The organism is Paenibacillus sp. cl123 (assembly GCF_900101595.1).
GTDB lineage: Bacteria > Bacillota > Bacilli > Paenibacillales > NBRC-103111 > Paenibacillus_G.
The window spans coordinates 57,672-115,342 of the sequence record NZ_FMYY01000017.1; the positions used below are offsets into that span (position 1 = coordinate 57,672).

The window sequence follows — 57,671 nt, forward strand, 5'->3', positions numbered from 1 at the left end:
TTCGGGGATTAAAGGGGAATGGAAATAAACGGCATTCTGTAAGTAACGGCTTCATGTAAAAACAAAACCATCGCCTACAACCGTATGCGATGGTTTTATTCACGTTATAGAAGCTCATTTCGGCGAAATTCACTGGGCGTGGAGCCGGTAAACTTCTTAAACATCCGGTTAAAGGAGTTGGCGTTCTGATAACCGACGAGCTGGGCCGCGTCCAGGATGCGGATATCCGGCTGCAGAAGCAGCTTCTTGGCTTTCTCGATGCGGACGGAATTGACATAGTCGACGAAATTCTCACCGGTCTTTTCCTTGAAGTAGCGGGACAAATAGCTGCGGGAGATGTTCAGCTTGTCGGCCAAAGCATCAAGCGATATGTCCGCCGCATAGTTCTTCTCCAAATAATCGTAAACAAAATGGATGATATAATCCCGCTTGTCCTTCATCTCCCTGACCAGATGGGCAGAGCTGCGGATCATGACGGACAAAATCTCGTCAAGCCGCTCGTACGTATGGCAGGATGGAAGCTCCTCAAGCGCATCGCGCACTGGTAGGGGGTCAATGTGACGCTGCTGCAGGTTCTTCTGTGTTCGGTGGGCGATGGATTCGGCGAACCGGAGGACGGCGTCGGCGCGTTGTCCGCGCTTCCTCATTCTGACCAGGGTTCGCCGAACAAGCTGGAGCACGACCTCGTCATTCCCGCCGTACAAGTTGGCATCCAGCTCCTCCTCCTGTGCCGGAGACAACCCGGCTTCTTCGGCTTCTTCCCGGGCATTTTCGATAATTTGAGTATCGTCGCCAAAGGTTCTCCTTCTCAACAGCTCGAGCCCGATGCTGTAAGCCTCGTTCCAATCGTCCGTACCACCTGAGGCGGCGATCGTGAGGAAGCAGTAGTCCTTCTCCGCCTCCAGCATATGACGAATATGCTCGAGCGTGAGGCCGATATTCGGGTCGGATTGCTCCGTGAATACGATGGTCAGAATCTGATCCTTCTCCATCTGAAAAGTTACGGCATCGGTGAAGGTCTGACCGATGATCCGGTGAATGTACTCGCGGATGAAGGAGGTGGCGCGCTCCGCCTCCACGTCCAGACGCTGCAAGGTCGGTTTATAGTTGACTTGGAACAGAAGCAGCACGAAAGGGCGGTCGGACGGAATCCATGCCGACTGGTTTCCTTCCAGATGGCGGATTTTTTTCAACACATTGGAATAAGCGTAGTAGCGGAGCAGAGACTCTTTCTCGGACATGTCCTGATGGATGTCCCGGTTTGTTTTGAGAATATCGTTCATCTTGTCATGGATGATATTAAACTCCTTGATTCCGCTTTCCCACGGGAGGGGAGCGTTCCACCGGTGCATGGCTTCAATAATCCGTTTGACCGGCTTATTAAGCCGCGCGCTAAGCAGGAGCGAGACGATGACGCTGATGGCGATGGTCAGCACGAGCAGCAGGACGAATGAAAAGTTCCAGCGTACCTGACTCGAGATCGTATTATCCGGAACGACGTGCATATACGTTAATCCGCTAGCGCCGGTGCGATAGAAATAATAGACGCCATCCTCAATGATATGCCCGGCCTTATCAGCGAGCTTGGGGATGTAGGGCGGCAGGGATTTGTCCGAGGCGTACAGCATGTGACCCTGTTCATTCAGAATATAAAAGCGGTCGTTTACGGTCTGCCCGAGTGCGGAAAAGATACGGTCGCCTCTCGCCATGGCAATCGTATAGAAGTCAGGCTGCCGCTCGTACTTGACCACAATCGGCAGCAGCCTGCGCTCCTCCGTTCGGCCGATGGCGCTGACCTCGGCGAACGACGATTCGGGAAGAACCCGGAATTTGTAAGGCTCCCGGTACTGCTCTTTCCAGAAGGCGGCGTCGTAGTCCGGGCTGTTGTAATAGCTCTGGAACATAACGTCCGTGTCGGCCCCCCGGCCGCTCTCGAGCGTAAAGCCGGCGTTTTTATTCATGAGCAGCAGATTCTCCAAATACAAATACGGGTTGGACAGCAAAAGCTGAGTTTTTTGCATGGTCTTAAACGCATTCCAATAATCGAAATCCTGCCCCTGTGCATCAGGCAGTTCCAACGAAAGAGTCAGAATTGAGCTGTGGATATTATTGATCAGGTTCTCATAATTCTCGGTCGTCTTCTCCAGGCCGAGCGTGTTGTAGTTAATGACCTGCTCCTTAATATTGCCTCGGTAGAATACCACCGAGTACAAAATAAACGCGACCAACAATGAAATGATGATCAAAAAACTGATCAGCAACCGAATAAAAAGCGAAGATGTAAATTCCTTGAGCTTGAATCCGAAGTGCAATGTCCCTCACCCGCTTATGCTATAAAGATAGCTTTTTTCCATTAAACCATAGGAGGGCAGCATTCGGATACCATCATATTTTTAACTTCATAACGTTTTGTTACGTTTGCCGCCGGCTACTCCAGCTCCAGGTACGGATACAAGACAGCGTGCTTGTTGGACGCGATGCTGATATATGGACTAACCGCATCTCCCGGGCCGGTCAGGACGAAGGAGGTAAGCTTGTCGGAGACGGAGAGCTGCTGGTTCAAGTAGGACGTCACATCCAGACTGTACCAGCCTGCGTCTGACAGGGTAACCGTGCCGACAAGGGACCATTGCGGGAGAGGGGGCTGATTATTCCAGGTGAGCCCGGTTTCCGTCCAATTGTCGTCGGCCACGCCATAGACGGACAGCGTCACGCTGTCTGTGGCCGAATTTTTGTAGAAACGAAGCAGAGCCGACTGCGCCTCCGTCTCGGCAAAATCGGTGACATCGATCTGCAGGTAGCCTCTTCGCTCATAGCTCTTGTTGCCGGGATCGGACTTGACTATGACGTTTGCCGCCGAGCCGAAGTTTTCGTTCGCCGAGCTGCCGCCGGTCACATACGTATTGCGCGTCACGATGAACCGGCCGTTGTCCTCGGAGGTCGACAGCGTGGCGACGAGAGCTCCCGAACGATTGCCTGCCGCGTCATAAGCCTTCACCGTGAACGCATAGGCCGTGGATGGCGCAAGTCCCGTAACGGGATAAGAGGATGCTCCGGCACCGGTCGTGCCGATCAGCACCTGATCCCGGTAAACCTCATATCCTGCGACGGCAATATCGTCCTTGGCCGCAGGCCAATTCAGCATGAGCTTGTTGTGCATCGCCTGCGAGCCTGTCAGCTGTGCTCGCGCCGGCCAGATCGGAGGCCCGGAATCATCGGGGATGAAGGCGACATAGGGCTGATTCGTCGCCTGCTCGCGGGAATGGATACGGATATAAGCGGCTGTTTTCACTGGAACGTCGAGCAGGAAGGTTGCCGTCTTGTCGCCGACCTCAGCGTTGATATAATCGGTGACATCGATGCTGTACCAGCCTGCGGCGGACACCGGCACCGTCCCGATCACTGCTTGTCCGGTTGCGGTCGGCTGATTGTTCCAGGTAATCCCGGTTTCGCTCCAGCTGTCGTCGGCCAAGCCTAATACGCGCACATACGTAGCGTCCACCACGGTGCTGCTGTAAAAATAAAGCCTCGCTTGATCGGCCGGCGCACCGTCCCAAGCTTGCATATCGACCTTCATGTAGGCTTTGCGGATGTAAGCGGCGCTCGTGTCGCCCTTCACGGCCAGATTCTCCGCCGTCGCGTAGTTGCTGGCAGGGGAACCGCCGTACACATAGGCATCCTCGGACACCGGGAAGCGGGTTGCCGGCTCTTCTGGCGGAGCGGGCGGCGTCATCGGAGCGAGCCCTGCGCGCTTGTAGAGCTGGTCGGCGTACAACGATTGAGGGGCCAGCGTCTGCCCCAGCCCGATGCCTTCCTTCCAATCCTCCGGAGCCGTTTCCACCTCGCGCATAATCGTCGGCGTTGTTCTCACCGAAGGCGACTTGCCCCACGTGCCGATGATGTAGCCGTAGCCGTACTGACGCGAGTCGATCGCTATATGCTGGTTGCTGCCGGGAAGACCTCCGTTGCCATGCGTGTTCCAGAACGTATTTTGCGTTCCCGTCTGCCCGTGAATAAGCTGACTGCCGTGATGGCGGAACACCGATTCGAGCGTGTCGTTGTTCAGCGTCATATTATCGTACAGATTGGACATGCTCAGGAAGTTATGAAAATCGCTGACCTTGGCCGGGTTGCTGGATGTATTGCGGTACAGCACGTTGCCGCTCGCCGCCATATGCTGGAACGAGAAGTTGTGCCTTCCGTAAGCAGCCCGGCTGAACTGAATCAAACCTTCGTTGCCGCCGACGGTATACATATAGCCGTTGCCGCCTCCCGTGATCGATTGCGGTGAGGACATGAAGCAGTCGCTGATCGTGACGTTGCGGGTACGCAGAAACTTGATGCCGTTCGACAGCAGATGGTGGTCGGCGATATTGCCGTCCGGACGGTAGGAATGGACGCGCTGCATCCAGCCGTCGACCACATGCGTCAATAAAATCGCGTTGCTGTTATGGGCATCATAAGCGCCTGTTCCGGGCACATTGTAGTCGGTTTCCGTCCATCCGCTTTTGGGATTTTCCTTATTGCCGATGGCCAGATCCTCTACGCCTACTTCGCTGATATGAGGCGCGACCTTGTACACTCTCGCCTGATCCCGTATTTTTAGTTCATACCGGGTTGGAATATCTATCGTTATCTTGCTGTTCAGGGCGTCTATGTCCGTGATCTGCCGGTAGAAGGCGGGGCCCCGGAGCGACGTATCCCAATAACCGGTCATGCCGTGATCTTCCATAAAGTCTTCCGTCACCGATCCGGTTATGACGATCCAGTCGCCTGTGGCCAATCCGGAGACGTTGTCAAGCGATAGCTCCGTCGATTGATTCGGAATATCGGCGGCGGCATACACGGCGCTGCTTACCGGCTCGTACCAGTCGCCGGCGGCCGGCCGGATGAGCACAATGTTTTTTTGCCGCATATTGATTTCATCGTTGAACAGAAACGTCTTGTCCGCACCGGCTCCGCGCAGCACGACGCCGCTGTGGGCGATCGTGAGCGAGTAGGCATTCCCTGCCTGCGGCTTGATGCGATAGACGCCCTCGGGCACGTACACCACGCCTCCTCCTTGCAGGCCGACATCGTCGATGGCTTGCTGGATGGCGGCGGTCGAGTCCTGCAAGCCTGTTGGATCGGCGTTGTAAGGCGCATCCGTCACCTGCACGGCAACGCCCGGAACGACAGTCGGCAGCGGCTGCTCGCCCTTGCGGTACCCGGCGTAGGAGAAGTCGTGCAGGAAGCGCCCTTCGCTGTCGGCGTAGCCGGGCGTCCAGGTGCTTGGATACAGGGCGCTGCGCCACGTCTCATCCTCCAAGGCGTCAGCCCGGGCGAGCGGCAGGCACATGCACAGCAGCGATATCAGCAGCAGGCCCAGCAGCGTTTTGTCGCGGCATGCGGCTGGAAGGGCGCTTGCGCTTATGCGGCGGCGGTGCTCCGTATTTTCTTTCCTTGCGCTAATTTCCTTATTCCTTGGGTTCATCAGTTTATCCCTCCATTATCCTAGCGGTTTTATAGTAAACGCTTACAAATTACCCTGTAAAAGAAACCCCGCTTTCTCCAGATCGCATCCTAATTATAGTAATCTGATTGTCACCATCTGATTGTCGTAATCGGCCATTGGAGTCCGGTCGTCGCACATTTTGCGCTCATCGGCCGGACAGACAAGGGCGGCGCTCTCCCTTGCCCCTGCCTGCCCCGCCGTTCCCGGATACTGCGGAAAGGCGGGGCAGGCGGGGAGGAGGAGCCGGTCTTTAGCGCTTCACGGTTTGATACCATGCGCGAGCCCGCTTGGTCACCTCGGCGCCGCCGCTTTTGTTCCACTTGTCGACGAACTCGTCGAATTTGCTGACCGGCCACTCGCCGATAATGATCTTGCTCATATACTCCTGATACATCGTATGATTTTTCAGATCGGAGAACCCGTCGTAGATGGCGGAAGGAATGCCGTCTCCGGCAATCGTCCGGCCGTAAGGCTGCATATCCTGCACAATCCGGTCTCTCATTTCGAAGATCCGCTTCTGATCGGGCGTAGAGGAGGCGATCTGAATTTCTGCCTGCTTGTTGATTTCCTCCATGCCGGTGATGAAGCTGGCGAGCATCTTCGACTCCTGCTTGGCCGGATCGCTAGGCAGCAGAATCCGCTTGCCGTCCTTCACCTCGTAGTGCATGCCCTCCACGCCCAGCTGCGTTTTATCCGCATTGGCCGGGTTGGCCGACCAGTCGAGCAGCTTCAGCGCGTTGATCGTCGTTTGCTCATTTTTGTTGGCGATGACCCACTGAGGACGGTTGATCTGCGTGTTGGTGATGAAGCCGTCGTACCCCTCGACCTTCGGCACTCCGAGCGCGACCAGGTTCACGTCCTTGTTCACCTTGGCGATATTTTCGATCCGCACGTTCATGCCCATATTGATATGGAACCAGCTGCCTGCCTTATCGTTGTAAATTTTGGCCGTCCACTCGTCTCCCTTGTTTAGGAACGTATTCGGATCGAGCAGCTTCTCCTTGTACAGCATCTGCACGAACTCCAGCGCCGCCTTCATGTTCGGGGTAACGGCCGAATATGTCAGCTCCCCGTTATGCAGATCCCACACCGGAAGACCCTCCCACATCGCCACGCCATACATGGCAAACAAATGGTCCATCCAGCGTCCCTGCTCGCGTCCCGTCACCGGAATCTCGTCATTCGGGTCGCCGTTGCCGTTGGCATCCTTATCGCGGAAAGCTTTGAGCACCTCGACATATTCATCCTTCGTCTTCGGCACCTGCATGCCGACGCGGTCCAGCCAATCCTTGCGGATGTATGAGCCGTAATGCGTGTAGGTTTGCACCAGCGGCACGTAATAGATGCGTCCATTGCCCGAAGGATCGGCCGATCGTACGACATCCCACACCTCCACAGGAATACGGTTCCATACATGCGGAGCATGCTTCGGGAGCAGATCGGTCAAATCGGCCAGCGCGCCTTGCTTGATCAAGGCCGCTTCGTTGCCCTGCCACGGCATAAACATGTCCGGCAGCTCGCCGCTGGCGATTCGCGTGTTCAGCTTCTGCACGTAAGCGCTGCCGCTGTTCCAGGCTACAAAGGGCATGTACAAGCCGATGCCCGTATCCTGCTGCACCATCTTCGAATACGGCCCGTCTTTCTCTATCGCGAACGTGCTGTCCAGATTCCGCCACACCTCAATGTAAGGGATCTCCTTAGATTGCTCCCCAGCCGTTTCCCCCGGTCCCGGGCTGCCGGTCGATCCGGCTCCGCTGCAGCCGGCCAGCAAGGCCGCTGCAAGCCCGGAGCTGACGAGCGGGTAGATCAACTTTCGCTTCGTCTTATCCTTAATCATAGCCATATGTCTAACATCCCCTTTGTTTTGTTCAATTATATTGAACGGGCCGGTTTGCTCAGGTCGCAGACAAACCGAAGCGTGTCAATACAGCGTTATTTGACCGAGCCAAGTGTAGCACCTTTAACGAAATGTTTCTGCAGGAACGGGTACACGGCCAGAATGGGAGCCGTAGCGAAAATGACGGTCGCCGCCTTCAGCGTGGCGCTGCTGTAAGGAATTTGCCCCTCGAAGCCGCTGGTGAGCGTAGACTCCGTGCTGACCATATATTCCCGCAGCCGCAGCTGGAGCGGGTACAGATTCTGATTATCGATGAACATCAGCGGGTGCATGAACTGGTTCCAGAGCATCACCGCGTAGAAAATGCCCAGCGTAGCCAGCACGGCCTTGGATATCGGCAGCACAAGCAGGAACAGCATCCGGAAATACCCGCATCCTTCCATTTGCGCCGCCTCCTCCAGCTCCTGGGGCAGTTCGCGGAAGAAGGTCCGCATAATAATCAGATTATAGGCCGTAATCAGATGCGGAATAATGAGCACCCAGAAGTTGTCGTAGAGCCCGAATTCCCGGACTGCCAGGAAATACGGAATGATCGGATAGCGGAACACCATCGTAATGACGACCATCACGGCCAGAAAGCGCGCCGGAGCGAATTCCCGCTTGGACATCGGATAGGCCATCAACGCCGTCATCAGCAGGCACATCGCCGTTCCCATGACGGTTACGAGCACATTTAGCCCGAAGGAGCGCCACAGCGCCTCGCGTTCGACAATTTTGACCCAGGAAGCCAAGGTGAAATCGACCGGCCAGAGGAACACTTGTCCCGAATCCACCGCAAACGGGGAGCTGAGCGAGGTGGAGACCACCTTCAGCAGCGGCACCAGCATCAGGAAGCCGAAGATGCCCAGAATCGCTATATTCGACAGCCGGAATATTTTCTCCCCTATCGTTTCCTTCATCGCTGCCATTAGAACAGCCCTCCGTCCTGCTGATATCGTTTCGCCAATTGATTGAAGGTCAGCACCATGACCAGACCGATGACCGATTGGAAAAGGCCGACCGCGGTAGTCGAGCTGTACTGCGCCTCCACGATCCCTACGCGGTACACATACGTATCGATGACGTCCCCGACGGCAAAGGTCATGGGCGTGAGCAGATTATAAATCTGGTCGAAGCTCAGATCGAGGAAGTTGCCGATCTGCAGCAGGAACAGCACGATGACCGTCGGCATAATGAGCGGAAGCGTAATGCTGAATATTTGCCGGATGCGGCCGGCCCCATCGACCAGCGCCGACTCGTACACCTCGGGGTTGATGCCGGCGATGGCTGCGAGCAGGACGATCGTTCCCCAGCCCGCATCCCGCCAGATGCTCGTAAGCACGACGATAAAGCGGAAATATTTCTCCTCCTGCATGAACAGGATCGGCTCCAGTCCGAACAAGGCCCGCAGCGAATTGACGATGCCGGTGTTCGACAGCACATCGAACGTAATGCCAGCGATAATGACCCAGGAGAAGAAATGGGGCACATAATAAATGGTCTGGAGCGAGCGCTTGTACACCACATTGCGCAATTCATTGAACAGCAGTCCGAGCGCAATAGGGAACGGGAAGACGAAAAACAGATTGTACGCGCCGATAAGGAGCGTGTTTTTGAATACCCGCCAGAAATCGGGGTACTCGAAGAAGGCTTGAAAATGCTTGAGGCCGACCCAAGGGCTGTCGAGGAATCCCTTGAAAATCATATAATCCTTGAAGGCGATCACGGAGCCGGCGAGGGGAACGTATTTGAACATCATGAAAAAGACGAACCCCGGCAGCGCCATGACATACAGCGCCCAATACCTCCTTACATTGCGGAGGACTCCGCTTCTCGCCCGTAGCCTGACATGCGCCTGCTGCTCCAACGAAGCGGCCTTTGACATAGGAATCCCTGCTTTCTGCCATCGATTTATGTTTGCGCTTTCAGTATACTAGTCGAGGGTATAGGATTCGATAAGACATCTGTAACATTATAGGTAGACATCTTTAAGATGATCGCCTCTGGAGGGCGATGCGCCTTGCGGGTACACAACCGCTCCCTTATAATAAGGGAAACTTTTGAATGTAAGCGTTCTCGCAATGTTTGCGAAATACGGAGGGGAGGGGGGCGAATGCCGATGCGCTCGCAGAAACGGACCGGACCGAGGCGCTACCGGTTTTTTACCATGCTGTTTATCAGCTACCTGCTTATGTGTATGGTTCCTGTGTTTCTCCTTACTCATGTGTTTTATGCAAAAGCGAGAGAGCAGGTGATCGGCACCTCAACCCAGCTTATTGAGCTGCTTGCCGTTCAGCTTGCCACATCCCTGGAAACGTATATTGCGCAAGTGAGCAATTCGTCGCTTACGATATACAGCGACTATGCGCTGATCGATTATTTGGGCAGGGAGACCTCGTATTCGTCTTATGAACGAATCCGTCTTAATCTGCTGCTCCATCGCCAGCTCTCCACCTTCATGACCCAGCTGCCCAATCTGCAGGGGGTGGCGATTCTCTCCGAATCGGGCCTTGTGTACAATAACGGTTTTATGCCGGATATGGCGCATGATGCGGCCTTCTGGGACAAGTGGAAACGGCAAATCCGCGCGGCCAACGGCCAGCTGGTGATCGTGCCGACGCATTCCCAGATCTACCTCCCTTCGGGAACGGTTGTCGGCGTGTTTTCGGCGGGGCGCCTGATTCAGGATATTGAAGGCCGTCATGCCGGGATTCTGCTGTTTGAACTATCTCCGGACAAGCTTGTCGCGCACAGCGGACAGGGGGGCGGCGCCTCGATTCCATACCGCAAGCGGATGATGATCGAGACGCCGGAGCGGGCCCTTATCTACGATTCTTCCCTGGAGGCGGCGGCCTTCGTTCCCGAGATCCCGGCGCCCGAACTGCCCGGCGGGGAATGGATGCTCGGAACCGACCGTTCCGGCAAGCTGGGCGTTACAGTCGCCGTGCCGATGGAAGACCTGGAGAAGCAAATCGTCTCTTACCGGAATCTGGCGCTCATTATTGCCGCCAGTATGGCGTGCGCGATAGCCGGCATCTCCATGCTGCTGAGCTATCAGATCAGCAGGCCGATCAACCGGCTCATTCGCCATATGCGGAGGGTCGAGGACGGCCGCTATACCCCTATCCCCGAAGAGGGGCTGAACGTGGAGCTCGGCGCACTGACCCGCACCTATAATCTGATGGTGCTGAAAATCAAAAATTTGATCGAGGATGTGTACTTGGCCCAAATCAAGCAAAACCAGGCCAAATTTATGGCGCTGCAAAATCAGATCAATCCGCACTGGTTGTACAATACGCTGGAGTCGATCCGTATGCAGGCTTATCTCTCCCAAGCGCCGGATGTCGCCGCCATGATCAAAACGCTCGGCCGCATGTTCCAATTGACGCTTTCGCAGCGGGACCGGACAAACCTGGTCGCCGATGAGCTGGAGTATATTCAGGTCTATGTGCATTTGCAAAATATCCGCTTCGAGAACCGGTTCCATCTCTCCGTTCAGCTTCCGGAGGCGCTTAAGCAAACACCGATCATGAAGCTGACCTTTCAGCCTATAGTAGAAAATTGCATCACGCACGGCTTCATCGACCCGGACCGCGAATACATTATCCGTATTGAAGGAGAGCTGCTGCAGGAGGCGGGGATCATCCGGATCGCGGATAATGGGGGAGGGATGGACGGCGAGCAGCTGGAGCGCGTGCGCAGACAGCTTGGTTATGCGGATAGAATGAGCGCGGGCGAGGAAGACTCTCTCGGACTGCGCAATATTCAGGAGCGGCTGCAGCTGCACTACGGATACGAATACGGCTTGAGCGTGGCGTCAGTCCTTTATGAGGGGACCGAGGTAACGATCCGGTTCCCGATTCCGAAAGGAGACAACGATGTATAAAGTGATGCTGGTCGACGACGAGAAATGGATTCTCGACGGCTTGTCCGTCATGATCGACTGGGCGCGATTCGGCTTCGACGTCTGCGCCCGCGCCCGCAACGGCCGCGAAGCGCTGGAGGCTGCAGCCCGGTGGCAGCCGGAATTGATCGTCACCGATATCCGTATGCCCAACATGGACGGGCTGGAGATGATCCGCCAGTGGAGCGCCCTTCAACCGTCCACCCGCTTCATTATATTAAGCGGCTATTCGGAGTTCAGCTATGCGAGACAGGCGATGCAGCTGGGGGTTCGTCACTATGTGCTGAAGCCGATCGAGGAAACGAGCCTGGAGGCAAGTCTTGCCGAGGTCGCTCAGGAGATCGGCGCCTTGCGCGAGGAGGCGTCGGAGCTCAGCCTGCTTCGCAGGCAGGCGCAGATTTACTTGCGTCTGCAGCGGGAGAACATGCTGCGCGACTGGGCTCATGCCGGCGCATCGGATGAGGAGCTGATGGCAAGTCTTGCCGAACTGGAGATCATTTTTCCCTATGACAGCTGCTGCGCGCTGGCGCTGGAGAAGGAGGACCGCAGCTCCTGGAGCGATGCGGAGGTGGAAGCGGTATGCGCTTTATGGGGTGAAATTGTTGCGCCGCCTTCCGCTGCGTACGCGTTCCGGTTCATGGAGGCCGAGCTTGGAGTCATGTCCAGCTTTGCCCGGCAAGCGCTCGAGAGCGGGGAGAGCCTTGAGGGAACGGGGAAGCCGGATCGCCCAGGGGCGACGGCCGCGGCGTCCAGGCGGGAGAAGGCCAAGAGCGGCGCGGAACGCGCGGCCGAGCTGCAAGAATGGACCTCCATGCTGCGGGTACAGCTTCTTTCCCGGCATGGCGTGGCTTGCCGCATCGGCACAGGTAGGGCGGTTGCCCGGATGCAGGAGATGCCCGACTCCTTCGCCGCCGCCCGGACGGCTCTCGGCCGTCCGGCGTTGAACGAAGGCCCGGCCTCGGGGCAGCAGGACGTCCACCGGCGCACCCTTGTGGACGAAATTACCGCTTATATCGATCAGCATTACGAGCAGGAGCTGACGCTGGCGAACATCGCCGAGCGCTTCTTCATACACGCCCATTATTTAAGCCCGTTGTTCCGCAAGAAGACGGGCGTGACGTTCCTTCATTATTTGACCGCCGTACGGATGGAGCATGCCAAGCGCCATCTGCTGGCCACCGACTTGAAAGTGTACGAGATCAGCCGTCTGGTCGGATATGAGGATTCCAAATATTTCAGTAAAATCTTCGAACGAACCGTCGGCCTGAAGCCCAGCGAATACAAGCAGCGGTACGGCAAGCCGTGAAGCCCTGTGACGCAAGCAGCTTGTAAAGCCGCCGCTCACTCCCTAATACGAATAAGCCTTGACATCTCCGAGGGGAGTCGTCAAGGCTGCGTGCGCCGTCTTTACCGGCCGGTCGGACCCGGAGAGGCGTACGGATAAGTATATTGAAGCTCCTCGTCGAATGTAGCATAGTCGAGGTTGACCATAAGCAGCAGGTAGCGCATGCCGGTAGCCGGGTCGCTGATGATGATATGGTCGCGGCCCGCGGCTTCCAGGCGGCCTTTGAAGATTTTCGCATTCCACTCCGAGTTGTTTTCGTAGGTCATGTAGAGTGTCGCGATTTTGCCCAGGTTCAGGCGCAGGATATTCTCGATAAAGGATTGCTCAATCGGCAGCTGTCCTGGCATCGTCGGCGCGGCCGGGGAGGGTGAGGGGGGCGCGGCCATTCCGTATGGCGTGATGGTCGATCCGCTGGGCACCATCGGGGGGAACTGGCCGCCCGCCTGCATACCCGCTGTACCTTGCGGATAGCCCGGATACCCGTAGGGCGCGGCGTTTGGCTTGTAAGGCTGGTTGTACATTCGGAAAACCTCCTTGTTAATGGTCGGAGCCTGCTTGAAGGATAGAAGACAGCTCATGATCGTCAGGCGTTTGCACACACTCTTCATTGTATGAGGAGGATTCGGGATTATGGCTGCAAGCGCCCATTTTTTTTGAAAGTTGAGCCCGGGAGCCTTCTATAGCCATGGTAGAAGGCGGAGCTAGCATGTAGGGCTGCTTGGAGTGATATTTTCCCGCTCGATCGACCATCCGCCCATGATCTAAGCCCGCCGGCGGTCTTAGAAAGCCGAAACGGAGCCGGAAAACCTGCTTCAAGCCCGCGGGAGGTCTTGGAGTTAACGTACCGTTTAACGGGATGAACAATCAACGTTTAAAACCATCGTCAAACCGCATGGAGTGGTACATGATGTTGATTGGAAGGGCCGATGAAGCTCCGGAGCTGCCGCCGCAGTTTTCGTGTGAAGCATAGGGAGAGACAGGCATCCAAAAGGGTGAGCAGATGGTTCATGGATAACAACCATCGGCTGGTAGACCGGATGGGTCCTAGAAGTCTGGTGAAAAAGAGGCAGCTGGCCGCGCGTTATTCACCGGACTTCTAGAAAAGTTGAAGGAAGCACGAAGTAAACGAAAGAGAATGGATGTGGGGTGGAAAAGCGGTAGCGGCCGCCTTTGAAATCGAGTCCTTACCGCTAAATCCATTCCAATTGGACACGATTTCAAGAGCGTTTGGAACCCCACATCCATTCCTCCCAACGCACCAAAAGCATGGAAACGTACGCAAAGATTTTCAGGTGGCCAGGTTTCTTCTCCGGAGCGTCTCATAAGAAAAACCGCAGAGCCGTCGGGCCTGCGGTTTGGAAATGACCTTCGTTTTGGAGGGAAAGTTTGGAAATGGGCATCAATACAATTAAAAGCTAAAAATTAAAGTTGTCCGGATCGGCGCCGAAGCGCTTGTTCTCGTTCAGCTGATCCAGGCGCGCCAAATCGTCATCCGACAGTTGGAAGTCGAAGATATCGGCGTTCTCCCGGATGCGGGAGGTCGTGACGGATTTCGGTATGACAACGACGCCTTGCTGCAGGTCCCAGCGGAGGATGATCTGGGCCGGAGACTTGCCGTACTTCGCAGCAAGCTCCTGCAGCAGCGGCAGATCGAGATTGCCCTGCATAAGCGGGCTCCACGCTTCCAGCCGGATCTGATGCTCCGCGCAATATTGGCGCAGCTCGCGCTGCTGCAGCAGCGGGTGAAGCTCGACCTGATCGACGGTCGGTACGACGCCGCTGTCCTCGATGATGTCGCGCAGGTGATGAGGGTGGAAGTTGCTTACGCCGATAGCGCGCACATAACCTTCCTGATGCAGCTTGATCAAAGCCTTCCACGTGTCCTTGTATTTCTCCTTGACCGGCCAGTGAATCAGATACAGATCGACAGTGTCGACCAGCAGTTTCTTGCGGCTTTCCTCGAACGCGCGGAGCGTCTGCTCGAAGCCTTGATCGGCGTTCCACACCTTGGTTGTAATAAATATGTCATCGCGGGGGATGCCGCTCTGCCGGATAGCTTGTCCGACCCCGGCTTCGTTGCCGTAAACGGCGGCCGTGTCGACGGAGCGGTAGCCGGCCTCGAGGGCGTCAGTTACGGCCCGGATGACTTCATCCCCGTCCTTTGTTTTCCATACGCCGAGCCCGAGCCATGGCATATCGACGCCATTGTGAAGCTTTACCGTATCCTGGATTTTTGCTGCGGATGTCATGGGTAGATTGCTCCCTTCTCAATATCGGTTTGGTTATGAACTTCCTTATTCATGATAGCACAACGGAGATGCGCCTACAAAAGCAGCGACGGAAGTACGGGAATGGCCGCGGCGTATGAGTTTGGTCATGAGGAGGAGGGATACGGGCAGCTCCAGAGGGTTTCGACAATATTTTGAACAGTCCCCCCCGTTTATTGTCAAACGTCCTGAGGGTTGTTATGATAAAGGGGCACAGCATGCAAGTGAAGAACATCACAAGCGTTTCGCCGGATGATGTTCACACAAGGAGGTTCATAAGTTGAAGGAACAAGCTAGCCTGGAACTGCGTGCGGAAGCGGCCGCGACAGCGGAGTCGGAAGAGACCGCGGTAAGCTCGACGGCGACTTTTAAAGATTTCGTTCAATTGACCAAGCCCGGTATTATATTTTCCAATTCCTTGACCGCTCTGGGCGGGTTCTGGGTGGCGTCCGGCTGGGATATCAGCTGGCTGAAGCTGATCTGGACATTGCTCGGTACCGCGCTCGTGATGGCTTCGGGCACGGTGTTAAATAATTATTTGGACCGCGATATGGACGCGAAGATGGAGCGCACGCAGAAGCGCGCGCTTGTCAGCGGCATCATCTCGCCTGCGACGGTGCTTTGGTACGGGATCGCGCTTGGCATAGCCGGACTTGCGGTGCTTTGGTTCTTGGTCCAGAGTCCTCTGGCTACTTTGCTTGGACTGATCGGATTGTTTGCTTATGTCTGGATTTATACGGCCTGGTTTAAGCGCACCTCCGTCTGGAGCACGTTTGTCGGCAGCTTCTCGGGAGCGACTCCTCCCGTGATCGGCTATTGTGCGGTAACCCAAACTTTCGACATGGGCGCGGTCATTCTATTTCTGATTCTGTTCTTGTGGCAGCCGCCTCATTTCTGGGCGCTTGGCATCCGCCGCATGGAGGAATACCGGGCCGCCGGTTTCCCTTTATTGCCCGTCGTACGGGGCACTTATGTCACGAAGATGGCGATGATCCGCTATATCGTGCTGCTCGTGCCGGTTTCTTTGCTGCTTTACGTCTATGATTATGTAGGCGAGCTTTACTTCTTCGCTGCGGTCGTGATGGGCTTGTACTGGGCATTTGTCAGCCTCAAGGGCTTCAAGGCGGAGGATGAGATAAAATGGGCGAAGCGGATGTTTATTATATCCGTGAATTATTTGACGCTGCTATTCATTATAATGATGATCAGCACGAACTGATCGCCAGCTTATAAGCCGTCACCTTCAATCCCGCGGTGCGCCCTGAGCGCCCCGGGATTTATTTGCGGGGGAAAGAATAAACTCAAGGGGGATCGTTATGCCTAACAAAACGTTCAAGCTCATCATTACCATTTTGCTCGTCGGCCTGATCGGCACATTCGGCTATATGCTGTGGCAGGGGCAAAATCAGGGAGAGAAGATGGGAGTGCTGCAGAAGGCGCCTGACTTCAAGCTGCAAAATCTGGACGGCCGGGAAGTTACGCTGGCGGATACCGCAGGCAAGGCCAAACTGATCTACTTCTATTTCTCGACATGTCCGGATGTATGTCCGCCATCGACCTTCACCTTGTCGAAAATTCAGAATGAGCTGATCAAGCAAGGGGCGTTCGGCACGAAAACGGCGCTGCTGTCGATCACCTTCGATCCGACCAAGGATACGCCGGAGAGGCTGAAGGAGTTCTCAGGCCGTTATAACCCGGATTATAAAGGCTGGTATTTCCTGCGCGGCGACGAAAAGGAAACGGTCGAGCTGGCGCGCAAGTTCGGCGTGCTTGTCGAGAAGGATACGAAAAACGATTCATGGACTCATACGAATCTGTTCCTGCTGGTGGACGGCAAGGGAGATTTGCGCACCTATTACAGCGCCCACGACGAGAATCTGGACGTGCAGAAGGTAGCCGCCGATTTGATCAAGATCAGCAAGGAAAAATAATAGGCGCGGCGGGTCTCCTCAGGATGACCGCCGCGCTCCGGAGACGGAGGCTTAACCCGTCATGGGCGTGTTTACGCATATTTTGCTCAACAATGTCATTCCGCTGACGGTCATGATCGCCCTCGGCGTCGTGCTTTATCGTGCCTTTCAACTGGACATCCGCACGCTGTCGAAGCTGAATTTTTATTTGTTTTCCCCGGCGGTTGTGTTCAAGATGCTGTATGAATCCACGCTTTCGCTCGCGATCCTGGGACAGACGCTGTTGTTTTTCTTCGTCTACTTCGCGGCGATGTTCATCCTGATGGAGATTGTCATCCGGGTGCGCGGGTATAAGGGCGGCATGATTCCGGCTGTGCGCAACAGCGTTATTTTCTACAACAGCGCCAACTATGCGATTCCGCTCAATCAGCTTGTATTTGTCGGGGACGCCTTCACGCTGTCGATTCAGATCATCATCATGATGATGCAGAGCCTGATTCCCAACACATACGGCATCTACTCCGTCAATGCAACGAAAAAAAACGAGTTCAAGAAAACGATGCGCACCATCCTGTCGATGCCTGTCATCTATGTCATCCCAACGGCTTTCCTGATGCGCTGGCTGGCTGTGCCGATTCCGGACCCGATCTATACGCCGATCAATTATATATCGAATGCGTTTATCGCAACGGCGCTGCTCACCTTGGGCGTCCAGCTCGGAAGCATGAAGTGGAGACTGATGTTCTCCGATGTGATGCTGTCGAATGTGCTGCGGTTATGCGTCGGTCCGGCCGTAGGTTTTGCGGTCGTCCTGCTGCTCGGCATTGAAGGAGTGATGGCTCAGGCGCTCGTTCTCTCCTGCGCAGTGCCTACTTCGCTTAGCAGCGTGCTGCTTGCCGTCGAGTATGACAATGAGCCGGAGTTTTCGTCGCAAGTTGTGTTCTCATCCACCATCTTCAGTATATTTACGGTGACGTTCGTTATTTATTTGATGCAATTTATCGGGTAAGAGCCGGGAAATGGCGCTCAAGGCTCAAAGGGTCGGGATGATAGGGGGATAAATGATATATTCCTCCAGCCCGGCCTTTTCCAGCTGTTGAATCAAATATTCGTCCGGCGTTCCCTCCACGCCGGCATAACCGCGGCGCGTATAAATTTGCTCGGCATCGGGGAAGGTATCGCGTAGAATGGCGCGGATTTTCTTGCCTGATGAGTCATTATCGGTGAACAAATAAATCTCGCGGTCGTCTACCGCTTTCTTAAGGGCTTCCAATCTGGCCGTATTCAAGGAGCCGTACGTACATGCCAGCAGCACATCATCCGTCAGCAGCCGCTTCAGCCGGCTTTTGTCGTTTTTTCCTTCGACAATGATGGCGATTCCCATACCTGATCCCTCGCATTTCCCGTCCGATTTTGGCTTCACAACCAGCTGTATAGCTTGTAGTATATCCCCTTTTGCTGTCTAAACCAATCCGGAAGTGCTTGTATTTCCCAGGAAATTGTCGAAGCTGCCTCATCCGGGCATGAACCGGGCTTGTCGAACGCTAACACCCCCTACATCCTGAGGATGTGGGGGTGTCAGCCAATCTTTCCTTGCTTGTCCTATCGCTGTGGCAGCTTGTCCGGCCGCTTAGTTGATGAAGTTGGCCCGCTGCAGCAGCCGCTTCAGCATCGTGGCGGATTGGGCGCGGGTCGCGTCATTGCGCGCGCCCAGCGTGTCATCTGTCATGCCGTCGATGATACCCGCTTCAATCGCTACCGCCAATTCGTTTTGCGCCCAGACGATCGTACCGGCATCCTTGAATGGAGCAAGCAATTCCTGCTCGCGGCCGGGATTCACGCTTGGCTTTGCCTTGGCGTAATCGAGCGCGCGTACGACCATGGCGGCGAGCTCTTCCCGGTTGATCGTGGCATTCGGACGGAAGGTGCCGTCCTCGTAGCCGTCAACCAGATTGGCTCTTGCCGCGGCGCCGACAACGCCTGTGTACCATTGTCCGGCCGCTACGTCCGTAAAGGATGCGCTGCCTGTCGTATCCAGACCGAGAGCACGCACGACTAGGGCGGCGAATTCCGCGCGGGTAATGCTGCGTTCCGGCTGGAACGAGGTGTCGGTTACCCCGTCGACAACAAGCTTATTGGCCAGCAATTCAATATTTGTTTGAGCCCAGTGGCCGGTGATGTCGGAGAAGCTCTTCTTCATCTTCACCACAGCGTACCAGCTGTTGCCGTTGCGCTTCAAAACCGCTTCTTTGCCGGAGAATACAGTCGGTACAAAGCTAAGCTTCTTCGTGGACGGATCATACATCACGCCTGTCGTCTCGAAGGCTTGTACCTCCTCCGTCAGGGGGAGCATCCGGCTCACATAAGTGCTGCCGAAATCATGGGCTGCCGTCGCATTGTCCTTGCCGACGCCAACCAGGCTGAAATCGACAGGCTGCGCCACGATGGAACCGCCGAGCGCGCCGGCTGCCTGGCTGACGGCGTCAGCCGTAGCTGTATCGGCCGGAGCTATCGTCACCTTCAGGTTCAGGTCGGTGACAGTTGTCGACAGCTTGGAGGCCAGATCGCTCAGGCGCAGAGCGGTGAGCGGCAGCACATAGGTTCCGCTGCTGTTCGTGATCCGCAGCACCTTCTTGTCGTTAGTCAGGAACGACTCCAAGCCTTTGGCGGGAATTGTCGCTGTCGTACCGCTCAGGTTCAGCACGACGGTATCGTATTGATCAAATGAGTTGTCGAGCTGCTCGGCGTTAACTACGCCATCGGTGCCGACACTGATCGTCTCCGAGCCAGTTGTGGACGAGCCTCCGCCGCCTCCCCAGCCTCCGCCTCCGCCGTTGTTGTTGCCGGGGCTATAGGTTTGGTAGACAGTTTGATACACAGCATCGTTGACATTAAATTCGCCGCCGACCGGCCCCTTTAACCGGATCTGATCATACACGCCGAGGCCTGTCACCGTGAAGTTGTACCTATAAACGCCGTCATACACGCTGTATGTGGCGGTGGTTACGCCAATCTGATTCCCGGCTTTGTCATACATATACACAGAGGGAGCCACGCTGCTGTACGTACTGGCATATACGCTCCCCGACACCGTTCCGTTTTGAAAGGTCACACTGAAACCGTTCGCGGCAAAGGCGATAACCGGCAGCAAAACGGACAGCATCATCATCAGAACGGTGGTTTGAGCCGTCTTCTGCAGAACAGAAAACTTCATCTGCGGTTCACTCCTATCTACAAGTGCGGTTAATGAAGCATGGCTTGCTTCCAGCAAATCCGGCGATCTGACAACGTCACCTCCCGCTGCGCCAATATAGGGCCACCGGACTACGGCAGTCTGTTGAACAATTACCCAAGCTTACCCGGAACGAAACACAATCAAAACACAATTGAAACCCGATCCAGATACAATCTGAAACACGGCGGCCGTCCTCCTAAACGAACGGGGCAGGCGCAGGGTTGCCGTTTTTTGCCTAAAAACGACTATAGTCCTGCTAATTTGGGGCGGTTGCCTTAGCAAAAGCTAGCTCTCCAGGCAAGAGCTGCACGCTTATTTCCCGGTTCCGTGACCGGTTGGACCATCCGAGGCTGTGAGAGGTATTTGCGTAATGCGAAGTATGGGCATGCGGGAAGCGGGGCGTTTATTTGCGGGTGCCGCCCTCATCCGAATGCCCGCGGACGCCAAAAATCCGGACCCCTCGGCACAAGCGAGGTCCGGATGTATAAAGGCTGTCGCCGGAGGGACAATCCTCAGGCTTGCCGACCGGAGGGGAGCTGTCCGTCCATGACGTCAATTACGAGACCCGTGCCGGGGTCAGGATAGTACGGATCGGAAGCATAACCAAGGCGATCATGAGAAACAGGAATGCGATAAAAAAAGGAGACATCTGATCCCTCACATGCCCGGCGACGATAGGGCCGATGAAGGCGCCGATGGAGTAGGAGATCGACAGGATGGAAAACGTCCGGCCATATCGGTTGGAGCTGGTGCCTGCCGCCAGATAGGAAGCGATGGCCGGGAAGATGATGCCCTTGGTCATGCCGATCAGCAGCAGAGAGCCATACAGCGGGAGCGCCCAGCGCACGGACATGCCGAAGAAGATGAACGCCAGAGCCAGGCTTCCCAGCGATATGCGCCAGGCCGGCGATACCCGGTTCAGGAACAGCATGCTGAGCGTAACGAGCGAGCCCAGACTGACCAGGGAGAAGAATATGCCGGAGGTCATGATCGAGCTGTTCGTCTCCTGCATGAGCGGCAGCTCGAAGAAGAGAATGCCCTGGGAGCAGGAGAGCGCAAGCGGCACGCAGTAGAACAGCCACGGGATTGGAGGGAGGTCCGCAGGCTCTGACAATGGTCCCGCGGAACCAGCGTGAGAGTCCCCGGCCTCCCCGGGCAGTCCTCTCGCCGCTATCCTGTTCGGCTCCTTGACGAAAAGCCAAGCCAGCACGCCGGTCGCAATCAGCCCCCAGCCCAGATAAACAAACGATTGCTCGAAGCCGAACCGCGCCACCAAATAAGCGCCGGCCGCCGGGCTCAGGACGGAGGCCAGCGTATGGACCATGCCGTTGCCCGACATCAGCTTGCCTTGATGCACGCGGTCTCTGGCGATCTTCGCGAGCATGGACAGGCAGGCAGGCGACAGGAAGGCCAGTACGAATCCGCTGATCGAGCGGATGATAAGCAGCTGCCATGGGTCCGTTACCCTGGATTGAAGGAGAAGCAGGGCGCCTGCTACAATCAGGCTGAAGAGGATGAACCGTTTGCTGCCGTACCGGTCCACGCCATAGCCTGCTATCAGATTGCCGGGCAGATGAGTGATGGAATAGACGCCCAGTATAAGTCCGATGAAGGACGGAGCGGCGCCGAGCGACACGGCGAATGGAGTCAAAATCGGATACTGCGCATGCAGGTCGAAAATAGCTACGAACATAAACAAATAAAGCCAAACAGCGGTCTTCAATCTCATCACCCCAGTTTTTCTTGGTCGGGCGGTTGTCCGCACTCTTGATCTCTATACGTTACGCTGGGTTTTCCGGAGTTAGTACTAAGATTCGGCAAAGGAAGCGCGCGGTATGCTGCAACTCTGGCCGATCTTGGACGTACAACAACGTAAGACAAGCACACAGGGAGCTGAAAGTTATGGAGCCGCTGCTGCTCGTTGTCCTGGTGGTAATCCTGGCTTTGTCCGTGTTCCGGCTGCTGCGGATGGGAAGAAGGCTGCGTCGGCAGGATCGGTCTGCCGATATCCAGGAGAAGCTGGCCAGACTGCGGAAAAAAAGAGATGAAGAATAATCGCTGCGTGTTGTATGATGAACAAGGCGGCTATTGCCGCTTGACAAGGCTTTGGGCAGAGGGGGATTTTTCAGTTGGACTTTTTGATGGAATTTATTCAGGACCGCTGGTTTGTTATCGCAGGGGCGATCATCGTCCTTTTTATCGTGGTCAAGCTGGTGAAGACGGTTATGAAGTGGGTGCTGATCATCGCTCTGCTGGCCGGCCTTTATTATTACGGAGCCAGCTATAAGGATCAGCTGCTGGAGCTAGGCGGAGCTGTCGGAGCCCAGGCTGCGGCGGAAGTCAAAACCCAGGTCGTCAAGGCTTTCGGAGATGAGGTCAAGGAGGCGTCGTACAAGCAAAATGCGGACGGCTCATTTACCGTGACGACGAAAAGCGTCAGACTGGACGGTAAGCCGGGGGAAAGCGAAGTCAAGGTGACGTTTATGAACCGCAGCTTTACGGTCAAGATGGATGATGTGATGAAAGCGCTGATCGATCAAGCGAAGAAGAACGCAGGATTGCAGTAACGGACAGCAGGGACTCTTTCATTGACGGACGCGCTGGCGGGCGAAGAGGGGAGAGAGAGAATGAACGTTGCGGATTTCTGGAGCCATGCAGGAGTATGGAATGTGGTGACGATCGTGTTGGCGGGAGCGTTCGCATTGTCTGTTGCGCAGGGCTTGCGGCGCGGCGCTTCCTCGTCGGCCAAGCATCTGGCGCTTATGATGACGGAAGGCGCCGTGACGCTGGCCAGCCTATTGCTGGCCTGGCAGCTCTCCAGCTGGCTGTCGCCGCAGGTGCAGTCCTGGCTGATCGAGCGCAATCTGAAGATACCGCCCGAGGAGCTCGGGATGTGGGAGCAGTTTTATTATACCGGGATAACGGCTATGCGGGATTTTTCGCTGCTTCGCTACAGCGTGCTGTTCGTGCTCGGCTATGGTCTCATCAAGCAGCTGGTCTACCGGCTGCTGGACCCGGCCGTCGACAGATGGCTTGGCCGCCATGCCGATACGGCCTCGGCTGCGGGAACGGCAAGCCGGGACGCTCGCGGCAGGTCGGGTCCTTCGATCTGGAGCAGCCTGCTGGGCGGCGTGATCGGCGCCTTGACGGGACTCGGACGCGGGCTGGTCATGGTTGCGCTGCTGTTCATCTTCACGACGCTCTTTCCCCAGACGCCCTTATCCGGCTATATCCAAGCTTCAACGCTGTACCAGACAGGGGCCAAAAGCGTGATCAAGCCGGTCACCGGAGGATTTCTCGAAAGCCAGCTGCCGGTGTTCACACGTGCGGTGGAGCAGGAGTTCAGCAATATTTTGCAGCGCAAATACGAGGTGCTCGACTCCAAGATTCCTGACGATATCGCTCAAGCGGCCAAGCAGGTGACGGCCAAGGCGAAAAACGACGAGGAGAAGGCGCGCATGCTGTACCGATGGGTCGGCACGCGCATCCAATATGATTGGGACAAGGTGGAGCAGTACGAGAAGCGGCGCATCTGGAAGGAGCAGACGCCGGAGGACACGTTTGCGACCAAGCAGGGCGTCTGCATCGATTTCTCCCGGCTGTATGCGGTTATGGCCCGCTCGGTCGGGCTAGACGTGAAGGTCGTGACCGGTCTTGGCTATGACGGCCAAGGCGGCTACGGTCCGCATGCCTGGAACGAGGTTTATTTGGCCGATCAGGCTCTATGGGTCCCGCTCGATTCGACCTGGGTAGCCAGCGGGGGCAATTGGTTCAACCCTCCGGGCTTCAACGAGACTCATATCAAGGACGCATAGGCGAACATAGCCGGAAACCCGACTCAGTCGGATTTCCGGCTGGCTGCGTTGCGCTGCGCGCCGCCGTTTCGCTTTGGCACGAAGCAAGGATTTGATGAGCTCTCTGTCTGTGGTACACTAGAAGAAAGCATAAGAAATAAAATACGAGCATTCGGGAGCGTCCGCATGAGGGCGATGGTCCCGCATGATGTGATGGAAAGCAGGTTTGCCGGAGTGAGAAAACCATGGTCGTCTTATAAAGCCGTTTATTTCGATGTGGGAGATACGCTGCTGACCATCCCGGCGGCGCGGGTCATCCTGCAGCAGCATTTGGCCGCCCGGTCGTTTCACCGGGGAGAGGAGCAGATCGGTGAACTTTTCACCGAGGCGTTTCGTCTATTGTATTACGGAAAGCAGCTTGGAGACTTCGAAGCATGCTCGCCGGAATCCGACCGTATATTCTGGATGAAGGTGTATCATTATATTTTGCAGCAGCTGGGTGTGGAAAGCGAGCGATGGACGGAAGAGCAGATTCACGCCTGCTGCCACGAGCTCTACGATCTCTTCACGTCGCCTGAGCATTATTCGCTCTTCGAAGATGTCGAAGAGACGTTGGCCGAGCTGCAGCAGCGCGGCTACCGGCTTGGCGTTATATCCAATTTTGCCCCTACGCTCAAGTCGATTCTGGAGCATAAGGGGATTTTGCACTACTTCGAGGCGGTCCATGTCTCGACGGAGGTCGGTCTGGAGAAGCCCGATCCCGCCATATTCCGGCTGGCGCTGGAGCATGGAGAGCTGGCGCCTGAAGAAGTGCTGTATATCGGGGACCACGACCGCAACGATATATGGGCGCCTGCCCAGGTCGGGATCCGCGCGGTGAAAATCAAGCGCTACGACTATCATGAGGGAGAGGGCATCCACTCGCTGAGAGAGCTGCTCTGATCCTTGGCATTGTTTTAACAACAACACGAAAGGAGCCGCTTAAACGCACAATGAAGAAGCCGATCGGTATGGAAGACCGCTCCAAGCAGGAGTCGGGCAAGGGCCGCAATTTTACGTTCCGTATTAATATTTTTTTCTTCTTCACATTTTTTCTGTTTTCGGTGCTTATCGTGCAGCTGGCTGACCTTCAGTTCGTGAAGGGCAAGGAGCTGCTGGAGGAGAAAAGCCGCATCGAGAGCGCCGCGACGCCGATCCCTCCGATCCGGGGCAATATCTTCGACCGGGAGAGCGCTCCGCTGGCCTATACGGTACCCGTGCAGTCGCTGTACTTCCGCATCGAGCAGCAGCAGCCCAAAGAGGAGGTTATCGCGCTGGCCAAACGGCTGGAGCAGATTTTCGCCGACAATGTTCGCGAAGGCGAGACGCCTCTGACTGCGGAGGAGATTATCAAGGAAATGGACGTGGGCTACGACCTGAACGGAGACGAGACGGAGAAAAAGCCGAGCTACAACTCCGTGCCGCGGCGGGTCAAGACCGATCTGTCCAATGCCGAGATGGCATATATTCTGGAGCATCGCGATGAGCTGAAGTGGATCGAGATCACGGAGGAAAGCATCCGGACCTATGATCCGGTCAAGCCTGTCGCCGTCCAGCTTGTCGGCTATATGCGTCCGTATTCCCAGGCCCGCGAGCCGAAAAACGGCTTGTCCTTCTATCAGGACAAAACGACGACAAAGGGCTATATGGATACGGAATACGTAGGTTATGACGGCATCGAGTTCATGTACCAGAAGGAGCTCAGAGGGACGAACGGAACGAAGACGTACCCGGTCAATGCGCTTAACAAAATTATCGGGCAGGCCGAGGTGACTCCGCCGACGAAGGGCAATAATTTGTACCTGACGATCAATAAGGATATTCAGAGCATTACCGAGAAGGCGATTATGGATCATCTGGCCTATCTGAAAAGTCCGGCAGCCCGCAGCAATCCGCTGATAGCCAAAGGGAGAAATGCCGTGGCCGGCTATGCGGTCGCGATGGAGGTTGAGACGGGCAAGGTGGTCACGATGGCCAGTATGCCGGATTACGATCCGAAGGTATGGGCCGGGGGCATTAAGACCAACGCACAGTATTTGCAGATTCAGCCTTTTATCAACAATGGCACAATTACGACGGCCTATCCCGACTATCCGACGGCAGAGGAGCGCAACCGGCATCCGACCTCGATCGTTTACGTCGGTTCGGTCATCAAGCCGTTGTCGGTGCTGATCGGACTGAAGGAAGGACTGTTCGGCCTGAACACCGTGTACAACGATACGGGAATCTTCCATTACGGCAAGGATAACAGCGCCAAGGTGTCGAACTCCGACGGCAAGGCCTGGGGACCGATCAATGCGACGAAGGCGATCCAATATTCGTCCAACACTTTCATGTCCGCCAAGATCGGCTATGAGCTTCACCGGCTCAAAGGCGAGAAGGCCGTCGAGATATGGGATTCTTATTTGGCCAAGTTTGGTCTCGGCGTATCGACGGAAACAGGGCTGCGCACCGAATCTCCGGGACTCAGCGAATATTTGACCAACACGAAGGAGTCCCATCAGCAGCGGATGGTGTTCGCCTCTTGGGGACAGAACGAGAAGTATACGACGATGCAGCTTGCCCAGTATGTCACCACATTGGCAACGCGCGGAGAGCGGCTGAAGCCGCTGCTCGTCGATAAGATCGAGTCTTACAACGGTGACCCTGTACAAAGCTTCGAGAGGGTTGTGCTGGACAAAATCGAGTTCCCGAAGGAATACTGGGATGCGGTATTCAAAGGAATGGCCGCGGTCGGCATCAGCGGCTTCGACGACTTCAAGTACCCGCTGGCCCGCAAGACGGGAACCTCGACGCAGCGGGTGGCCGGCAATAAGGAAGTCGACAACGCGGTATTCATCGCCTTCGCTCCGATCGAGAATCCCAAGCTGGCTGTTGCGGTCGTCGTGCCCGAGGGGGGCTTCGGCTCTTACGGAGCGGCGCCGATTGCGCGCAAAATTTTTGACGCTTACGATTATTATTACGGACTCGACGGCGTGCCCAAGAAGGCCGCTGCCGACGCAGCAGCCGGGGCGGGGGGCGCTGCGGCGAATAAACAGCCGTAAGCCGGCCGGTAGGCAGGCGTTAACCAGGTTCCGCAGAAGGAGCTCCCGATAGACGGGGGTTCCTTTTCGTGCTTCTTGCTCCGGGCTGTGTAAAATAATGAATAGGCGATCAAGGAAACAGGACAAGCTCATTCTGTGCTTGCAGCAGGTATGAGCACAGAAAAGCCGAAGGAGTGACCACCATGAGCGGCCAAGATGAAGCAGGGTTCGAAGCGAAGTTCGGAACAAACCTCCTGGCAGACCTCGCAGCAAGCCCCGGAGTAAGTCTTATGGCAGGCGCCTATATTAACGGAGCTCTCTTTATGCCGGACGCGTCCCCCGACACACCGGCAGATAACGTCATCGTGAATCCTTATAACAACGAGGTCATCGCGCGCATCCGTTTCGGAGGATTGGCCGAGCTGGAGCGGGCGATCGCGTCTGCGCACGGCGCCTTTCACGCTGCGATGAAGCGGCTTCCGGCGCACGAGCGCGCCTCCCTTCTGCGTAAAGCTGCGGATCTGCTGGAGGATGAGCTGAAGCAGTTCGCCCGGGTTATTATGCTGGAAGCGGGCAAGCCGATCCGGGATTCGCGGGCCGAGGTCAGGAGATCGGTCCAGATTCTGCGGCTAGCGGAGGCGGAGGCGCTGAAGCTGGACGGCCAGCTGGTTCCGATGGATGCGGCGGCGGGGGGCGAAGGACGGATCGGCATGGTCAGGCTGTCTCCGCTTGGAGTCGTCGCCGCCATAGCTCCATTCAATTTCCCATTGAATTTGGTGCTGCATAAAGTTGCCCCTGCCATAGCGGCGGGCAATACAGTCGTGCTGAAGCCGTCGGAGAAAACGCCGCTCTCGTCCCTGCTGCTTGCGCGTCTGCTGACGCGGGCCGGGCTGCCGGACGGCGCTTTGAATGTTGTGGCCGGCGAGGGCTCCTTGCTGGGAGAGGCGTTGGTATCCGATCCGCGGATAAGCAAAATTACCTTCACCGGAAGCGTACCCGTCGGCCAGCGGATTCAGCGGCTCGCCGGATTCAGAAAGCTTACGCTGGAGCTGGGTTCGAATTCGCCGAACATTGTATTCGACGACGCGGATCTGGAGCAGACGGCGGCAGGGCTTGTTCGAGGGGCGTTCATTTTCGCCGGGCAAGTATGCATTTCGGTCCAGCGCATCTATGTGCAGAGCGGTATTTATAACGAATTCCAGCAGCTATTTGTGTCCAGGACCAAAGCGTTGAAGCTCGGTAATCCTGCGGATGAGAATACCGATATAGGCCCGATGATCAGTGAGGAGGAAGCGGTCCGGACGGAACGGTGGATTCGGGAGGCCGAAGCGCTGGGAGCAGTTGTGCTGACGGGAGGGACGCGGGAGGGAGCCTTGTTTTCTCCCACGGTGATGACCCGGGTTAAGCCGGATATGAAGATTATGTGCCGGGAGACTTTCGCTCCCGTGGTCTCGCTTATTCCTTTTGATACGGAAGAGGAGGTCTTGCGCATGGCCAATGCGTCCGACTTCGGAATTCAAGCGGGGGTCTTCACGACGAATATTAACCGGGCGCTTCGGGTAGCGGACGGTTTGGAGACGGGCGGAGTATGGATCAATGAAATTTCGACCTACCGTCAGGATAATTACCCTTATGGAGGGATCAAGCAGAGCGGAGTCGGCCGAGAAGGCGTCGGATATGCGGTAAGGGACATGTGCGAGAGTAAATTTATTGGAATTAAATATTGACGGTCTTAGGGAACCTGAGCCCTCCGCGCGCTTCTGCAGCGCCGGAGGGCTTGCTTGTGTTCAGGGCTGCCGATGAAGGGGCTATGGGCAGGCAGGACGAACGTCTAAAATTAATGTTGCACTGGGGAAACATTATTGTATATAATAAAAACATAGTCATCAGGGAAAGAAAAGTTGTCTCGGCCAACAAAAGAGGTCTAAGACAACTTTTAGGCACCATATAGTCATAACCACATACAATTGGCTAGAAGAGGAGAGAGGATAGTGAGAGCGAATCCAAGCAAAGCTTTGCCATCATCGCCGTTGATGAAACGTCTTTTATTGTCGCTTGTTTGTCTGGCGGTGGCCGCCATGCTGACGGCCTGCGGCGGAGGAGCGGAGCCGGCGGGCGCCGAAGCGGGCGGCAAGATCAAGATTACGACGACGATCGGCATGATCGCGGATATTGCGGAGCAGGTGGGCGGGGAGCATGTGCAGGTAACGGCGCTGATGAAGCCGGGCGTCGATCCCCATCTGTACAAAGCTTCGCAAGGAGATGTGCGCAAGCTGGAGCAGGCGGACATGATTTTCTACGGAGGCCTTCATCTCGAAGGCAAGATGATTGAGCTGTTCGAAAACATGGCGAAGGAGAAAACGACAGTCGCCGTCACCCGGAACATTCCGGAGTCCAGGCTGATGCTGACGGACGACGGCTCGGGCACCCACGATCCGCATGTCTGGTTCGACGTATCGCTGTGGATGCTGGCGACGGAGACGGTCCGGGATACGCTGGCTGAGCAGGATGCGACCCATGCCGAGGATTATAAGAAGAATGCGGCGGCCTATATCGCTCAGCTGAAGGAGCTGGACCGTTACGCGGCCGAGCAGATCGCTTCGATTCCGGAAGGGCAGCGGGTGCTGGTTACGGCGCATGACGCCTTCGGCTATTTCGGCAAGGCTTACGGGATCAAGGTGATGGGGCTGCAAGGAATCAGCACGGCTTCCGAATACGGGTCCAAGGATGTAAGCAAGCTGCGCGATTATCTGGTCGCCAACCGGATCAAAGCCGTATTCGTCGAATCCAGTGTCCCCAAGAAGTCCATAGAAGCGGTCATCCAAGGCGCAGCCAAGCAGGGGCATGATGTGAAGATCGGCGGGGAGCTGTTTTCGGACGCGATGGGCGAGGCTGGAACGCCGGAGGGCACGTATATCGGGATGGTCAGACATAATGTCGATACGATTGTGAAGGCATTAAAATAAAAAATAAACGGAGCAAAACAAAGGGAGTGAGGAAGATGACAGATCGGCATGCGCCCCTGCGTATAGAAGGTTTGACTGTCGCCTATCAGAAGAAGCCGGTGCTGCGGGATATTTCGCTGACGGTTCCCGAGGGCAAGCTCATCGGGATTATCGGTCCCAACGGCGCGGGCAAGTCGACGTTGATCAAGGCTACACTGGGCCTTATCCCCAAAGTGACCGGCAGCGTAACGATATTCGGCCGCCCGTATCAAGAGCAGCGGAAGCTGATCGGTTATGTGCCGCAGCGGGAGTCGGTGGACTGGGACTTCCCGACCAGCGCGCTGGACGTCGTGATGATGGGCCGGTATGGCCATCTCGGCTGGTTCAAGCGGCCGGGAGCGCGGGAGAGGGAATATGCGATGGATTGCCTGGAGAAAGTCGGGATGGCCGACTTCGCCGGCCGCCAGATCAGCCAGCTGTCCGGGGGGCAGCAGCAGCGTATTTTTCTGGCGCGGGCGCTTGCCCAGGATGCGCGGCTGTACTTCATGGATGAGCCGTTCGTAGGTGTGGACGCCGCGACCGAGAAGGCGATCATCACGCTGCTGAACGAGCTGAAGAAGCAGGGCAAGACCGTGCTCGTCGTTCATCACGATCTGGCTACGGTGAAGGAATATTTCGACTGGATTATCCTGCTTAACGTGGAGCTGTTGGGGGCGGGTCCGACGGCGGAATGGTTTACGAAAGAGCATCTACAGAAGACGTACGGCGGGCGGCTTACGCTGCTGCAGCAGGATGATGACGCCGTTATCGTCAGTTCGAGGTGATCGGGATGCTGGATTATATCATTGCTTTGCTGAGCGATCCGAACGCGCAATGGATTTTGCTGGGCAGTATGCTGCTCGGGTTAAGCAGCGGCGTGCTGGGAAGCTTTGCTTATCTGCGCAAGCAGAGCCTGATGGGCGACGCGCTGGCCCATGCCGCCCTGCCGGGCGTATGCATCGCCTTCATGCTGACCGGCTCGAAGTCGATTTTCTTCTTCCTGCTCGGTGCGGCGGCGGCCGGCTTGATCGCAACCTTCGGCATCGGTTATGTGACGCGGAATTCGCGGATCAAGCAGGACACTGCGCTGGGGATCGTGTTGTCCGTATTTTTCGGGATCGGAATTGTCCTGCTGACCAAAATTCAGCATAGCGGCAGCGGCAACCAGAGCGGGCTGGACAAATTTTTGTTCGGTCAGGCCGCGTCCATGGTACAGACGGACGTCATCACGATGGCTGTCGTAGCTCTCGTGCTCGTGCTGATCTGCTGGGCGCTCTTCAAGGAATTCAAGCTGCTCAGCTTCGATGCCGGCTTCGCCAAGGGAATCGGCCTCCCGGTCGCGGCGCTGGAGCAGTTCATGATGTTTCTGATCGTAGTGGCGGTCGTTGTCGGCATTCAGGCGGTCGGCGTCGTGCTCATGTCGGCCTTGCTGATCACGCCGGCCGTCTCGGCCAGATACTGGACGGAGAGGCTTGGCGTGATGGTCGTGCTGTCAGGCATATTCGGAGCCATCAGCGGATTGGTCGGCACGTTCGTCAGCGGGCTCGGCAGCAACCTCCCGACAGGACCGCTCAGTGTGCTGGCCGCTACGGCGCTGTTCGTCATCTCCGTCCTGTTCGCTCCCCGCCGCGGACTTGCCGCCAAGCTTCTGGAGCGTTTGGCGGTCAAGAGAAGCGTGCTGGGCGAGCTCAGAAGTCGCGCCGAGAGAGTGACGGTACATTCGAGCGGCGGAGCGAGGGAGGAGGGACGGCTATGAACGACTTCTGGATTATATTGACGGCTTCGCTGGTCGCCTGCTCCTGCGCTCTGCTCGGCTGCTTCCTGATTTTGCGCAAAATGGCCATGATCGGCGACGCCATCAGCCATTCGGTGCTGCCGGGCATCGTCATCGCTTTCCTGCTCAGCGGCTCGCGGGATTCCTTGTTTATGATGCTGGGCGCTTCGATCGTCGGTCTGGTGACGGTGTTTCTGATCCAGTGGTTCCACCAAAGCGGCGTGCAGTCGGACGCCTCCATCGGCGTCGTATTCACAGCACTGTTCGCCGTCGGCGTCGTGCTCGTCAGCCTGTACACCCGGCAGGTGGATCTGGACCTCGACTGCGTGCTGTACGGGGAGATCATCCAGGTGCCTTGGGATACGATCCAGGCCTTCGGGATGGACATCGGTCCGAAGGCGGTATGGGGCCTCGGACTGGTGCTCGGTCTCAGCCTGCTCGTGCTCGGCTTGTTCTACAAGCAGTTCAAGCTGTGCGCCTTCGACCCCGCGATGGCCGCCGCGATCGGCATCCCGGTGGCGTTGTTCCACTACGTGCTGATGGGTCTGGTGTCTGTGACAACTGTCGCCTCCTTCGAGAGCGTCGGCGCGATTCTTGTCGTCGGCATGCTGGTTGTCCCGGCGGCAACCGCCTACCTGCTGACGGAGCGGCTGGGCGTCATGATCGTCTGCAGCATGGTTGTCGGCGTGTTGAGCGCCGTGCTGGGCTACTGGATGGCCGTCGTGCTGGACGCCTCCATCGCCGGCTGCATGATTACCGTCGCCGGCATACTGTTTGTGGCGGCGTTCCTCTTCTCTCCTACGCACGGGATCGTCTGGCGCAAGCTGAAGCTGCGCAAGCAGGCGAGAGAAGCCACGGCCGGGTAACCAAAGTCCGGCAAGCTCCTGTTGCTCCGATGATACGGAGTAACGGGGGCTTTTTCGCGTTCAGGCGCAAGCGGGTTAGGCCAAGTCATGAGAAGTTACTAGCGGCGTAACCATAGGTTACAGAAACCGCGGAAATTATGGTATACTGGTTTATCTACGATTTATTCGATAGCAGCTATGCGCTATGAGGAGGATACACAGGAATGTGCGGGATTACCGGAGTCATGTATTTTGAAGACCGAGAACCGTCACGGGAGCTGCTGACGAGCATGACCGATGTCATCGTGCACCGCGGACCGGACGACATCGGATTTTGGAGCGATAACCGGATAGGGCTCGGCTTCCGGCGGCTTTCCATCATTGATATCAAGGAAGGCCACCAGCCGCTGGCTAACGAGGACGATACGGTATGGATCGTATTCAATGGAGAAATTTATAATTATAAGTATTTGCGCGATATGCTGCAGAGCAAAGGACATGTGTTCAAGACGCATACCGATACCGAGGTTATCGTCCATCTGTACGAGGAATTCGGGGAAGCCTGTGTGGAGAAGCTGCGCGGGATGTTCGGCTTTGTCATCTGGGACAAGCGGCAGCGCAAGCTGTTCGGCGCCCGCGACCAGTTCGGGATCAAGCCGTTTTATTACTATAAGGACGCATCGCGCTTTCTCTTCGGCTCCGAGATCAAGAGCCTGCTGGCGGCGGGACTGCCGAGAGCCGTCCGGAGCGAAAGCTTGTTCAATTATTTGACCTTCCAGTATGTGCCTGAGCCGGACACGATGTTCCGCGATGTGCGCAAGCTGCCCCCGGGCCATACGATAACGCTCGGCTACGACGGCGAGATGTCGGTCAAGCGCTACTGGGACCCGATGCTGCAGCCGGACGAGAGCCTGACGTTCGACGATGCGGTGGAACAGATCCGCTCCACGCTGCGCGACTCGGTGATCCATCACATGCAGAGCGATGTGGAGCGCGGATGCTTCCTGTCCAGCGGCATCGATTCCACGGCGATTGCGACCATGATGCGCTCGATCGAGCCGATCCGGACGTTCTCCGTCGGCTTCGAGGGAGCGAACAACGAGACGGTGATCGCCCGGCAGACGGCGCAAGCGCTGGATACGGAGCATTACGACCGCGTGATCACGGAGCAGGATTACTTCGCTTCGCTTTCGCGGGCCGTCTGGCATCAGGACGAGCCGGTCGCCGATCCGTCGGCGATCGCGCTGTACCATGTCGCACAGCTGGCCCGCGAGCATGTGACGGTCGTGCTGTCCGGCGAAGGAGCCGACGAGCTGTTCGGAGGCTACCGCATCTACTGCGAGCCGCAGTCGCTTGCGCCGATCGAGCGTCTGCCGCATGGCGTCAAGCGCATGATGCATGCGCTGGCGCGTTTGCTGCCGGCCGGCTTCAAGGGACGCAATTATGTGCTGCGCGGCACGACTCCGCTGGAGGAGCGGTTCCTGGGCAACGCCAAAATTTTCACCGAGGACATGAAGGCCGACATCGTGAACGCCGATCGCGAGCTGCTGCGCTCCTATCGCAACCCGGTTCAAGTGGCCAAAGCCTTCTATGATCGCAGCAAACATCTGGACCCGGTATCCCGGATGCAGTATATCGATATGAATCTGTGGATGCCCGGAGATATTCTGATGAAGGCGGACAAAATGACGATGGCTCATTCCCTTGAGCTGCGCGTGCCTTTTCTCGACGTCGAGCTGTACGAGGTATCCAAACGCATTCCCGCCAAGTACCGGATTGCGGAAGGCACGACCAAGTACGTGCTGCGCAAGGCGATGGAGGGGGTTGTGCCCGACTTTATTCTGAATCGCCCGAAGCTGGGCTTCCCGGTGCCGATGCGCGATTGGATGAAGGGGCCGAGAGGGTCCGCGATCTTGGAGCAGATCGAAGCCGGCGGCATCGAGGACTATATTCGGATGGATGCGGTACGGGGGATGCTGGACGGCCACCGCAGCGGCAAGGGCGACTATGCCCGCCGACTCTGGACGATCTATATGTTTGCCCTCTGGCATTCGACGTATTTGAAGGAAGAAATTCGTCCCTCTCTCGCATATGCTTGAGAAGAGCGGTCCGCTACTCAAGGCATAAGGGGACGCTGAGCAATAAAACCGAAAGTCCGGCGGCGGCATCGCGATCAGGCGTTTGCCGCAGCGCTGTGTGATTCGCCGGACCTCCAAACGGTTGAACAATTGGTAGAAAGAGAGCTGAGAACACGATGGGACGTTACCGGTTAATCGCGCTCGACATGGATGGGACGCTGCTGACGGAGGAGAAGACGATCTCGGAGGAAAACCGCGCGGCTATTCGGGCTGCGGAGGATGCCGGGATCAAGGTTGTGTTCGCTACAGGACGGGGTCTGCAGAAGGCTCTGCCCTATGCGGTTGAACTTGGCCTGCAGTCGCCTCTGGTCACGGTGAACGGAGGCGAGGTCTGGAAGACGCCGGACGAGCTGCTGGAGCGGCATACGCTGAAGGTGGAGCAGGTAGAGCGGATGTATGAGCTGGCCGTCCAGTATGACCCGTGGTTTTGGGCTTATTCGGTAACTGGGATTTTCAACAAGGAATCTTGGAATGAGGTCGGCAAGCTGCATGACCGGGAATGGCTGAAGTTCGGCTATTACACGGAAAATCTGGAGTCGCTGCTCATCATCCGGGAGCAGCTGGAGAAGACGCAGCTGTACGAAATTACGAACTCGCATCCGTGCAATATCGAATTGAACCCGAAGGGCGTCACCAAGGCGACCGGCCTGCGCAGGCTGTGCGAGCTGTATGGCTTCGATATGTCCCAGGTGATCGCAATGGGCGACAGCCAAAACGATATTGCCATGATCCGGGAAGCGGGGCTTGGGGTGGCTATGGGCAACGCTCAAGAGGAGGTCAAGGGGCTGGCGGATACGGTCACCCTGTCCAATGACGAGCATGGCGTAGCCAAAATCATCAGGGAGCATGCGCTTGTCTGATCGTCTTTGCAGCGCAAGAAATGAATGAAGGACGGAATAGACGGGGAAAGGAGTGATCGATATGGTCATTACGGCATGGATTATCATCATCATCCTGTTTGTCGTCGGCATGGCCGGAGCGGTGTACCCGGTGCTTCCGGGGGCGCTGGCGATATACGGGGCTTACTTTGTGTATGGATTTATGATCGGCTTCGAGCCGTTCGGCCTCTGGTTTTGGCTTATTCAGACGACGATCGTGGCTGTGCTGATGGTCGCCGATTACCTGGTCAACGCGATCGGGGTCAAACGATTCGGGGGCAATCGCGCCTCCGTCGTCGGAAGCACGATCGGCCTGATCGTCGGACCGTTCGTGATCCCGGTCGTCGGTCTGATTGCCGGTCCTTTTCTCGGGGCGGTGATCGGCGAGCTGATCGTGGGCACGCCGTTCCGTCAATCGCTGCGCGCGGGTCTCGGAGCGCTGGTCGGATTTTTCTCCGGCTTGTTCGTCAAGTTTACGCTGCAGCTGCTGATGATCATTTTGTTTATCGTCTGGGTGGTTCGTTATACGTAACGGATACCGGGTTAGATCTACGAACTAGGTTGGATGAGAAGACCGACTGGCCGGCGCCGGGCGGTCTTTCGCGTGAATGATCGGACGCGAATATCGGATGGGAAGAAGGGATTCCACGTTGTCGAAGGATTCAAAGGACGCTAAGGACTCGAAGGACTCGAAGGACTCGTTAGTAAAAGGGACGCTGATTCTGACGCTGGCTGCGCTCGTGGCGCGGGCGCTTGGCGTTGTGCAGCGCATTCCGCTCGTCTACCTGCTCGGAGATATCGGGATGGCCGCATACGGGATTGCCTTCAATTTGTATTCCCTGCTGCTCGTTGTCGCCACAGCGGGTATCCCGAGCGCGCTCAGTAAAATGATCTCGGAGCGGACCTCGCTCGGACGGCATGAAGAGGCCGACCGCATCTACCGCGCGGCGTTATGGTTTGCGGCGATCGCCGGCGTCGTGATGACGGCGATCATGTACGCGGGAGCGCCATACTTCGCCCGCAGCATCATCAACCCGCAGGCGACGCTGCCGATTCAGGCCATCGCCCCGGCGCTGCTGCTGTTCCCGCTTATCGCCATCATGCGGGGGTATTTCCAGGGACGCCGGATGATGATGCCGGGCGGCATCTCGCAGATTATCGAGCAAATATTCCGAGTCGCGACTTCCGTCGTGCTGGCTTACCTGCTGCTTAGCCACAGTCTGGACGCCGCGGTGGCGGGCGCTTCGTTCGGCGGGGTGATGGGCAGCGTGGCGGCCGCGGCCGTGATGCTGTATTATGCGCTGCGCTTAAGACGCCGAGACCGGGGCGAGCGCGCCGCCGGGCAAGAAGCCTCCGGCGCAGCCGGAGCCAAGGCATCTGCCGCAGAAGCTTCGGCTTCCGGCGCCAGAGCGGCCATCGCGGGGGCGCCGGCCTCCGGTGCAGCTTCGGCCGGTCCGCCGCTGAGCTTCCGCGCGATTTATGCGCAGCTGTTCAAGCTGTCCGTGCCGATCGTCATTTTCTCCATGACCGTCACCCTGATCTATACGATCGATTCCTCGATCGTGACGCTGCTGCTGAAGGATCAGACAGGCGAGCATACGGCGCGCGAACTGCTGGGGATATTGACGGGACGCGCCCAATCGCTGGCCGGCATCCCGATAATATTGGCGGTCGCCTTGAGCCAGTCGATCGTGCCGATCATATCGGGGGCCTACTCGCAGAACGATCTGAAGCAGGTATCCGCCCAAACGTCCAAGGTGCTGCAGCTGGCACTGCTGTCCGGACTGCCGATGGTGCTGCTGATCGCTCTGGGCGCCAGGCCGCTCAACGGATTTATATTCGGCAACTCCACCGGTTCGGCTGTGGTGGAGGCATATGCCGGTCCGATCATCGCCGCGCTCACGGTATCGGCGATCTTTCAGATCGTCATGCAAACCTCCGGCGCCGTGCTGATGGGGATGGGACGGATGAAGCCGCTGGTGCTCGGCGTTGCGGCCGGCATCGCGGTCAAGCTGCTGCTCAGCTTCGCGCTGGCTCCGCTATGGGGCATCTACGGGATCATTGCCGCCACGGCAGCCTGCTTCATCCTGATGACCGCGATCAATGTGCGGGTGCTGCATCAGGCCGTGCCCTTCCAAGTTTTCACCTTACGCCGCTGGGGAGCGCTGGCCGTATCGACAGCGCTTGTCGTGCTGGCGGGGCTGCTGGCAGACTGGACCGCAGGCGCATATATAAGGCCGTTCGCGTCGCTGCGCGCCAATGATCTCGTGCAAGCCGTCGTAGTATGCGGCATCGTCGGCGTGCTGTATACGCTGCTGCTGTTCGCAACGCGCGTCATGACCTTGCAGGAGCTGAACAGCCTGCCGGGTCCGCTGCGCAAGCTGCTAAAGCCGCTGCTGTCCCGGCTTCCCGGGGCCAGGAAGGCATCGGATGAGGGCCAGGCGTAGCGTCTGCGCCTGCTGGGCATAGCCACTCCATGGAAGCTGAAGCCGCTTGACGAAAATAAGCCGGTCCGGATCGAGATATCCAATCTCGTCCGGACCGGCTTATTAGCCGTGCGGCCGCACGTTTCTCCGCAGCACAGCCGAATCCTCCCGCCAAACAGTTCTCTCGTTTGCGGTCAGCCCAACCGGTGCAAGCGCCATATCCCGTCTCAGCCGGGCTGCAGGCTTACACGAACAGCTCGCCGGCGAGCACGGCCAGCTCAAGCTTTTTCAAGCCGCTGCCGAAGGCTTGCGTCATATCGCAGCTGTCCGGCGTACGGATATCGCGCCAATAATCCAATGCGGCCAGCTCCCTGAACCAGTCGCCCCGCTCGGGTGCGGCCACCGGCCGGTCGGGCCACGCCTCCTGCAGGGACGGGCTGTACAGCTTCCCGGCGCCCGGCATCAGGCGATGGCCTTCAAGGCGCTCACGGAGCTGATTGCGCCGCGGCGGAACGCCTGACCGGACCGGGCTGAAGAGATGCGGCCAGTAGTCCGCGCGGGAGGCGGTATGACGCTTGGCGAAGGCGAAACGACGGACGCCCTCCTTGACTTCGGGGATGCAGAACAATATCGCGTACAGCTGTTTGCCGACCTCGATCCGCTCATGCAAGCTGCTGAAGCTCTCCAGCGTCAGCCCGGCCAGCCGGCATTCCCCGTCCCGGTCGTAGGGAAATACGACTTGGTTCAATTGCAGCAAGGACTGCATCTGAAAAAACAGCGTATCGACCACATGCTTCCGGTATGCGGGATTGCGCACGACGCGCTCCTCGATATAATGCTGCTCGTTCACGATAAGCCCGATCGTGAGCAAGGCGGGGTCGGGCTGCTCCCAGAACATCTCCCACAACGGACGCATCACGGCGGATACGCCCAGCTCCGGCAGCAGATGAAAGAGCGGTCTCCGCGCCTGCAGGCTGGCCTCGTACAGGAGCAGCTGGGGATAAGCGTCCCGGAAAATAAGCGCGTTCGCCCGCTCCAGGAAGCCGAACACCCAGGCCCGCTGCTGCTCGGCGAGCAGATGGGGGAGGAACTCTCCCCTGAGATCGGTCATCGTCCAGCCTCCGTTGCGCGACACCATATGGGCGAGCAGCGCCCAGTGCAGCTCCGGGCGGTCTCGGTAGACGCGCAAATAGGCGGCCGTGCGCGTCAGGTTGTTGCGGCCGCAGGCATCCCGCTCCGCTCGGATGCGGGCCAGCAGCCGCTGCTCCGGGACGGTCAGGCTCCCTCCCGGCTTGCCGGAGCCGGGAAGGCTCAGCTTCCAGCGGCATCGCTCGGTCAGCGCGCGGACGGCCGCCGGATTCACGCGAATGATCCCAGGGGCCTCCGCGTCCGGTCTCCGGCGGCCATTCGCTGCCGCAGCGAGCATCTGCAGCAGATGGCGTGCAGTCATGCGCACGGTCCGGGCCAGAGGGGCCAACCTGTCCAAGCCAGCCCGGATCGCCGATTTTCGTGCTGAATAGCGATTCATCTCATCTCCACCTGTGTAAATAAATGAGGGTGCATGCTTAAACAAGGTTTGTTTGTTGCATAGAACGAAACATTTGCCCATAAAGCCGCGTATATAACTAATGGTATACATATTAGTAGAATGTAGGAGGTAGAAGATGAAGAAAAGAAGTTGGAACTTCAAAGCGGGCCTGATGGCTTCTGCCCTGGCGCTTGGCCTGGCGGGTTGCGCCCCGGTGGGAACGGTGGATGTCAATAAAGCCATCTCGAACACCTACTCCGTCAAATCGGCGCAAGGGACGTCAAACTTGACCTTAGAGCTCGTTCAGACCCCGTCCGCGTCCTTGACCTCCGAACAGAAGCGCATCCTGGACCTGTTCAAGAACGTCAAGATCGATATTACCGACTCCAAGCAGGAGAGCTTGACCAAAGCGTCTATTAAGGGGACGCTTTCCTATGGCAGTTCGAAAATCCCATTCCATTTCACCATGACGGATATGGACTACACGATCGATATTGAAGGAGCCAAGAAGCCGATCGTTATCCGCAACAGCGCAGCGTTCAGCTCCCAGGCCGAAGGGATAACGCTGACAGCCGAGCTGCAAAAGCAGCTGCAGGAGCTTACGCTGAAGGCCGTCGATTCGATGCCGAAGCTGGTAGGCTTCTTCACGAATAACTTCCCGAATCCGAAGAAAATATCGGCTGAAGAAGCTTCGATCACGGTGAATGGAGAATCGCTGCAGACGCAGAAGCTGTCTCTTGAGATCAAAGGCGGCGAAGTCATCGGTCTGGTCAAAGGCTTCCTCCAGAATGTGCTGAAGGACGAGGAAGGGCTTAAGGAATTCATCGCCGTTATCTATGATCTGTATATGCCGATTGTCAAGGAATCGATGAAGGCTGCCGCAGCGGACGAAGCGGGCAGCATGCAGATGGAGCAGGTCGCCCCGTTCCTGGAGAACAAGACGCTCGCTGTAGAATTCATCTTTACCTTCCTGAAAAGCACGCTGGAGAAAGCCGTAGCGGAATTCGACCAAACGGTCGACAATCTGCCAGGCTCTGAGGGCGGTAGCCTGAAGGAAGTTTTGAACGATAATCAGTCGCTGAAGATGGACCTGTATCTGGATAAGGACCACTTTACGCGCAAGTCGGAGATGGAAATGAATCTGGCTGTGCCGGCATGGGCTGAGCAAGGTATCGAAGCGGTCAAAATTACTTCGACCAGCGAAGTGTGGGACATCAATAAGCCGGTTACGATCGACAAAGTTGACGTATCCGGCGGCGTCACCGACTTGGTGAGCGATTCGGGACGAATGACTGCAAGCAAGTTCGTAAGCCTGCTTGAGCCGCAATCCGATCTGTATAAGCTGCTGAAAAATGATCTGAAGATCACCAAAAAGCAAATCAGCATGCAGGTGCCTGCCCCTGGCGACGACAGCTTGAGCTTCCTGCCGCAGCCTTACAACGAACAGGGAACGGTTATGGTGCCTGTCCGCTTCGTGACGGAGCAGCTGGACGCCGAGATCGAATGGGACGCAGCTGCCAAGCAGGTGAAAATTACCGATCCGCTTACGGGCAGCGTGGCCGTTCTGACGATTGACAGCAAAGAGGCGACGGTGAACGGCAAGGCGTTTGCTTTGGAGCAGCCTGCCGTACTGGTGGAAGGCAGCACCTATGTGCCGGTCCGCTTCGTGGCCGAAAGCATGAGCGCGAAGGTCGGCTGGACGCAAGAGACACAAACCGTGGAGATTACACGCGACTAAGCGACGATCCGAAGGTCCGGGATGCGAGAAGCATCCCGGGCCTTTTTGTTGTAAGCCCAGCAAGTACATCCATCCCCCCGGCTGGGAGCACAAAGCCGTTCTGCAGCGATCCTGTTCTCTGTTAGATTATCCCAAGCGCCGGCATGTTATGCCTGCGTGCTGCCCGATATGCGTGGTAAGGCCCGCTCATGATGAAAACATGAAAACGGCCGGCTCCCGGACAATCCCTTCGCAACAAAGGATTATCGGGAGCCGGCCGAAGGAGGCCCGTTATTCGGTTTCCTTGGTGTCTTGGCCGGCTGAGCCGGACGCCGGCGAATCGGCAGGCGGGGCGGCGGAAGGGCGCTGCGGTCCGAGTCTTCCAGCCCGCGCGGCCGCCTCCCGCAGCAAATACTCGATATGGCTGTTTACGCTGCGAAAATCATCGGCCGCCCATCGCTCAAGCGCCTCGTAAAGCTTGGGGTCCAGCCGGAGCGCAAAATTTTTCTTAGCGGCCATGGCGGACGCCTTAGTACAGGCTTCCCGTGTTGATCACCGGGCTTGCCGAGCGATCGGACACGATGGCCACCAGCAGATTGTTAATCATCGCCGCCTTGCGTTCCTCATCCAGCTCGATGACGCCCTCTTCCTGAAGCTGGGAGATTGCCAGCTGGACCATTCCTACAGCCCCCTCGACGATTTTGGAGCGCGCCGCGATGATAGCGGCCGCCTGCTGACGCTGCAGCATGGCGCTGGCGATCTCGGTGGAGTAAGCGAGATGGGTGAGGCGCGCCTCCATCACTTCTACCCCTGCGACGGACAGCCTCTCCTGCAGCTCACGGGCAAGCTCTCTGGCGACCTCATCCGAATTGCCGCGCAGAGAGTAGCCGGCTTCATCGAACATATCGTACGGATATTTGCCGGCTACATGCCGCAGCGCCGTTTCACTTTGAATCTCGACGAACTGCTCGTAATTGTCCACATCGAACGTAGCTTTGGCCGAATCGATGACCCGAAATACGACGACAGCCGCGATCTCGATCGGATTGCCTTCGATATCGTTGACCTTCAGCTTCGTGCTGTTGAAGTTGCGGACTCTCAGCGATACCTTTTTGCGGACGGAGAACGGGGTGGTCATCCAGATGCCGCTCTGGCGGATCGTTCCGGCGTAGCTGCCGAAGAACGTTACAACCATAGCCTGATTGGGCTGCACGATCGTCAGACCCGACAGCAAGGTGACGGATACGATAGCCAGAATGACGCCAAGCACCGGCGATTCCGTCTGAACCATCAGCCAGGCTCCGGCGATACCGACGACAGCGAGGATAAGCAGGCCGATAAAGCCGTTTAAAACCCAAGGTTTCTTTTCATTCATTTCACATTCATCTCCTTATAAAGTGAAGTGGGGGTGGATATTGTTTGTATATCGATTTGATATTTTTATGATATCACTTTTAGGAATTATTGTAAATATGCAATTCGTGGAAATGGACATCAGGGACGAGATTGACAGACGATCCCCCGAGTGCTATAAGTGGGTAGAGGTGATCCGTATGGAACAGGTAAAAAGCGAAGAGCGCTTCAAGGAAATCGTAGCGGACGATAAGCCCACCGTGGCCGTCTTCAAGACGACCTGGTGCAAGGACTGCCACTTCATCGATCCGTTTATGCCGGAGGTTGAAGCGGCTTACGAGGACCGTCTCCGGTTCGTTCACGTGGACCGCGACGACCTTCCCGACCTGTGCAGCGAGCTCAATATTCTGGGCATTCCCAGCTTTATTGTGTTCCGGAACGGTCAGGAGCTGGTCCGTTTCGTCAGCAAGCTGCGCAAGACGAGAGATGAAATCGAGCAATTCCTTGACCGTGCGGTCGAGGTTGCCGGAGCCGTCAACTCCTAAGCGGCCGTATGATGCGCGCAAGCAGGCGCCTTATTTACCGAAGAAGTCCGGAGTGCGATTGTACCGTCGCGCACCGGACTTCTTCTTTCATGGCTTTGTAACATTTCCGCGTGGAATTGCCCCCTATTAATCGTTATAATGTTAATGAATGTTCGTACTGACAGAACATCGTTGCATGTGCTCGACAAGGAAGTAACGAACGAAAGAAACGGGTGAAAGCGGATGAAAATGGAGCGAAGAATGAAAGCTTGGTCACTCGCCAGCATGCTGGGCATGTTTCTGATTCTGGTAATGGGCGCGCTCGTTACCAAAACGGAATCGGGCCGGGGCTGCGGGGATGACTGGCCGCTTTGCAATGGAAAGTTTATTCCTGCGTACACGATTGAATCGCTTATCGAATACAGCCACCGCTTTGTGGTCGGCGTTGTCGGATTGATCCTGCTCGTCACTACCATTCTTGTGTTTTTGTACAGCAGACGCCGGGATGCCAAGTGGTATGTCGGCGGCGCCATGTTCTTCACCGTACTGCAGGCGATTCTGGGCGCCATGGCGGTCGTATGGCCGCAGTCGTCGGCGGTGCTCGCGCTGCACTTCGGCTTCTCGCTGATGTCCTTCGCCTTTACGCTGCTGCTGTATCTGGTTTTTACGAAGTATGGCGACGCTATGTACAATGGCGATGGCACCCGGCTGACCCGGGGAGTGCGCTTCTCCGTCTGGGCGGTATTGGTCTACAGTTATGTTGTGGTTTATCTGGGCGCGTTCGTCCGTCACACCGAGGCGATGGGAGGCTGTATCGGCTGGCCGCTTTGCAATGGGCAGGTTATCCCTGAGCTGTCCGGTCCTACGGCCATCGCCTTCATCCATCGGGTGGGAGCTGCGGTCCTCGGGCTTGCGCTGATCGCGCTGTTTCTGTTTATTCGCGGACAAGCTGGCCGCGATAGCGGGATGTACCAATCGGTGCAGCTGTCGGTCGTGCTGGTCGTTCTGCAGATTCTCAGCGGCGGATTTGTCACGCTGTCGATCGGCTATGATATTTATTTGCTGGCCAGCTTGCTGCACGCGGTGCTGATCTCTTGTTTATTCGGCGTCTTGTGCTACGCAGCGATCGCTTCGCTTCACACGGCCGGCTCGCATGGGCAGGCTTACGGGGCGCGCAGGCTGCGGTAGGTTTAGCAAGGAGCCGGAAGAGGGTAGTAAACAGTAGAAGAGAGGAGGAGTTCGTATGCTGTATGGAAACATTCTGGTTGCTTATGACGGATCGGACATCTCGGAGCGCGCGCTTGACACGGGAGCCCGTCTGGCGGCCCTGTCGCCGGAAGCGAAGCTGAAGGTGATTCATGTGTTCTATTGGCCGTCGCTCGTCATCGGCGATGCGTTCGTAGCCGCTCCCCCGGCTATGGCCAAGGAGGAGTACGAGTACACGCAAGCGCTCGAGCAGAAGGCGCAAGCCCGGGCGCTCGAGCTTGGCGTAGAGCAGGTGGAGGTTACGACTTTGCAAGGATCGCCGGCCAAAGCGATTTTGAACTTTGCCGAGGAGTCCGCCGCCGATGTCATCGTCATCGGCAGCAGGGGGCTCAGCGGGATCGGCGAGCTTGTGCTGGGCAGCGTCAGCCATAATGTCGTGCAGCACGCCCGGATTCCTGTTCTTGTCGTCAAATAATCGACTGTTTTGTACTCAGCCGGGCTCCCGATCAGGAGGCCCGGCTTTTTCCATGTAGTTCCCATCAGTCTGCAGACTGATGGGCTGTCAGGGAGAGCGCAACCAGCCGTAGTGTTCCAACCTTCCATAGGGTATACTAGCAGAAGAGATACGGCATTCCGCGAGAAATGGGGAGCATACGACATGTTGAGAGCATTATTCGATGAACCGCCGCGCAAGGAAGAAGGGCTATTGAGAGAAGCAAACGAAGCCATCCGCCAATACATGCATACGCTGACGCTGATTCCCCAGGAGCGGCAAACTCCGCAGGAGCAGCGGTTTGCGATATGGAGCCAGAGCTTCCTGCGGTCAATTGACGAACTGGAGCAAAGCCAGTATGCGGCAAGCCGCTACGGCCGTCTTGTGGATACGACGCTGGTCGATCAGATGCCGCCTGACGAGCGCGAGCAGTACAACCGGCATTTGTATTATTATAAAAACGCGCTGATCCGGCTGTTTGCTATTCTGGACAAGCTGGGGCAATTCCTCAATGAACGGTTTGCGCTGCAGACGGAGCGGATCAAGTCGCGATTTTCTTATTTTACCGTTCTCCGGAATATGCATCAGAACGGCTTGTATACAGACTTGGAGCAGATGCTGTATGAACTGAAAATGAGCTACAAGGAACCGGTGGCCCGGCTCCGCAATCAACGGAACATGGAGATTCACACGATCGATGCGGATCTGCTGGACGACCTGATCAAGGCCAGGGAGAGCAAGCCCGGCGAGCGCATCCGTCCCGAGGCGGAGGAGATTGACGGCAATCTGGCCGATCTGGAGGCCGGCTGCGAGATGACGTTCCGGATTGTTGCGATCGCTTTCCGGTACATAGCCAAGCATCCCCCTTCCAAGGCTCCCGTGCGCAGCCGGCAGAAAGCCCGGGAGGGCGGCGATGCGGGCAGGCGTCGTTGAATCGGACATCCGCATCGACTATACTGAAAGGTAGACTAAGCCTGCGGGAGGGATGGGCATGGAGCCATCACGAAAGGTCGCGCTCATTACCGGGAGCGCCAAAGGACTCGGCAGGATGACGGCCCTTCAGCTGGCCGAACGGGGTTTCGATATCGTTGTCAATTATGTACATAGCGAAGCCGAAGCGGATACGTTATGCCAGCGTATCCGGCAGCTCGGCGCGAATTGTCACGCGGTGCAGGCCGACGTCTCGAAGACGGCTGACCGGGAAAGGCTTGTGAGGGAGGCGGAAGCTCGCTTCGGCCGAGTCGATGTGCTCGTCAACAACGCAGGCCCCTTTATCCGGGAACGGCGTTTTTTCCGGGAATATGAGGCGGCGGAGATCGAAGGGCTTATGCAGGGCAATCTCATCGGAGTCATGCATTTGGATCATCTGGTGATTCCCGGCATGCGGGAGAATGGGTGGGGACGCATCATCCACTTCGGCTTCGGTCACGCGTCCGAGGCGAGGGGCTGGCCGCATAGGGCCGTTTACGCGGCTGCGAAGGTAGGACTCGTCTCCTTCACCAAAACGCTGGCGGTCGAAGAGGCCGGAGGCGGCATCACGGTCAATATGATCTGTCCGGGCGATATACGGGGGGCCAATAAGGAGCGTCTGATCGAAGAGGCCGAGCATCTTCATGACGATGAATCCCCGCGGGGGCGTCCGGGTACAGGGGAAGATATTTCCCGCGTGATTGCGTTCCTGTGCGAGAGCCGTTCCGACTTCCTGACGGGCAATATAATCGATGTGTCAGGCGGTCTGGACCCGATCCGCGCGATGGTAAGCGGGGGAACGGTGCGGGATGGGACGAGCGCCGGCTCGGCTGCCGGGACGTGAGGACTGCGCCTTGCGGCGCGTGGTCCTTATGTACCGTACGGGAAGCCTGCCGTTTCCAGTTCCCGTTCAAGGTTGCCTGATGCAGGAGAACGGGGGAAGCTGAGCTTAAGGCATAAGGAAAAGGGCCGACCGTCTCCGATCGACCCTCTCGCCTGAAATCCCTTCCGCAGCTTGCGAAAACGGGGCTTAGAATACTTGCATAACTTCCTGAACGCCTTCCACCTCTTCGAGCAGCGCGCGCTCGATACCGGCCTTCAGCGTAATCGTGGAGCTCGGGCAGCTGCCGCAAGCGCCCATCAGTCTCAACTTGACGATACCATCCTCTACGTCCACCAGCTCGACGTCGCCGCCATCGCGCTGCAGGAATGGACGAAGTTTATCTAGAACTTCAAGCACTTCATCATACATGGTGCTTTGCTGCGTATTTTCGCTCATGTGCTTCATCTCCCTTCTATCCTTTATTATAGTACAATCGTCAGAAAATTAAAATGGCTGTAAAGGAGTAATGCGTCCGTGAGACCTATCATCGAATTTTGCGCCAGCAATATGCATCACGGAACGGATAAGCTGATGCAAGAGCTGGAAGCCAATCCGGAGTATGATGTGCTGGAGTACGGGTGCTTGGGGAATTGCGGCGAATGCTACCTGTTTCCTTTTGCGCTCGTGAACGGCGAGATCGTCGCAGCCGAGACGGCGGAAGGACTTGGGCAGGCTGTGCGAGCCAAAATCAAAGAGATCGAGGACATGCTCGATCTCTTAAGCGATTCGGATTAGCTTAAGCCGCTCAGCCGAAGTGGTGCTTCGACATCCAGAGCACGCCGCTCTTGAGCGCGCGCGGCATCATGCCGGTCATGACCGTCCGCTTGCCCATCAGGCCGAAGCCGGACTTTTTGCCGAGCGAACCCAGAACTCCCTTGAGCTTGATTTTGCCGAGCCGGGGAGTTTCGTTTTTCCAGACAGCCAACAGGACATCGGCGACCTGCTCCCCCTGCGCCTCTGCAGCCTGGCCGCTCGGCGAGAAGGGGAGCGACGCACAGTCGCCTACGACATAGACGTTCGTGTAGTCGGGCAACTGGTGGTAGTCGTTGATGATCAGCCGACCCTGGGCGTCTTTGGGCAAATTCAGGTTCTGTACGATCGGGCTCGGCTGGATGCCGGCCGTCCAGATCGTGACGTCGGTATAGATGATTTCCGCCCCGTTATACAGCACGCCCGGCTCAAGCTTGTTCAAGGAGACATGGGTGCGCAGCTCGATATCATGCTCCAGCATCCACTCGCGGACGAACTTGCGCACCTTCTCAGGGAAGGGCGACAGTACGCTGGCGCCTCGGTCGATAATACGAATGTTGAGATCCGGACGGCTCTCCCGAAGCTCGGCTGCCATCTCGACCCCGCTGAGACCGCCGCCTACGATGGAAATTTGTCCGTAAGGCTTGGCGTCATTGGTGGCCTGGTACGTTTTGCGCGTCGAGGACAGCGACTGGATGCTTTGCGAAAACTGCTGAGCCCCTTCGATGCCGTGATATTTATCCACACAGCCCAGCGCGATGACGAGCCAATCATAAGAGAGCGGCTCATCGTTCTCGAAGTGAATGAGTTTGGCATCCAGATCTACGCTTGCCACTTCGCCGTACTTCAGAATAAGCCGGGGATCGACCGGGAAGTGAACCCGGATATCCTGATCCGAGACCGTTCCGGCAGCGAGCGCGTAATACTCCGTTTTCAAGCCCTGATAAGGCATCCGGTCGACCATTATCATCGCCGTGTCTCCCGGAATATCCGCGTCAAGCAGCTGCTGCGCTACCGTCAAGCCCCCATACCCTCCGCCTAGAATAACGAGTTTTTTCATAAGAACGGCAAACCCTTTCTCACATGCTTATTCGTAAACCTTGATCTCGTTGTAGAAAGTATCCCGCTCCACCGGGATGCGACCGGCTCCCTTGATCAAGTGTACAAGCTCGTCCCGGGTCAAACCTTCGGGGGACGTGGCCCCGGCTGCATGGCTGATGCGTTCTTGAATAATCGTGCCATGAGCGTCCGAAGCGCCGAAAGCAAACGCGATCTGGGTCAGTTGGGTGCCCAAGTTGATGAAATACGCCTTCACATGCTGAATGTTGTCCAGCATAAGGCGGCTGATGGCAATCGTCCGCAGATTGTCATAAGCGGATACCCGCCGCTTCAGACCGGCATCTACGCTGGCCGGCTGGACGGCATTGGGGATGAAAACCATAAAGCCGCCGGTCTCATCCTGCAGCTCGCGCAAATACATCAAATGACGAATCCGCTCCTCGTACGTCTCGATGGAACCGAAGAGCATCGTCGCATGGGTTTTCATGCCGAGCTGATGCGCGGTCCGGTGAACGTCCAGCCATTCGTCGGCGGATGCTTTATCCACAAGACGCATTTTCTTGCGGTAGCGCTCCGACAAAATCTCCGCGCCTCCGCCGGGCATCGTGCCGAGTCCGGCGTCGATCAGCTCTTGCAGCACTTCCTTGTAGCTTTTGCCGCTTAACCTGGAGAAAAATTCGATCTCGGCCGCCGTATGCGCCTTGATGGTCACATTCGGGTAACGCTGCTTCAAACCGCGAATGCAGTCTACATAGTATTGGAAAGGCACGCCCGCGTTATGCCCGCCTGTGATATGAAATTCCCGCATGCCCGGGTGGTAATGTTTGTCGATATAATCGAACATTTGCTCCGGAGTCAGCGTATAAGCGCCCTCCTCGCCTTCATCGCGGCGGAAGTGGCAGAAAGCGCAATGCTCTTCGCACACATTGGTGAAATACAAGCTCATGTTGTCGACAAAGTACACCTTCTTGCCGTTTTTGCGCAGGTTCACTTTATTGGCCAACTGACCGATTGTCAGCAGGTCATCGGATTCGTAGAGAAATACGCCGTCCTCCAAGGAGAGGCGCTCGCCATGCTCTACCTTTTCGGCGATAGCCGCCATACGCAGCTGTTCGTTGCTGATTGCGGTGCTCACTTCGGTCCACCTCCGTAAACTGGATACGCGCCCATGGGCGGTTGGCTCATGGGCGCATTCGTCAAAATCTTGCTTACCAATCTAGTTAAAACGGTCTACCTATAAATCCTGTCTATGCCGTGCATACGTACGAGCAATACATCTTATTATAAACCTCATGTCCCAACGGGGCAATATTTCAGATTATCTATTTTCTTCGCAGCCGAAATCTAGTATACTTCTTTTTTGTTGGCAAGGAGAGACGGTATTTGTTGGATAGGCGGTGTAAGGTGGCTTGACGGACAATTTGGCTGACCTGCATATTACGTTGACGCTTGAAATAGAACATACCCGCGAACGGATGGTTCGTTTGGGGGTGGAGCTCGGACTGATGCATCCTGAGGTTCATCGCTGCAGCGAGCAGCTGGACTTGCTGCTGCTTCGCTTTTACTACATCGACAAGCAGAGAAAAAGCAGATCATGCCAATTCCCTTGAGGTGTCGGTCGTAAAGGAGTATACTTTTATATAGAACGGCTTGGATTGACTTTAACTTGGACGCAAGGGAGGCTGAGTTTCTATGATTACGATCAGCGAGACGGCTAGCGATAAAATCAAACAAATGCTTCAGGCGGAGGAAGCGGAAAATCTGTTTCTTCGCATCGGCGTGAAGTCCGGCGGCTGCAGCGGCTTTTCCTATGGCATGGGTTTTGACGACAACGAGCAGGAAGGCGACAAGGTTATGGAGATCCATGGACTGAAGGTCGTTGTGGACGAGGAAAGCTCCAAGTATTTGTACGGCGTCGAGATTGATTTCCAGGACACGGGAATTGGCGGAGGCTTCACGATCCAGAATCCGAACGCAGTGGCATCCTGCGGCTGCGGTCAATCGTTCCGGACGAAGGAAGAGGATGCGGTGCTGGCGCAGCCTTGCGAGGATTAATCGAATCATCGTTGTACGAATCACGAATACGGCCCTTCATTCGGGTGTGCCGCTAACGCATGCCGGGATGAAGGGCTTTTTGGCATGCGCCGCTTTCGCCGCGAGCGTGAAAGAGCATGGAGGGCGGTCAGGGTTCCATCGCGTCTCCTGCGGACAGGCGAAACAGCCCGCGCCGGATGGACGGGGGCTGCAGCTCTGGGAACGATGATGGTTTATGGCGACGGAGTTGACCGATTCATCGAGGCGTAGTTGAGGAGCACGGTTGCATAGCCGCCGGCGATATACAGGATTGCCACAGGCCAAGCCAGATGGAAGGCAAACGGGAAAATCAGGAAGGCTACGCCGCAAAGCAGGGATACCCAATGCGGCGCCGATGACCAGCCCGACTGTCCGCGTGCGCTTAAGGAAGCGAAAAGCTGAAGAAAGCCGAGCGTTATTCCGGTCCATACGGCCGGCTCATGGCCGCTTGTGCCCGTCCACCAGGGGGCGGATGCAAGCAGCAGGCCGAGGCAAGCGGTTAAGCCATTGTATAAGGACATCCGATCTCACACCATCCTTTCTGCACGAGCAGTAGGGGCGGCAGCGGTTGGAGTCCGAGCCCTTGAAGCATTATATGCAAGCGGTTGCAGGGTGGTTCGGACGAATCGGCGCCAGTCAGGGTACTATTTATTCAATAGTACCCTGATGCCTTGGATGACGTTGTAGATGATGACGGCGAAGTAGAGCGTTGCGCAAAGTGCCATGGTGAACGAAAGCTCGCGATAAAAGGGGATGTGAAAATAAAAAGATGAGAAAAATGACTCCACTCGGATGAAAAGGAAGGGCTAATGGTGATTAAATTTTTTTATTGAAATGCCCGCCCGCCAGCATGTGTATAACTTTGTCCACATATCCTACCGTATAAAGCCCCGTCTTACCCTTCTTATCAACATCATACCCACAGCTTGTACACAGTTGGATGTGGATAACAGAACGCTTGTTCTAGATTTCCATACATGGTAATATAACTTTACTTTAAAGAGAAGCAAGGTGATGGCCATGAAGCTAATCAGCAATGAGATTTTGGTGGAATCCTACTTTAAAGCCCTGGACTTGAAGCTTGAAGAAGAATTTGTCGAATTACTGCTGGAAGAGATCCATCGGCGTCAGCTTGACTTGAACTATTTTAGACAGGATGATGCGCAGGTCAGTTGACTTGCGCTTTTTTTTATCTCCGAAAGTAAAGCGAGCTTAAGTCTAGGCGCATGAAAACGACCGAATTCAATGGGTAACCCCCCGGTCGGCCGCCGGCCTATGCCGATCATTGACGTTCCTGCAGGAACTGGGTGACGATAATCGTGGTGCTGAAGCCGTTTTGGAGAAAAAGCAGCCATTGAAAAAAGACATCTGTCTTGGTAAGCTCCAAGCGGATGTCTTTTTTTACTGAAGCAAGAAGTAGCGGAAATGGGAGGGATGTCGGGTGAAAAGCGAAAGCTGCGCCTTTAAAGTCGTGTCCTAACCACAAATAAATCCCCGTTGGACACGACTTCAAGAGCGGCTGAAACCGCATATCCATTCCTCCCACGCACCAAAAGCATGGGAGCCCGACGGAGGTTTTTTCTTCGGAAGCCTTCCGCAACAGAGGAGGGCCGCACGGATGGCGCGGTGTTCGGAACCTACAGCTTCATGTTCGAGCTATGGCCCGGGGACAGCTTCGCCGAAGGGTCAATGTAAACCTTCGCATTGTTTATGGCGGTCGGAGCTTCGCCGAAGCCTACGGCGATCAGCTTGAGCTTGCCGGGATAGGTCGTAATGTCGCCGGCGGCGAAAATACCGGGGATGTTCGTCTCCATGCGCGAGTCAACGACGATAGAGCCGTTCTCGATCTGCAAGCCCCACTCGCCGATCGGACCGAGGGAGGATACGAAGCCGAAGTTGACGATGACGGCGTCCACGTCGACGATCGTTTGCTCGCCCGACTTGATGTCGCTCAGCACGACGGAGGAGATGTTGTCCGTTCCGTGCAGCGAGACGATTTCTTTGGGGGTCAGCACGTTTACTTTGGACTTCATCAAGTTCTCGACGCTATGCTCATGCGCACGGAACTTGTCCCGGCGGTGGATCAGCGTAACCTGCTCGGCGATCGGCTCCAGCATCAACGCCCAATCGACTGCGGAATCGCCGCCGCCGCTGATCAGCACCTTCTGGTTTTTGAATTTATGCAGGTCGCTAACGAAGTAGTGCAGGTTCTTTTTCTCATACTTGGCGGCTTCCGGCAGCTCCAGCCTTCTTGGCTCGAATGCTCCTACGCCCCCGGTGATGATGACGGCTCTGGACTGATGCACGCCTTTATCCGTCGTAATTTCAAATAGCCGCTCGTCCTTCTTCTCTACACGCAGCACCTTTTCTTCCAGGCAAATGTTGATCCCTGTAAAATGCTTCATCTGGGCATCCAGATTGTTGACGAGCTCTTGAGCGGTAACTTTGGGGAAGCCGGCGACATCATAGATGTATTTCTCCGGATAGAGCGCGGCCAGCTGCCCGCCGAGCTGCGGCATGCTTTCGATCAGCTTGACAGAAGCCTGGCGCATCCCGCCGTAGAACGACGCGAACATCCCGGCAGGCCCTCCGCCAATGACAATAATGTCTACAATTTCGTTACTCATGAAAATGAAGCACCTCCGGTACTGGTATGAATCCACTCTATTATAAACGTAGGCCCTTCTCATGGAAATATGGAAGAGAATAATTATCAATTAAAATTATTAATGGCGTTCATAATTTTTTCAAATAACCCGTTACTTGGCCAAGCTTTGTAACATTCCCGTTATCCATTGTAATCAAAATAACACTTGCTATTTCACACGTAACATTATATCATTTCATAAGACTTGGTTAGTTCTGTACACACATATTTTCCGTGTAGATTGCCCATAATAAGCAGAAATATTCATAAGCCGATCATTGGCTCGCCAATCGGCTCGGCGGACTGTTCTTGTTAAGATCCAGCTCAATTCATCTGAAATCTATGTGTACGGGTAGCTTTGGGGCAAACACTTATTTTGATATAGATTGTGTAAAATTTCACAAAGAATTTTGGAACAACCTACAAAAAATATATAGAAAAACTACCTACGGATGGAAGGGATAGAGCATGAGTCGAATACCGAGAATTGTCATTTTGGGTGCTGGCTACGGCGGTATTGTAACGGCAATCCGATTGCAGAAAGAGCTTAACTATAACGAAGCGGATGTCACGCTGGTTAATAAACATGATTATCATTACATCACTACGCATCTGCATATGCCTGCGGCGGGGACGGACAATCCGGAGAACGCGCGCGTCAACATTCTGAAGCTGATCGATGAATTCAAGATCGATTTCGTCAAATCGACGGTCGTCCAGATTCGTCCCCAGGAGAAGAAGGTTATTCTGGAGGAAGGCACGCTGTCCTATGATTACCTGGTGATCGGGCTCGGGGGAGAGCCGGAGACATTCGGCATTCCGGGTTTGAAGGAGCATGCGATGAATATTCGCTCCATCAACAGCGTCCGGTTTATCCGCGAGCATATCGAATACCAGTTCGCCAAGTTCAAGCGCGAGCCTTCGCGTTCGGATTATTTGACCTTCGTAGTCGGCGGAGCCGGCTTCACCGGGATCGAATTCGTCGGCGAGCTGGCCGATCGTATTCCGGAGCTGTGCAAGGAATTTGACGTGGACGCGTCCCAAGTGCAGATTTACAATATCGAGGCGGCTCCGACCGCGCTGCCGGGCTTTGATCCGGAGCTGGTCGAATACGCGATGAATGTGCTGAAAAACAAGGGAGTCACGTTCAAGATCGCTACGGCGATCAAGGAATGCACCCCGGATGGGGTCGTGCTCGCTACTGGCGAAGAGATCAAGTCTGCTACCGTCATCTGGACGGGCGGCATTCGCGGCAATCATATGCTTGATGAAGCGGGCTTCGAGACGATGCGCGGCCGCATCAAGGTTGACGATACGCTACGCATCCCGGGTCATGAGAATATCTATGTGCTCGGCGATTGCTCCATCGTGATGAATCCGGAAGGCCGTCCTTATCCGCCGACCGCTCAAATTTCGATGCAGCAGGCCGATGTCTGTGCGCATAACCTCGTTGCCCAGATCCGCAATTCGGATCTGAAGAAGTTTGAATACAAGCCGAAGGGCACGGTTGCCTCGCTTGGTCGCGGGGAAGCGATCGGGATCGTCGGCTCGCGGAAGATCAAGGGCGGTGTGGCAGCGGTGATGAAGAAAATTATCGATGTCCGGTATTTGTACACCATCGGCGGCATTCCGCTCGTGCTGAAGAAAGGCCGCTTCTAGCCTATGCGTCATTGCAGCGTTCAGGTTCGTGGGCTGCTGACCCGCGAAGAGCTCGACAGGTATAACGCCTTGATCGAGGTCGGCCACTTCCTGGAGGAGCAGAAGCGCTACGATCTGGTTGCGCCGGTGCAGAAGGAGATCGATATTCTAATCCTGCCGGCCATCGAGCGTTTGAAGGAGAAGTCGCGCCAGCGCGACCGCGATACGGAGGAGTATTTGCGGCGCAAAGCGCTGGAGCAGGAGCTGGCTAAGCTGGCTGAGGAAGATGAGGATTGAACCGACAGGAATCGATAGAAATTAGGAAGCCTTGCGGATCGGCGTCAGAGCCGGTCAGCAGGGCTTTTTTCTTAGAATTCTCATGAACCTTAAATGGATGTTTGCTGATGGCTCAGTTCGGCTCAACGAATGAAAAAATCGCAGTTATCTTAACGTATTCCGCCCGGTAAAATGCAAAATAACCCGCGCATTTTCCTGCCTGCCGGACAGAAAAATACGCGGGTTATGGAGAGCCGGCCGCTTCAGGGGTTACAGCTTGAGCAGACTGGCCGTCTTGTCCGCGTCTAGCAGATTGCCGACGTAGAAGTCGCCGAAATCGCCGAAGCGCGCGCTTGTTTCGTCGAACCGCATCTCGGTGACGATTTTCTTGAATTGCAGCGGATCGTCAGCGAACAGCGTGACGCCCCATTCCCAATCGTCGAGGCCGATGGAGCCGCCGATAATTTGCTTGACTTTGCCTGCATAGGTGCGTCCGATCGTTCCGTGTCCGCGCATGAAGCTGCGGCGCTCGTCGACGCTGAGCATGTACCAGTTGTCATTGCCCTCGCGGCGCTTGTTCATCGGGTAGAAGCAGATATGCTTTGCCTTCGGCAGAATCGGCTTCAGACGGGCGACGATATCAGGGTCCTGCATAGGGTCGGTACCCGGCTTGGCCATATATCCTCCGAGCTCGACGACCGATACGTAAGAATACGTAGGAATGGTTACTTGGGCAAGCAAGGTTTTGTTGAAGGCAGTTTCGAGCTCACTCAGCTCCTCCAGCGTTTCGCGCAGGTGCATGAACACGAAGTCGGCCTTCTGGCCGACTACGGAGTAGAAGGCGGTGCTGCCCTGCTTCTGGTCTTCGGTCGACTGATACTGCTTGAGCAAGGTCAGCAGCTCGTCCTCAGCGCGGCCCCGTTCCTGAGCGCTCAAACTTCTCCAGGCATTCCAATCGATCGCGCGGAAATCATGCAGGCTGTACCAGCCCTCCAGCGTATGTACGGCTTCACTCATGGACTTAACTCTCCTTTGGCTATCTGTTTTTTTAACTTGTTTCATTGTAGCTAAAGAAGCCCATCAGGGCAAATATGTGGCGAATCCGTGAGAAACGGTGACAAAGTGTTCACAACCTGAAGGAGGGGCTGACTTTACGGGTTGCAGGAATTGATTATAATAGGAAGAGAGAGAATGCCAAAAGGAGTTGCTTGCGTTGCTGCAATTGATCATCGTAACCGTGCTGCTGTTCGTGCTGTTCTTCGGACTCGGATTTATCCTGAACATGCTGATGAAGACAACCTGGTTCCCTATATACGGATATATTGCGCTTGTGATCGGCCTGGTCATTTATTGGGGATGGGGCACCGGGTCGCTAGGGCAAAACATCGCCGAATATTCGATCTTCGACTATGTGCCTGCGATCGGCGGGCTGATCGGCGCCGTGCTTAGCGGATCGACTATCAAGTCGCTGCGCTCGAAAGGCTACAAGATGTTCTAGAGAGCAGCCGCAAGCTTCGAAGCTTGCCCGGCGATACGGCAACATGAAGAGGGCTCGCCAGCTACGGCGCAGCCTTCTTTGCGGTGCACGGGAAGTCCGCCGGCTCGGGCTGGCCGCATGCGCCTGACCCTCCTTGAGGATAAGCTTTGCACACATCTCAGATTGTTCGATTTCTTCGCAAACGCACAGCTAAAGACGCTGTAAGCCGCTTATCCTCGCTTGGGGTTATTTTGCTTCTACTCCGCTGTCGATTGCTGTGGTAAAATGGAGATTAACACTTGGTAATACGGATGGGGTTGGGACTGCTTTGAGAATTACCAATATGCTTCACTTTTCGGAGTATCACCGTTTTGTTGTCGTGCGGGATTTTGCCCTCAGCAGTCTGGATTACAAGATGCTGACGGCGATGTACCAGCCGATGGTCGGCGCTTATGCGATCAGTTTGTACTATACGCTGTACCACCAGCTGCCGAGCGACAAGACCGGCTGCTCGGAAATCGAGCAGCAGCGGCTGCTGTTTCTGGCCATGGAGCTGGAGTCCGGCGAACGGGGCCGCAAATGGCTTATCGAGCAGACATCCAAGCTGGAAGCGGTCGGCTTGCTGCGCACTTCGCGGCGGTTCGCCGCGGCGTCCGAGGACTACGTCTACGAATACGAATTATTTGAGCCGCTTACGCCGGGAGAGTTTTTCAAAAATCATCATCTGACCTTGCTGCTGCGGGATAAGGTCGGCAAATACGCTTTATTTGCGCTGAGAGACGAGCTGATTGTGCCGGTAGCGGATGAACTGAAGCATGCCAATACGGAAAATTTGTCGATGCCCTTCTATGAGCTGTTCCGGCTGAGCGCAGAGGTCGATCCGGAGCTGGAGCAGGCCTTTTTCGAATCGGCGGCTGCCGTGGTGAACGAGCGCAAGCCGGAAGTGGTGAACAAAGGCTTCTCCTACGCGGAAATTATCATGCGCTTCCCTCATGACTCGGTAAACCGCGAGTATGTGGAGAGCTTGAAGTACGAGCCCGAGCAGCTGGCTACGATCAATTATGTGGCCAAAAAGTACGGGCTTTATCTGACGGATGTGTGCAAGCTGCTTGATGAGGACGGTGTCTTCGAGGAAGGCGGACAGCT

Annotated in this window: 54 protein-coding genes (2 of these 54 cut by a window edge); 34 read left to right on the top strand and 20 right to left on the bottom strand. The window is 56.3% G+C overall.

Going from position 1 to position 57,671, the window contains the following annotated elements; genetic code table 11:
- A protein-coding gene (locus tag BLR08_RS22085; protein ID WP_072334920.1) for an extracellular solute-binding protein crosses the window boundary here: on the top strand, positions 1-28 show its end. It extends 1,568 nt beyond the left edge of the window; only the last 28 of its 1,596 coding nucleotides appear in the window; the start codon falls outside the window, past its left edge; it ends in the stop codon at positions 26-28.
- 76 nt (positions 29-104) lie between these two features.
- Here the strand turns inward: BLR08_RS22085 and BLR08_RS22090 are convergent, their stop codons facing one another.
- The 5 genes from BLR08_RS22090 to BLR08_RS22110 all read right to left on the bottom strand — a co-directional run bounded on the left by BLR08_RS22090 (position 105) and on the right by BLR08_RS22110 (position 9,255).
- On the bottom strand, positions 105-2,312 hold the full coding sequence (locus BLR08_RS22090) for an AraC family transcriptional regulator (protein ID WP_072334923.1): 2,208 nt from the start codon (positions 2,310-2,312) through the stop codon (positions 105-107).
- Positions 2,313-2,428: 116 nt separating this feature from the next.
- The gene (locus tag BLR08_RS22095) at positions 2,429-5,473 is read right to left on the bottom strand and encodes a CBM96 family carbohydrate-binding protein (protein ID WP_072334926.1); all 3,045 of its coding nucleotides are present in this window, start codon (positions 5,471-5,473) and stop codon (positions 2,429-2,431) included.
- A 271-nt stretch (positions 5,474-5,744) separates the two neighbouring features.
- A complete protein-coding gene (locus BLR08_RS22100) occupies positions 5,745-7,337 on the bottom strand; it encodes an extracellular solute-binding protein (protein ID WP_083537408.1) in 1,593 nt (530 codons plus the stop codon).
- 89 nt (positions 7,338-7,426) lie between these two features.
- The gene (locus tag BLR08_RS22105; protein ID WP_371117593.1) at positions 7,427-8,299 is read right to left on the bottom strand and encodes a carbohydrate ABC transporter permease; all 873 of its coding nucleotides are present in this window, start codon (positions 8,297-8,299) and stop codon (positions 7,427-7,429) included.
- The gene (locus BLR08_RS22110) at positions 8,299-9,255 is read right to left on the bottom strand and encodes an ABC transporter permease (RefSeq protein WP_083537409.1); all 957 of its coding nucleotides are present in this window, start codon (positions 9,253-9,255) and stop codon (positions 8,299-8,301) included. Before BLR08_RS22110 ends, BLR08_RS22105 begins: the two co-directional genes overlap by 1 nt.
- A gap of 228 nt (positions 9,256-9,483) precedes the next feature.
- On the opposite strand from BLR08_RS22110, the gene BLR08_RS22115 reads away from it, so the two are divergent.
- Both BLR08_RS22115 and BLR08_RS22120 read left to right on the top strand, forming a co-directional pair.
- Entirely contained in the window at positions 9,484-11,256 is a 1,773-nt protein-coding gene (locus BLR08_RS22115; protein WP_072334932.1) for a cache domain-containing sensor histidine kinase, read from the top strand.
- A complete protein-coding gene (locus BLR08_RS22120) occupies positions 11,249-12,580 on the top strand; it encodes a response regulator transcription factor (protein WP_072334935.1) in 1,332 nt (443 codons plus the stop codon). Before BLR08_RS22115 ends, BLR08_RS22120 begins: the two co-directional genes overlap by 8 nt.
- Positions 12,581-12,681: 101 nt before the next feature.
- Here BLR08_RS22120 and gerQ read toward each other — a convergent pair whose 3' ends face one another.
- The gene (gene gerQ, locus BLR08_RS22125; RefSeq protein ID WP_072334938.1) at positions 12,682-13,140 is read right to left on the bottom strand and encodes a spore coat protein GerQ; all 459 of its coding nucleotides are present in this window, start codon (positions 13,138-13,140) and stop codon (positions 12,682-12,684) included.
- A gap of 894 nt (positions 13,141-14,034) precedes the next feature.
- Positions 14,035-14,868: an aldo/keto reductase gene (locus BLR08_RS22130; protein ID WP_072334941.1), complete on the bottom strand. Its 834-nt coding sequence runs from the start codon at positions 14,866-14,868 to the stop codon at positions 14,035-14,037.
- A gap of 298 nt (positions 14,869-15,166) precedes the next feature.
- On the opposite strand from BLR08_RS22130, the gene cyoE reads away from it, so the two are divergent.
- The 3 genes from cyoE to BLR08_RS22145 all read left to right on the top strand — a co-directional run bounded on the left by cyoE (position 15,167) and on the right by BLR08_RS22145 (position 17,805).
- Positions 15,167-16,105: a heme o synthase gene (gene cyoE, locus BLR08_RS22135; protein ID WP_072334944.1), complete on the top strand. Its 939-nt coding sequence runs from the start codon at positions 15,167-15,169 to the stop codon at positions 16,103-16,105.
- Positions 16,106-16,202: 97 nt separating this feature from the next.
- Positions 16,203-16,817 (top strand): SCO family protein, encoded by a 615-nt coding sequence (locus BLR08_RS22140; protein WP_072334947.1) that lies wholly within the window; start codon positions 16,203-16,205, stop codon positions 16,815-16,817.
- A gap of 61 nt (positions 16,818-16,878) precedes the next feature.
- A complete protein-coding gene (locus BLR08_RS22145) occupies positions 16,879-17,805 on the top strand; it encodes an AEC family transporter (protein ID WP_072334950.1) in 927 nt (308 codons plus the stop codon).
- A 24-nt stretch (positions 17,806-17,829) separates the two neighbouring features.
- Here BLR08_RS22145 and BLR08_RS22150 read toward each other — a convergent pair whose 3' ends face one another.
- The 3 genes from BLR08_RS22150 to BLR08_RS22165 all read right to left on the bottom strand — a co-directional run bounded on the left by BLR08_RS22150 (position 17,830) and on the right by BLR08_RS22165 (position 21,754).
- The gene (locus tag BLR08_RS22150) at positions 17,830-18,180 is read right to left on the bottom strand and encodes a ribonuclease M5 (RefSeq protein WP_072334953.1); all 351 of its coding nucleotides are present in this window, start codon (positions 18,178-18,180) and stop codon (positions 17,830-17,832) included.
- Between the two features lie 246 nt (positions 18,181-18,426).
- Complete coding sequence (locus tag BLR08_RS22155) at positions 18,427-20,010, bottom strand: S-layer homology domain-containing protein (RefSeq protein ID WP_072334955.1); 1,584 nt, start codon at positions 20,008-20,010, stop codon at positions 18,427-18,429.
- A 577-nt stretch (positions 20,011-20,587) separates the two neighbouring features.
- Positions 20,588-21,754 carry an MFS transporter gene (locus BLR08_RS22165; protein ID WP_072335111.1) on the bottom strand — a complete coding sequence of 389 codons (1,167 nt, stop codon included), beginning with the start codon at positions 21,752-21,754 and terminating at the stop codon, positions 20,588-20,590.
- 179 nt (positions 21,755-21,933) lie between these two features.
- On the opposite strand from BLR08_RS22165, the gene BLR08_RS31255 reads away from it, so the two are divergent.
- The 14 genes from BLR08_RS31255 to BLR08_RS22230 all read left to right on the top strand — a co-directional run bounded on the left by BLR08_RS31255 (position 21,934) and on the right by BLR08_RS22230 (position 37,953).
- Positions 21,934-22,086, top strand: coding sequence for a hypothetical protein (locus BLR08_RS31255; RefSeq protein WP_176835579.1), 153 nt, complete (start codon positions 21,934-21,936; stop codon positions 22,084-22,086).
- Between the two features lie 74 nt (positions 22,087-22,160).
- A complete protein-coding gene (locus tag BLR08_RS22170; RefSeq protein ID WP_072334960.1) occupies positions 22,161-22,598 on the top strand; it encodes a hypothetical protein in 438 nt (145 codons plus the stop codon).
- Between the two features lie 60 nt (positions 22,599-22,658).
- On the top strand, positions 22,659-23,846 hold the full coding sequence (locus BLR08_RS22175; protein ID WP_072334962.1) for a transglutaminase domain-containing protein: 1,188 nt from the start codon (positions 22,659-22,661) through the stop codon (positions 23,844-23,846).
- Between the two features lie 165 nt (positions 23,847-24,011).
- Positions 24,012-24,767: an HAD-IA family hydrolase gene (locus BLR08_RS22180; RefSeq protein ID WP_256257742.1), complete on the top strand. Its 756-nt coding sequence runs from the start codon at positions 24,012-24,014 to the stop codon at positions 24,765-24,767.
- Positions 24,768-24,817: 50 nt separating this feature from the next.
- Positions 24,818-26,908, top strand: a complete 2,091-nt coding sequence (locus BLR08_RS22185) for a peptidoglycan D,D-transpeptidase FtsI family protein (RefSeq protein WP_072334964.1) — start codon at positions 24,818-24,820, stop codon at positions 26,906-26,908.
- Between the two features lie 182 nt (positions 26,909-27,090).
- The gene (locus BLR08_RS22190; protein WP_256257743.1) at positions 27,091-28,614 is read left to right on the top strand and encodes an aldehyde dehydrogenase family protein; all 1,524 of its coding nucleotides are present in this window, start codon (positions 27,091-27,093) and stop codon (positions 28,612-28,614) included.
- A 306-nt stretch (positions 28,615-28,920) separates the two neighbouring features.
- The gene (locus tag BLR08_RS22195) at positions 28,921-29,853 is read left to right on the top strand and encodes a metal ABC transporter solute-binding protein, Zn/Mn family (RefSeq protein WP_083537413.1); all 933 of its coding nucleotides are present in this window, start codon (positions 28,921-28,923) and stop codon (positions 29,851-29,853) included.
- 35 nt (positions 29,854-29,888) lie between these two features.
- On the top strand, positions 29,889-30,656 hold the full coding sequence (locus BLR08_RS22200; RefSeq protein WP_072334969.1) for a metal ABC transporter ATP-binding protein: 768 nt from the start codon (positions 29,889-29,891) through the stop codon (positions 30,654-30,656).
- Positions 30,657-30,661: 5 nt separating this feature from the next.
- A complete protein-coding gene (locus tag BLR08_RS22205; protein WP_072335120.1) occupies positions 30,662-31,627 on the top strand; it encodes a metal ABC transporter permease in 966 nt (321 codons plus the stop codon).
- The gene (locus BLR08_RS22210) at positions 31,624-32,511 is read left to right on the top strand and encodes a metal ABC transporter permease (RefSeq protein WP_072334972.1); all 888 of its coding nucleotides are present in this window, start codon (positions 31,624-31,626) and stop codon (positions 32,509-32,511) included. Before BLR08_RS22205 ends, BLR08_RS22210 begins: the two co-directional genes overlap by 4 nt.
- A gap of 203 nt (positions 32,512-32,714) precedes the next feature.
- Positions 32,715-34,589: an asparagine synthase (glutamine-hydrolyzing) gene (gene asnB, locus BLR08_RS22215; RefSeq protein WP_072334975.1), complete on the top strand. Its 1,875-nt coding sequence runs from the start codon at positions 32,715-32,717 to the stop codon at positions 34,587-34,589.
- A 155-nt stretch (positions 34,590-34,744) separates the two neighbouring features.
- Complete coding sequence (locus tag BLR08_RS22220; protein WP_072334978.1) at positions 34,745-35,488, top strand: Cof-type HAD-IIB family hydrolase; 744 nt, start codon at positions 34,745-34,747, stop codon at positions 35,486-35,488.
- 61 nt (positions 35,489-35,549) lie between these two features.
- A complete protein-coding gene (locus BLR08_RS22225) occupies positions 35,550-36,038 on the top strand; it encodes a DUF456 domain-containing protein (RefSeq protein ID WP_072334981.1) in 489 nt (162 codons plus the stop codon).
- 118 nt (positions 36,039-36,156) lie between these two features.
- Complete coding sequence (locus BLR08_RS22230) at positions 36,157-37,953, top strand: putative polysaccharide biosynthesis protein (protein WP_256257744.1); 1,797 nt, start codon at positions 36,157-36,159, stop codon at positions 37,951-37,953.
- A 223-nt stretch (positions 37,954-38,176) separates the two neighbouring features.
- On the opposite strand, the gene BLR08_RS22235 is transcribed toward BLR08_RS22230, so the two are convergent.
- Entirely contained in the window at positions 38,177-39,460 is a 1,284-nt protein-coding gene (locus tag BLR08_RS22235) for a DUF2515 family protein (RefSeq protein WP_256257745.1), read from the bottom strand.
- A 136-nt stretch (positions 39,461-39,596) separates the two neighbouring features.
- Here BLR08_RS22235 and BLR08_RS22240 point away from each other — a divergent pair, with 136 nt between their 5' ends.
- Positions 39,597-41,198 (top strand): copper amine oxidase N-terminal domain-containing protein, encoded by a 1,602-nt coding sequence (locus BLR08_RS22240; protein ID WP_072334984.1) that lies wholly within the window; start codon positions 39,597-39,599, stop codon positions 41,196-41,198.
- A gap of 270 nt (positions 41,199-41,468) precedes the next feature.
- Here BLR08_RS22240 and BLR08_RS22245 read toward each other — a convergent pair whose 3' ends face one another.
- On the bottom strand, positions 41,469-41,696 hold the full coding sequence (locus BLR08_RS22245; protein WP_072334987.1) for a type II toxin-antitoxin system antitoxin: 228 nt from the start codon (positions 41,694-41,696) through the stop codon (positions 41,469-41,471).
- A gap of 10 nt (positions 41,697-41,706) precedes the next feature.
- Entirely contained in the window at positions 41,707-42,552 is an 846-nt protein-coding gene (locus tag BLR08_RS22250; protein WP_072334990.1) for an SPFH domain-containing protein, read from the bottom strand.
- 178 nt (positions 42,553-42,730) lie between these two features.
- On the opposite strand from BLR08_RS22250, the gene BLR08_RS22255 reads away from it, so the two are divergent.
- The 5 genes from BLR08_RS22255 (at position 42,731) to BLR08_RS22275 (ending at position 46,566) form a co-directional block, all read left to right on the top strand.
- On the top strand, positions 42,731-43,075 hold the full coding sequence (locus tag BLR08_RS22255; RefSeq protein WP_072335129.1) for a thioredoxin family protein: 345 nt from the start codon (positions 42,731-42,733) through the stop codon (positions 43,073-43,075).
- A 240-nt stretch (positions 43,076-43,315) separates the two neighbouring features.
- Complete coding sequence (locus BLR08_RS22260) at positions 43,316-44,242, top strand: COX15/CtaA family protein (protein ID WP_256257746.1); 927 nt, start codon at positions 43,316-43,318, stop codon at positions 44,240-44,242.
- Between the two features lie 55 nt (positions 44,243-44,297).
- Entirely contained in the window at positions 44,298-44,735 is a 438-nt protein-coding gene (locus tag BLR08_RS22265) for a universal stress protein (protein ID WP_072334995.1), read from the top strand.
- A 183-nt stretch (positions 44,736-44,918) separates the two neighbouring features.
- Positions 44,919-45,686, top strand: a complete 768-nt coding sequence (locus tag BLR08_RS22270) for a Cthe_2314 family HEPN domain-containing protein (RefSeq protein ID WP_072334998.1) — start codon at positions 44,919-44,921, stop codon at positions 45,684-45,686.
- A 58-nt stretch (positions 45,687-45,744) separates the two neighbouring features.
- Positions 45,745-46,566: an SDR family oxidoreductase gene (locus BLR08_RS22275; RefSeq protein ID WP_072335001.1), complete on the top strand. Its 822-nt coding sequence runs from the start codon at positions 45,745-45,747 to the stop codon at positions 46,564-46,566.
- A gap of 186 nt (positions 46,567-46,752) precedes the next feature.
- On the opposite strand, the gene BLR08_RS22280 is transcribed toward BLR08_RS22275, so the two are convergent.
- Positions 46,753-47,001 carry a NifU family protein gene (locus BLR08_RS22280; protein WP_010493716.1) on the bottom strand — a complete coding sequence of 83 codons (249 nt, stop codon included), beginning with the start codon at positions 46,999-47,001 and terminating at the stop codon, positions 46,753-46,755.
- Positions 47,002-47,079: 78 nt separating this feature from the next.
- Here BLR08_RS22280 and BLR08_RS22285 point away from each other — a divergent pair, with 78 nt between their 5' ends.
- Entirely contained in the window at positions 47,080-47,340 is a 261-nt protein-coding gene (locus BLR08_RS22285) for a YuzB family protein (RefSeq protein ID WP_072335004.1), read from the top strand.
- A gap of 10 nt (positions 47,341-47,350) precedes the next feature.
- Here the strand turns inward: BLR08_RS22285 and BLR08_RS22290 are convergent, their stop codons facing one another.
- A complete protein-coding gene (locus tag BLR08_RS22290; RefSeq protein ID WP_072335007.1) occupies positions 47,351-48,415 on the bottom strand; it encodes an NAD(P)/FAD-dependent oxidoreductase in 1,065 nt (354 codons plus the stop codon).
- A gap of 27 nt (positions 48,416-48,442) precedes the next feature.
- A complete protein-coding gene (mqnE, locus tag BLR08_RS22295; RefSeq protein WP_371117609.1) occupies positions 48,443-49,516 on the bottom strand; it encodes an aminofutalosine synthase MqnE in 1,074 nt (357 codons plus the stop codon).
- Between the two features lie 307 nt (positions 49,517-49,823).
- Here mqnE and BLR08_RS22300 point away from each other — a divergent pair, with 307 nt between their 5' ends.
- Together BLR08_RS22300 and BLR08_RS22305 are read left to right on the top strand one after the other, a co-directional pair.
- A complete protein-coding gene (locus BLR08_RS22300) occupies positions 49,824-50,024 on the top strand; it encodes an aspartyl-phosphate phosphatase Spo0E family protein (protein WP_072335013.1) in 201 nt (66 codons plus the stop codon).
- Positions 50,025-50,106: 82 nt separating this feature from the next.
- Positions 50,107-50,469, top strand: a complete 363-nt coding sequence (locus tag BLR08_RS22305) for a HesB/IscA family protein (RefSeq protein WP_072335016.1) — start codon at positions 50,107-50,109, stop codon at positions 50,467-50,469.
- Positions 50,470-50,681: 212 nt separating this feature from the next.
- Here the strand turns inward: BLR08_RS22305 and BLR08_RS22310 are convergent, their stop codons facing one another.
- Positions 50,682-51,008, bottom strand: coding sequence for an SPW repeat domain-containing protein (locus BLR08_RS22310; protein ID WP_072335019.1), 327 nt, complete (start codon positions 51,006-51,008; stop codon positions 50,682-50,684).
- 493 nt (positions 51,009-51,501) lie between these two features.
- Between BLR08_RS22310 and sda the strand changes: the two genes are divergently transcribed.
- Positions 51,502-51,663: a sporulation histidine kinase inhibitor Sda gene (gene sda / locus BLR08_RS22315; protein ID WP_371117602.1), complete on the top strand. Its 162-nt coding sequence runs from the start codon at positions 51,502-51,504 to the stop codon at positions 51,661-51,663.
- A 106-nt stretch (positions 51,664-51,769) separates the two neighbouring features.
- Here the strand turns inward: sda and BLR08_RS22320 are convergent, their stop codons facing one another.
- Together BLR08_RS22320 and BLR08_RS22325 are read right to left on the bottom strand one after the other, a co-directional pair.
- Positions 51,770-52,018, bottom strand: a complete 249-nt coding sequence (locus tag BLR08_RS22320) for a hypothetical protein (RefSeq protein WP_072335022.1) — start codon at positions 52,016-52,018, stop codon at positions 51,770-51,772.
- A gap of 106 nt (positions 52,019-52,124) precedes the next feature.
- Positions 52,125-53,114, bottom strand: coding sequence for an NAD(P)/FAD-dependent oxidoreductase (locus BLR08_RS22325; RefSeq protein WP_072335024.1), 990 nt, complete (start codon positions 53,112-53,114; stop codon positions 52,125-52,127).
- A gap of 488 nt (positions 53,115-53,602) precedes the next feature.
- Between BLR08_RS22325 and BLR08_RS22330 the strand changes: the two genes are divergently transcribed.
- Positions 53,603-54,793 carry an NAD(P)/FAD-dependent oxidoreductase gene (locus BLR08_RS22330; protein WP_072335027.1) on the top strand — a complete coding sequence of 397 codons (1,191 nt, stop codon included), beginning with the start codon at positions 53,603-53,605 and terminating at the stop codon, positions 54,791-54,793.
- A gap of 3 nt (positions 54,794-54,796) precedes the next feature.
- Positions 54,797-55,069 carry a hypothetical protein gene (locus tag BLR08_RS22335; protein ID WP_072335030.1) on the top strand — a complete coding sequence of 91 codons (273 nt, stop codon included), beginning with the start codon at positions 54,797-54,799 and terminating at the stop codon, positions 55,067-55,069.
- 249 nt (positions 55,070-55,318) lie between these two features.
- Here the strand turns inward: BLR08_RS22335 and hemQ are convergent, their stop codons facing one another.
- Entirely contained in the window at positions 55,319-56,065 is a 747-nt protein-coding gene (hemQ, locus tag BLR08_RS22340) for a hydrogen peroxide-dependent heme synthase (protein WP_072335033.1), read from the bottom strand.
- Between the two features lie 196 nt (positions 56,066-56,261).
- On the opposite strand from hemQ, the gene BLR08_RS22345 reads away from it, so the two are divergent.
- Both BLR08_RS22345 and BLR08_RS22350 read left to right on the top strand, forming a co-directional pair.
- A complete protein-coding gene (locus BLR08_RS22345) occupies positions 56,262-56,546 on the top strand; it encodes a YuiB family protein (RefSeq protein ID WP_176835580.1) in 285 nt (94 codons plus the stop codon).
- Positions 56,547-56,853: 307 nt separating this feature from the next.
- On the top strand, positions 56,854-57,671 hold the 5' portion of the coding sequence (locus BLR08_RS22350; RefSeq protein WP_072335039.1) for a replication initiation and membrane attachment family protein. It continues 703 nt past the right edge of the window; 818 of the gene's 1,521 nt are visible here — the first part of the coding sequence; it begins with the start codon at positions 56,854-56,856; its stop codon lies off the right edge, out of view.

Coding starts and splice junctions, on each gene's coding strand:
- BLR08_RS22260 (WP_256257746.1), top strand. CDS start 43,316: ATGAAAGCTTGGTCACTCGCCAGCATGCTGGGCATGTTTCTGATTCTG.
- BLR08_RS22335 (WP_072335030.1), top strand. CDS start 54,797: ATGCGTCATTGCAGCGTTCAGGTTCGTGGGCTGCTGACCCGCGAAGAG.
- BLR08_RS22115 (WP_072334932.1), top strand. CDS start 9,484: ATGCCGATGCGCTCGCAGAAACGGACCGGACCGAGGCGCTACCGGTTT.
- BLR08_RS22325 (WP_072335024.1), bottom strand. CDS start 53,114: ATGAGTAACGAAATTGTAGACATTATTGTCATTGGCGGAGGGCCTGCC.
- BLR08_RS22185 (WP_072334964.1), top strand. CDS start 24,818: ATGAAGAAGCCGATCGGTATGGAAGACCGCTCCAAGCAGGAGTCGGGC.
- BLR08_RS22220 (WP_072334978.1), top strand. CDS start 34,745: ATGGGACGTTACCGGTTAATCGCGCTCGACATGGATGGGACGCTGCTG.
- BLR08_RS22305 (WP_072335016.1), top strand. CDS start 50,107: ATGATTACGATCAGCGAGACGGCTAGCGATAAAATCAAACAAATGCTT.
- BLR08_RS22205 (WP_072335120.1), top strand. CDS start 30,662: ATGCTGGATTATATCATTGCTTTGCTGAGCGATCCGAACGCGCAATGG.
- BLR08_RS22145 (WP_072334950.1), top strand. CDS start 16,879: ATGGGCGTGTTTACGCATATTTTGCTCAACAATGTCATTCCGCTGACG.
- mqnE (WP_371117609.1), bottom strand. CDS start 49,516: ATGGCGGCTATCGCCGAAAAGGTAGAGCATGGCGAGCGCCTCTCCTTG.
- BLR08_RS22105 (WP_371117593.1), bottom strand. CDS start 8,299: ATGGCAGCGATGAAGGAAACGATAGGGGAGAAAATATTCCGGCTGTCG.
- BLR08_RS22330 (WP_072335027.1), top strand. CDS start 53,603: ATGAGTCGAATACCGAGAATTGTCATTTTGGGTGCTGGCTACGGCGGT.
- BLR08_RS22200 (WP_072334969.1), top strand. CDS start 29,889: ATGACAGATCGGCATGCGCCCCTGCGTATAGAAGGTTTGACTGTCGCC.
- BLR08_RS22290 (WP_072335007.1), bottom strand. CDS start 48,415: ATGAAAAAACTCGTTATTCTAGGCGGAGGGTATGGGGGCTTGACGGTA.
- BLR08_RS22255 (WP_072335129.1), top strand. CDS start 42,731: ATGGAACAGGTAAAAAGCGAAGAGCGCTTCAAGGAAATCGTAGCGGAC.
- BLR08_RS22245 (WP_072334987.1), bottom strand. CDS start 41,696: ATGGCCGCTAAGAAAAATTTTGCGCTCCGGCTGGACCCCAAGCTTTAC.
- gerQ (WP_072334938.1), bottom strand. CDS start 13,140: ATGTACAACCAGCCTTACAAGCCAAACGCCGCGCCCTACGGGTATCCG.
- BLR08_RS22275 (WP_072335001.1), top strand. CDS start 45,745: ATGGAGCCATCACGAAAGGTCGCGCTCATTACCGGGAGCGCCAAAGGA.
- BLR08_RS22180 (WP_256257742.1), top strand. CDS start 24,012: ATGAGGGCGATGGTCCCGCATGATGTGATGGAAAGCAGGTTTGCCGGA.
- BLR08_RS22250 (WP_072334990.1), bottom strand. CDS start 42,552: ATGAATGAAAAGAAACCTTGGGTTTTAAACGGCTTTATCGGCCTGCTT.
- BLR08_RS22155 (WP_072334955.1), bottom strand. CDS start 20,010: ATGAAGTTTTCTGTTCTGCAGAAGACGGCTCAAACCACCGTTCTGATG.
- BLR08_RS22225 (WP_072334981.1), top strand. CDS start 35,550: ATGGTCATTACGGCATGGATTATCATCATCATCCTGTTTGTCGTCGGC.
- BLR08_RS22265 (WP_072334995.1), top strand. CDS start 44,298: ATGCTGTATGGAAACATTCTGGTTGCTTATGACGGATCGGACATCTCG.
- hemQ (WP_072335033.1), bottom strand. CDS start 56,065: ATGAGTGAAGCCGTACATACGCTGGAGGGCTGGTACAGCCTGCATGAT.
- BLR08_RS22140 (WP_072334947.1), top strand. CDS start 16,203: ATGCCTAACAAAACGTTCAAGCTCATCATTACCATTTTGCTCGTCGGC.
- BLR08_RS22120 (WP_072334935.1), top strand. CDS start 11,249: ATGTATAAAGTGATGCTGGTCGACGACGAGAAATGGATTCTCGACGGC.
- BLR08_RS22130 (WP_072334941.1), bottom strand. CDS start 14,868: ATGACATCCGCAGCAAAAATCCAGGATACGGTAAAGCTTCACAATGGC.
- BLR08_RS22310 (WP_072335019.1), bottom strand. CDS start 51,008: ATGTCCTTATACAATGGCTTAACCGCTTGCCTCGGCCTGCTGCTTGCA.
- asnB (WP_072334975.1), top strand. CDS start 32,715: ATGTGCGGGATTACCGGAGTCATGTATTTTGAAGACCGAGAACCGTCA.
- BLR08_RS22235 (WP_256257745.1), bottom strand. CDS start 39,460: ATGAATCGCTATTCAGCACGAAAATCGGCGATCCGGGCTGGCTTGGAC.
- sda (WP_371117602.1), top strand. CDS start 51,502: ATGGCCATGAAGCTAATCAGCAATGAGATTTTGGTGGAATCCTACTTT.
- BLR08_RS31255 (WP_176835579.1), top strand. CDS start 21,934: ATGGAGCCGCTGCTGCTCGTTGTCCTGGTGGTAATCCTGGCTTTGTCC.
- BLR08_RS22240 (WP_072334984.1), top strand. CDS start 39,597: ATGAAGAAAAGAAGTTGGAACTTCAAAGCGGGCCTGATGGCTTCTGCC.
- BLR08_RS22175 (WP_072334962.1), top strand. CDS start 22,659: ATGAACGTTGCGGATTTCTGGAGCCATGCAGGAGTATGGAATGTGGTG.
- BLR08_RS22210 (WP_072334972.1), top strand. CDS start 31,624: ATGAACGACTTCTGGATTATATTGACGGCTTCGCTGGTCGCCTGCTCC.
- BLR08_RS22280 (WP_010493716.1), bottom strand. CDS start 47,001: ATGAGCGAAAATACGCAGCAAAGCACCATGTATGATGAAGTGCTTGAA.
- BLR08_RS22110 (WP_083537409.1), bottom strand. CDS start 9,255: ATGTCAAAGGCCGCTTCGTTGGAGCAGCAGGCGCATGTCAGGCTACGG.
- BLR08_RS22100 (WP_083537408.1), bottom strand. CDS start 7,337: ATGGCTATGATTAAGGATAAGACGAAGCGAAAGTTGATCTACCCGCTC.
- BLR08_RS22320 (WP_072335022.1), bottom strand. CDS start 52,018: ATGCGGTTTCAGCCGCTCTTGAAGTCGTGTCCAACGGGGATTTATTTG.
- BLR08_RS22095 (WP_072334926.1), bottom strand. CDS start 5,473: ATGAACCCAAGGAATAAGGAAATTAGCGCAAGGAAAGAAAATACGGAG.
- BLR08_RS22270 (WP_072334998.1), top strand. CDS start 44,919: ATGTTGAGAGCATTATTCGATGAACCGCCGCGCAAGGAAGAAGGGCTA.
- BLR08_RS22190 (WP_256257743.1), top strand. CDS start 27,091: ATGAGCGGCCAAGATGAAGCAGGGTTCGAAGCGAAGTTCGGAACAAAC.
- BLR08_RS22195 (WP_083537413.1), top strand. CDS start 28,921: ATGAAACGTCTTTTATTGTCGCTTGTTTGTCTGGCGGTGGCCGCCATG.
- BLR08_RS22150 (WP_072334953.1), bottom strand. CDS start 18,180: ATGGGAATCGCCATCATTGTCGAAGGAAAAAACGACAAAAGCCGGCTG.